Source organism: bacterium, from assembly GCA_023228325.1.
Lineage (GTDB): Bacteria > Auribacterota > UBA6266 > UBA6266 > UBA6266 > UBA6266.
Genome location: JALOBK010000001.1, coordinates 1,833,850 through 1,890,431 on the forward strand (window position 1 = coordinate 1,833,850; position 56,582 = coordinate 1,890,431).

Here is a 56,582-nt window from a genome sequence, read left to right on the forward strand (position 1 = left end):
TATCTTTTATTAATTAAACTTCACTTGCTTTGGCTGTAGCTGTATGTATATATACTGGATATAACATATATTTTATGTATTTTATGAAGGGTGGTGAGTAAAGTTGCCGACCGTTAGAGTTAGAAAAGGCGAATCAGTTGACAGGGCTTTGAAACGCCTTAAAAAGAAAGTTGATAAAGAGGGCATCATGAAACAGGTTAAACAGCACAGGCATTATGAAAAGCCCGGACAAAAAAGAAGAAGAAAACAGAAAGATGCCCAAAAAAAGAAAAGACGATAGATCTTAAAGATGGAAAAAAGGCCCGGGAAACGGGCCTTTTTTTATTTGTGAACATATGAAAGATTCCGAAGATTACAAAATAAATGATTTTGCTTTATCTACATCTTTATTCGGGTTGTCCTGCAAAAAAGCCGAACAGGTGATAAGATCGGTCAAAGAACTCGGTTTCAGAAAAGTGGAACTGGGTTTTATGCACTCAAGAGCCTTTATACAAAATTTCTCTTCTATATACAAAGGCCATGGCATCACTGTGGAAAGTCTTCACAATTTTTGTCCTTATCCCGTAACGCATAAATACCCGATATCCCCGGATATATATAACTTAAGCTCTCCTGACGCCGAGGAAAGGGGAAAAGCGGTTTCAAATACCATAAATACCATTGACACCGCCGCGGAGCTGGGAGCGGGCGCCGTAGTTGTGCATCTGGGTTATATGCCGATGCAGAAGATAAACAAGCTCATCTTCAATATGTACCGGAGGCTCCCTGAAAACATCTATAACATGTTTATAAAATGCTTCCTGGCGCGCCGGAGAAAAATCTCGGATAAATATCTTGCTTACACTATGTCGGCGTTGGAGAAGGTCGTATCTCACGCGAAAAAAAAACATATACGGGTAGGCATAGAGACCAGGATGTATCCGCATGAAGTGCCTGATATGGCGGAAATGGGGAAAATACTGAAAAATTTTAATGACCCGGTTCTCGGGTATTGGCATGATACCGGCCATGCGGAGATCAAAAAAAAGCTGAAGATCGAAGACTCTGACAGGTATTTTAAGGAGTACAGCGGCAGAATAATCGGAATACACCTGCACGATGCCAAAGGTATATCTGATCATATGGCTCCCGGCCTGGGAGATATTGATTTTGATGCGGTCCTTTCCGGAATTCCCTGTGATACAATAAAAGTGATAGAAGTCCATAAACCCTGTGAAGATATCGAGTTGAAAAAAGGGTCTGCGTACCTGCTGCAAAAGTGGCTTGAGATAAAGAAAAAACACGGAGGGCGAAATGATAAAGGGAGTTAAGATATTTGAATATGAAAAATATTCCGATAAAAGGGGTTGGCTTAATGAGGTATGGAGATCGGATGTGATTGATTTTCAGCCTGAAATGGGCTATATATCGATGACCTTACCGGGTAAATCCAGAGGGCCTCACGAACACAGGAAACAGACCGACTATTTTATATTTATGGGAACTTCCGAATTTTTGGTAAAGTTATGGGACAGCAGAAAATCCGTAGAAGACAGGATTATAGCGGCTGAAGGAAAAATAACGGTTATAATGGTGCCGCCGGGTATAATACACGGTTATAAGAACACAGGCAGATCAAACGGCCTGGTATTGAATATGCCGGATAAATTATACGGCGGTAAGAACAGGAAATACGCCGTTGATGAGATAAGGCACGAGGAGTCGGGCCGGTATATAATGGATTAGGAAGCTCCCTGTCCTCCATATTAACCCTTATATCATGCCGGGGAATTATGAAAAATAAAATTTATATGGTTTTAAGGCTTGCCATCGGCGCCGGTATCCTGTTCTACGTCCTTACTTCAATCCGGATGGGCGCGGATGCGGATTACACGGGTATGTCTTTGCTCGGGAAATTGCTTCATAACATAGACCTGTTAAAAGACAAGATCCTCGGCGTGGACAAACTGCTTTTCACGATAGGGCTGGCCTTAATACTGGTATCTTACATGATCTCTTTTATAAGATGGTATTTCCTGCTGAGAGTGCATGACATCAACATCCCCTTCAAAAGGGTCATAAGCCTCGGGTTCATCGGGGTCCTGTTCAACAACGTTATGCCGAGTACAGTGGGCGGAGATATAGTCAAAGCCTATTATGCGACAAAAGACACCAGCAAGCGCGCCGCTGTGGTAACGACTGTTCTGGTCGACAGGATCATAGGCATGGGATCCCTTTTATTGATATCCGTCGCTGCGGCGCCTTTTTTTCTTTTTAACGGACAATTAAGGGAGCTATCCGCGGTTTTGATAGCGATATTCATTTTCGCGCTCTTTGTTTTTTGGCTGATGCTTCATCCTAAGTTAATGCAGAAAATATCCCTTCTGAAAAAAGGCGGGATATCGGGAAAATTAATTGAAATGTACCAGGCTTTTTATTTTTATAAGGATAAAACCAGGGTGTTGATATGGTCCGTGATTATGTCGGTTATACTCCAGCTGATTATGATATACGTCCAATATGTTTTTATTCGCGCCATGGGGTATAAGAACGCCGATTTTGCCGATTTTCTCATACTGATTCCCGCGATTACGTATATATGCGCGATTCCGATATCCATAATGGGATGGGGTGTGGGAGAAGCCGCCTATAAAACCCTCTTTAATCTTGTGGGGATATCGAGTGTATATTCCGTCGGCTTGTCTTTGATTTCCAGGATAAGTATGATGGTGATCAATCTTATAGGGTTGCCTCTGTACATAAATCACAAGCCTACCGAAAGCCTGAAGGAAATCAAAGAAAGCATAACGTTAAAAGGAGATTGAAATGAAAGGTGTAATCTTAGCCGGAGGTTTGGGAACAAGGCTTTATCCTCTTACGAAAATAACCAATAAGCATTTATTGCCCGTTTATGACATGCCTATGATTTATTACCCTATAACCACATTGGTGAAAGCCGGCATCAGGGATATTATGGTAGTAACGGGGGGTAATAATGCGGGTGATTTTCTCAGGCTGCTCGGCAACGGCAGGGAATTCGGTTTAAAGCGCCTGCATTACGCTTATCAGGAAGGGGAAGGCGGTATCGCCCAGGCCTTATCGCTCGCGGAGGAATTTGCCGAAGGCAGGAGCATAACGGTAATACTCGGGGATAATATATTCGAGAAAACGGTGAAAAAAGCTGTCGCAGGTTTTTCCGAAGCCGGTTCCGGAGCAAAAATATTTTTGAAGGAAGTCGCTGAACCCCAGCGTTTCGGTGTTCCGGAGATAAAAGGCGGTAAAATAATTAAAGTCGAGGAGAAACCGAAAAAACCGAAATCCAAATATGCCGTCGTGGGATTATATATGTATGATAACAGCGTTTTCGATATTATAAAAGGGCTTAAAGTTTCGGGGAGAAATGAACTGGAGATTACCGATGTCAATAACCACTATATACAAAGGGGCCTTATGGAATATGAAATCCTCCCGGGCTGGTGGACAGACGCGGGGACGATCGAGTCTCTTTACAGGTCAAACACCCTGATAAGAAAATTGAGGGCCGGGAAATAATAAGGAAATATATAAGAACAATTTATATCACAAGAACTCCGATTGTATAGATTATGAATTTAGGGAAGAAAATACTTGCCAATCTTATTGATAAAAGCTACGTGAAAGGCAGGGGGTTTTCTTTTTTTTATGACAGGACGGACCCGCTTAACAGGGGATATATAAACACAAACGACCTCGGGGATTATATCCCGTTTTTACATTATTTCGGATTTGGGGACATCGTGCGCGACTGCCTCGGGAGTGTTTTAAGCAGGTACGATGTTTTTTACCGCGAACGCGTGGAGCGCTTCGGTTCCACCCGCCTTTCCAAATTCGGAATAATAGATCTATATTCTAACAGCGATTATCTTCACGGGCTGCTTTTTGCCAGGCGGTATCCGGAATATAAGGAATTTCATTGCGATATCGACGGTGTTTTCGGAAAAATCGCGAAGATCATAAAAAGGACATCTTACACGAATTTTATCCGTTTAAGAAAAAACTATGTTCCGATACCCGTCTTCAGGCCGCTGGATATAGGAATGTATCCTGAGATGCTTTATGAACACGGGGAGGTTGATATTGCGGAGACCATTATAGATTCCCTGGCTCGGGATATCATCGTATCGGGCCGGCCGCTGGGAAGATGCTACCTGTGGAAATTACTTGTTAACGGAAAAATGTATTTAATGAAAGACCATACGAACATATTGTTTTCCTTTCTCAGGATTTACAGAAACAACGGGATTAAAAACAAAGAGAAGCAGCTTAAGCGGTTATTTGATATTTTACTGGATAAATTTACTTCAGGGGATATTATTTATAACAATAATATGGAAAAGGGGGTAAGAAGCTCTTCATTGGCATTCGCTTTCCTGGAAACCCTGCTGGAAGCGTATATTTATACGGAGGACAGATACTACCGCGAAAAGATAAGCGTTTTACTGCCTTTCTGGCTGAATATAATATCAGATATAAATATACTGCCTTCATATAAAAACATAAACACGGGAAGGTATTCGGACGATGCGATTGTGGACAACAATACGGATTTTTACGTATTTCTGAAAAAATTCATGCTTTTTGGGGGGGAACACCTTGTTTCTGATGATTTCATCGGAAAATTCAAGTCCGATATAATTAAATATTATTTAGACAGCTCATCCCATGATGTATATTCTTCCGTTAATATCGGCACGGGGGAAAAATCAAATGTTATTAAAAGCAAGTTTTCATCATTGTTTACAAAAGTGTTAATATCGGATAATCTTATAAGCAGAAAACAATATTTTGACATGGAGATATTTCTGGATGATAGATAGCGGTTTTCTTGAAGTTATAAAATCAAGAAGAAGTATCAGGCAGTATGATAACAGGAAAATCGACAGGTCTGATATTTGCAAAATTCTTGAAGCGGCCAACTGGGCTCCTTCCGCCTGTAACGCCCAGGCCTGGCATTTTATTGTTTTAGACGAAGAGGAAAAGATAAATTCCATGGTGGCTAAAGGGCTTGACAAAGCAAAAGATACTCCGGTTCTTATCTTTGTGTTTTACAGAAAATATATCAGGCGGAAGCCGATAAATTTACATTTTGCGGATTATGTCCAATCCGCGAGCGCCGCCATTCAAAATATGCTGCTGATGGCGCATAATCTGGGGATAGGGGCCTGCTGGATAAACGGGATGGATATTCCGGTCAATAAGATTATAAGAAAGCCTTTCGGTTATGAATTTATAGCTTTGATAAAGCTGGGTTACGGCAAGTCGAAAGAATATAAGATACAGGACAGAAAATATTCAATTGAAGAAATAATGTCCTATAATAAGTTTGATTTGCCGCGCAGAGACATTTTGTCGAGAAAAGAAGTTTTTTGGGAAATCCTGAAAATAAAGGTTAAGGATAATCCGCTCATGAAGCTGTTGTTCTCCCTTTTACCTTCGGGTCTTTTTAAAAAAAACGGTTCAGGTAAAGATATTGAATCATACAAAATCAATTAGAGGATAAAATGAAATATTTTATAACAGGCGGCGCGGGTTTTATAGGTTCGAATTTCATAAGGTATCTCATCGGCAAAGAACCGGACGCGGAGGTAATTAATTTCGATAAACTTACTTACGCGGGAAACCCGGAAAACCTTTCGGAATTGAAGGGTAATAAGAGATATACATTCGTCAAAGGCGATATATCCGATTCTGAGATGGTGGATAAGCATATCCGCGGATGTGATATTCTTATTAATTTTGCGGCGGAAACGCATGTTGACCGTTCTATAGGGGACCCGCGCGATTTTATAACCACCGATATCGTAGGGACGTATGTCCTGCTTGAAAATGCGAAAAAACATTCCATAAAAAAGTTTATTCAAATATCCACCGATGAAGTTTACGGCAGTATAGAGAAAGGTTCGTTTGATGAAGATTCCACGTTAAAACCCACCAACCCGTATTCCGCGAGCAAAACAGGGGCTGACAGGCTCGTTTTTTCTTACTGGGCTACCTATAAGCTGCCTGTGGTGATTTCACGCGCGTCGAATAATTACGGCCCTTTCCAGTACCCTGAAAAAATAATCCCGCTTTTTGTCACGAATGCCATTGAAAACAGGGAACTGCCCCTTTACGGCGACGGGTTAAATGTCAGGGATTGGCTTTATGTGGAAGACCATTGCGCCGCCATTCTTTTTCTTGTCAAAAAAGGCGTTAACGGGGAAGTTTACAATATAGCGGGAGGCAATGAAATCACGAATATAGAGCTTACACGAAGCATATTAAAGATACTGGGTAAAAGCGAGTCCCTGATTAAAAAAGTCAGGGATCGCGAAGGGCATGACAGAAGGTATTCCCTCAATATTTCTAAGATTAAAAACCTGGGGTGGGAACCTGCCGCTGAATTTGGAAAGGGACTTGAATTAACGGTTAAATGGTATATTGAGAACACAGATTGGTGGAAAAAGATAAAATCCGGTGAATATCTCGAATATTACAGGAAACAGTATTTACACCGATAACATTTCACTCCACATAAAATAAAGTGCCTGACAAAAAAAAGATAATAATACTTGGTGCCAACGGGATGCTGGGAAAGGCGGCCTGCCGGAATTTCTCCGCGCGTTATGATATATTCCCGTTTGATTTAAATGATTTCGATATAAGGGACGCTGACGCTCTGCGACGGCATATCTCAGATATAAAGCCATATTTAACGCTGAACTGCGCCGCGTACACCAATGTGGACGGCTGCGAGGAAAACAGGGAACTTGCTTTTGAAGTGAACGGTATTGCCCCGGCGCGATTGCTTCCGTGTGCAGGGAGTTTTCGGTGTATCTCATCCATTTCAGCACGGATTATGTTTTCAGCGGCGAAAAAACCTCCGAATATACTGAAGAAGACGAGCCGCATCCCCTGAGTGTTTACGGGCAAAGCAAGCTGGAGGGAGAGAAAAGAATAATGTCATCAGGCGGAAATAATTTAATTGTCAGGACATCCTGGTTATACGGGCCTTTCGGGAAGAATTTTGTTTCCAGTATTATATCGATTGCAAAGGATAAAAGCGAAATAAGTGTTGTAAACGACCAGATCGGACGGCCGACGTTCACCTATGACCTGCTTGACTGTGTCAAATGGCTGACGGACCGGAGGATAACAGGCGTCGTGCACGCCTGTAATTCCGGAACCTGCTCCTGGTTTGATTTTGCCGGGTCCATCATCAGGATTAAGGGGATAAGCGCAAAAATCAAGGCTATAAAATCAGATGAATTGAAGAGGCCGGCGAAGAGGCCTAAAAATTCTGTCCTGTCCGTGAGTAAACTTGTTTCCCTGGGCTATAAGGAAATAAGGCCGTGGAATGACGCTTTAAAAACATATATTGAAGAATATCTATGAAAATACTGATTGTAACAGGGATTTATCCTCCGGATATAGGCGGCCCGGCCATGTATTGTTACATGCTGAGGGAAAAACTGGGGAAGCTGGGTTGTGATGTCAAAATCATAACTTTCAGCGATACCGTGAACAGGGCGGATAAAAATGTCATTACCATTTCCCGCAACGGAAACTGGCTGCTCAGGCAGATACTGTGTATCATAAAAATAATTTCCCATGGCATAAGGTCGGACGTGATTTATGCCAATGGATTGGAACTGCCTGTTTTTATAGCGTCTTTCTTTTTGTTCAGGAAGAGGCGAATCGCAAAAATTACCAAGGATTTTGCGTGGGAATACGCTCAGAGGCACGCTATAATCCAGGCAAATTTTGATGATTTCCAGTATCTCAAAACGTCAGGCCTGTTGTCTTTTTTGAAAAAAATACAGCTCCTTTCCGCAAAAAAAATGGATTCAGTCGTAGTTCCCAGCGACTATTTGAAAAATATTGTGGAAGAGTGGGGAATCAGCAGGAACAGGATAGTCCATATAAGAAACGCTTATTCTCCCCCTGAATTCAAGGTTGATTCGGATAAAAACCCTTCCGTTGCCGGCTCAATACAATTACTGACCGCCGGCAGGTTTGTCCCTTGGAAAAACATAGATAAAATAATCAATTGTTTTTCCAGTCTGCCGGAGGAATACAGGCTTGCGATAGTCGGTGAGGGACCGCTGAAAGAATATCTCCAGAATGTAATCTCATCCTTAAACCTGTGGGACAGAATAAACCATTTCGGGTATCTGCAGAATGATGATTTATTCAAATTGATGTTAAAATCGGATTGTTTCCTGTTATACAGTTCTTATGAAGGGTTATCTCATGTTTTAATAGAGTCGCAATTTGCCGGACTTCCTTCCGTAGTCACGGATGTGGGCGGAAACAGGGAGATCATCAGCGACGGCAAAAACGGCTTTCTGATAAAAAATATGGATTCATCCGATTTTGCCGAAAAAATTACGCAGATATGCAAAATGCCTACGCTTAAACATGAGATGAAAATGAACTGCATTAAAAAATCGAGGGAATATTCATGGGAATCCCATGTGGCTGAACTTATAAGGCTGTTTAAAAATGAAGATTAAAGGCTATCTAAAAATATTATCCTTAAGTTACAGGAATAAAGGGTTTAAAGGGATTTTTAATCTGGCAAAAGTATTTTCTGACCTTTTTTTCGAACCGGAAACCGTATCTTCCCGCATAACGTCCGCAAAAATAGAAGTAACCACCAGATGCAACCTGAAATGCCGCTTCTGCGACAATACTGTGAGCAGCCGCAGGAAAACCGATATGCAAATACACGAATTTCTGCAAATACTGGAAAAAATGCCGTTTTTATCCAAAATATCGCTTTCAGGCGTGGGTGAGCCGTTTCTCAACCCTAATATATTCCAGTTTATCAGACTGGCGAAAGAGAGGCATATTTTTATCGGGACATTTACGAACGCGACATTATTGTCCGAAGATAAAATCGATAGGCTGATCCGGTCGGATATCGATTGGCTGAATATATCCCTGGACGGCGCGACAAAAGAAACGTATGAAACCATAAGACGCGGGGCCGTATTTGAAAATGTCATATCGAATACCGGGATGTTCCAGGATAAAAATATCCGGAACGGGGAGAAAATCGATGTTGCGGTCTGGATGACTTTAACAAAATCTAATATCGGGGAACTGCCGCGGATGATACCCCTGCTGAAATCCCTGAAAATAAAGAAACTTAATATCCAGTCGCTTCATCCGTGGGGAAAAGATTACTGGAAAAAAGAACTCGGGGATTATCAGGTGGAATATGAAAATAAAGGCGATTTCTTATCTGAGACAGCGGAGAGGGCCGGAAAAGAGGGCATTTTATTGAATTACTCTACCGCCGGGAGCAAATCAAGGAAAAGAAGGACATGCAATTGGCCGTGGAGGTCCTGCAACATCACTGTTGACGGATTTATCACCCCCTGCTGTATGAACGGCAGCGACCCGGAGATAATCAATTTCGGGAATATCTATAGGCAGTCATTTGAGGAAATATGGAATTCGCGGGATTACCGGTTTTTCAGGAAACAGCTGAAAAGCAGTTCCATGCCGGATATTTGCAGAGGATGTCCAGGTTATTTCTATGTTGGATTCTAGAAAAACATATGCGTTAATTTTTTCAGCGGCGTTAATATTTTTTATTTTGTCATCCCGTTCCGCGGCAGATTTAAATTTCCCTCCTTTGAATCCGCTTAGAATAATTTCAGGATTTTTAACCTGTTTTTTCAGCGCCGGGTTTCTCGTATCGGTTATATTGTTTAAAAAATACGGGAAATCATCGGAAGCCCTTTTTATAATCATTGCCGGTATATTTCTGAGCCTTTTACTCTCATATCCCGCGGCGATAACAAATATCCTGCTTGAAGGGCAAAAACATTATTACCAGTACCGCCTGCACAGGATTTCGGGCCTGTATCTCCTGCTTATAAGCGTATTGACTTTTATCAACGTCAGATACAGGAAAAAAATCAGACTGGAAAAGTATCCGGATAGCGCAAAGCTCATCCTTATTTTGACGGGCATTATCCTGCTTTTAAGCGGTTTTATGGTATTTTACGGTATTAACGCGCATGACCTGTGCGGAGACGAGATCAATATAGGCATGAGGTCGTACGACCTGGTAGACGGGAATGTCGCAAGAAGGCAGGCCTTTTTTTTATCGACGGTAAGCCATTCTCCCTTGATAAACACAGCCGGTTTTATTTCGATGCAGATACTTCAGCCGTTCGGGTTTTATGAACTCGAAGACTGGATGTTCCGCTTTTTGCCCGCGCTGGTTTCTGTAATGGCGGCCGTCTGTCTTTTTTTCATATTATACCGCGAATGCGGGATATTCCCTGCTTTTGCCGCGGCCCTGCTGCTGTCAGTTTCGAATTATCATGTCTGGATGGGACGGATATTCCTGAGGGAAGGGCTGATGACTTTTATGCTGTCCTTCGGTGTATTGTCGGCTTTCAGGATTAAAGACAATGATTTATACCTGTTTTTCTGCGCGCTGGCGCTGGGCGCGGCTTTCCTGGTAAAGTTCACGGCTCTTTTTTTCGCCGTTCCGTTTTTCATATATGTGTACTTGCGGAAAAAAGAAGCTCTCATCAATTTTATTTTAATCTTTTTTGCGGTTTGTCTTCCCGTGATACTCTTTAATGCCGCTGCTTATATCACGACGGGTTATATGGACCAGCCGTTCGGAAAATTGTTTAATATGTTCGGAGGCGATGCAAAAGGCACGATGATTACCCATGATAATATGTATGCCCATCTGGTCAGTCCGTTCGACGGAATCAAACATTGTTTGACGATATTGCTTGATCAATCGGGGATAGCGCTGTTTCTGCTGATATTGATATCGGTTTTTTTCAGCGCGCTTAAGTGCTTCAAAGAAAAAAACAGGGATATCCTGTTTCTCTTATTGATAATATCCGTTTCAATGTCATTATTCGCGGTGAATGGGGTAAGAGCCTATTACTTATACCCTGTATTTTTTTTCATGATTATGGCGGCCGGATTCCTTATAAAACACATACTAAATAAACAGTTGAAATATCTATACCTTTTCTTTATCGGTTTTATCATGCTAAACTCTGTTTTTATCGTAGTGAATACCCATTACAGGGAATTTATCAGTTATAAGCCCGTATACAGGCTTGATTTCGCGACCGGAGATGAATGGCCCGGCATTAATCTTCGTAACCCCGTTTCGTATACGACGCTTTTATGGGTTAAGTCGGGCAACATGAAAATTATCAGGGAATATATGCGGAAGAATATAAGCAATGATGATTTAGTGGTGGTTGATGATAATATTTATGTATTAGACTATTGCTGGTATATCAAGGAAAAAGCGCTGATGCTTGATGATAAAGGCTATCTGGGTTACAGAAAAGACTGTCATACCGATAAAATATACGGTCAGCCGGCAATTATCTGGCAATCGAAGTATTCTTTTTATAAAAACAGAAAATTCGATAATGTATACTTTATTACCGGGCAAGCCGCCGACTTGCCGAATTATGAAAAGGTCCTTGAATTATCCGGAAGATACCGTTCTCCGGAGTACTTTATCTACAGGATAAATAATATATAAACAGGTTTGTTATGGATGCTGGGGAAATCAAAGTTTTAATGATAAGTCTGGACGAACGGCTTCTCGGCGGCAAAACGGGAGGCGATGCTTATGAAAGGCATGCGGATTTTTCAGGAAAAATCAAGGGCGCTGATATTGTCGTGCTTGGAAAAAACAGGCATGATTCATTAAAACAGGGCAACATGACCGTAAAGGGAACAGGCAAGAAGTGTCTGTTAAAAAGATTTTATACAGGTTATGGGATTGCAAGAGAGTTTGCCCGAAAAAACAGATATTCGCTGGTAACGACGCAGGATCCTTTCCTGACAGGGCTGATAGGGTATATGATTTCAAGGAAGTTTAATATCCCCCTTAATATACAATTGCACGCCGATTTCCTGGACAACCATTATTGGATGAATGAAAATAAAGTAAACATATTATTAAATATATTCGCGAAATATATTATAAAAAAAGCGGATACGGTAAGGGTCGTAAGTTCGAGGATGTTTAATAAACTTGCCGCTTCCGGTTTTAGGAAAAAAGATATATTTTTTATTCCGACAGGATGCGGGATACCGGTGAATAAATTTTTTGCCGGGGAAAAATATCGCGCAAGAGAGGAGCTTGACCTCCCGCAGGATAAAAAAACAGTGTTATTTATAGGCAGGCTGGTGAAACAGAAATCATTATACGACTTTATTGATACCGCTGATGCTATCCTTAAGCGGCGCGAGGACGCGCTGTTCCTTATTGTAGGCAGCGGCCCCGAGCGGGCCGGGCTTAAGGATTATGCCGCCGGGCTTAACATCGGGCATGGCCTTGAATTTATCGAAGAGGTGACTTACGACGCGGCGGTCAAGTATTACCGGGCTTCCGATGTGTTTTTACTGACATCCGGATATGAAGGAACCGCGAGAGTCCTGGAAGAGGCCGCGGCATCGTCCCTGCCTATAATAACAACCGATGTAAGCGGGGCCGAAGATGTTGTCAAGGACGGGTATAACGGGTATGTTATCCCTATAGGGGAAAAAGGCGCGCTGGCGGAAAAACTCGCGTTTTTACTGCAAAATCCGGCGGATATGGAGCGGATGGGACGGAACGGAAGGTCAATTGCTGAAAAATATTATGACAGGGAAAAGAACATCGGGAAACTCATCAATATGTGGGCGCTCACTTCCCGGAAGGAATGACGGGGAATTTCCAGGTGGAAAATAAAAAATTAAATATTTTAATCGTCACCCAGGCTCTGGATGACAGTGACTGGCTGCTCGGGTTTTTCACAAAATGGGTATCGGAATTAGCCTCTGTCTTTAAAGAAGTTTTTGTATTTGCGCTTAAGGTCGGAAAATATGACCTGCCGGAAAATGTTAAAGTTATCGGGCTTAAGGGAAAAAACAGTAAAGGCAGGGTAAAAATCCTCAAAAGGCTGTACTGCTCCGCCGCCGCGATACAAAAAGAAAAAAGGATAGACTGTATGTTTGTCCACATGTGCCCTGTTTACGCGCTGGCTTTGCTGCCGGTTAAATACCTGTATAAAATCCCTGTCGTTATGTGGTATACACATGGCAGGGCTACGCTGAAACTGCGGGCGGCGCATCTGGTTTGCGACAGGGTAGTCACGGCGTCAAGAAGCAGTTTTCCGCTTGAATCGGGAAAAGTTACCGTAACGGGACACGGGATAGATATGGATATGTTTGGTTTGAAAAAATATCAGGCAGGCGGCGAAAACGTCAAAATATTTTCCGCGGGCAGGATAGTCCCGATAAAAAGGATTGAAATCCTCATAGAAGCTTTGGGAATTCTTAAAGAACGGGGCAGAACCGGGTTCGGGTGCGTTATTGCCGGGGATTCTCCCTCTAAAACGCATTGCAATTATCTCAGGGGCATCGAAAAGAAGATTTTAAATTACGGCTTAGCCGGGCAGGTAAGATTAATCGGCCCGGTTTTGCATAAAGATATCGCTTTGCTGTATAAATCATCCGATATATTTGTTAATTTAAGCGATACCGACAGCCTCGATAAATCCGTCCTGGAATCAATGAGCTGCGGCTGTCTTACCCTTACCAGCAACAAAGCGTTTGCAGACGTCTTGCCGGACAATTTAAAATTATTTTATCTGAAGAAGAACGATCCGGAGGAATTGGCGGAAAAGATAGAAATGCTTTCAGCCCTGACAATAGAGCAAAAGTCGGCTTATGGCCCGCAATTAAGAGCCATTGTCGCGGAAAACCATGATTTAAACGATTGTATAAAAAAAATCCATTCCGTTATAGAAGATATTACCGGCCATTTATATGAAAAAGTGTGATTTATACTATATAGCGAGCGCCAGGCTGCCGACTGAAAAAGCCAACGGCTGCCAGATAGTTAAGATGTGTGATGCTTTTTCAAGGATATACAGGGAAGTCAGGCTTATTGTTCCTTCCAGGGTAAACCACGGCAGGGCAAAAGAATTCGGGGATATTTATGATTTTTACGGGGTGGAAAAGCGTTTTGAAATAAAAGTGATAAAAACTCCCGATTTCCTGCCCTTTTTCAGAAAAGCGGCGATTCCTTATGTCGAAAGTTTATTTTTTATACTGCAGGAAAATATTTTTGCCAAAAAATCGGTTGCTTATCTGAAGGACAGGGAAAAAGCGCTTGTGTTTACACGGAGCAAAAGAGTATTAAAAGCGCTGGTTTCCGGGGGAATTAATTCAAAACATAAGATTATATATGAATGCCATAAATTGACGGCCAGGGAAACCGGGTTATTGGTAAATGTCCAGAAAAAAATCGATATGATTGTAGCTATAACAAATGCTCTTAAGCGTGATTTGGTTTCTTCCGGCGTATCCGGAGAAAAAATCCTTGTTTGCCCTGATGGAACAGATATAGGAAAAGCGCAAAGCGCGCCGGCTGATATTTTCGATCCCGCCCTTGAAAAAGAACTTGCGGGAAAATTTATTATCGGCTATGCCGGGAGTTTTTTTGACTGGAAAGGAGTTGCAACGCTTCTGCGGGCGGCGAAGTATATTACGGACGACTGCCGTGTCCTGCTTGCAGGCGGCCCGCATCGGGAATTTCGGGGAATGATGAGATCCGCCGGCGTTGAGAAATCCGGCAAGATAAGATATATGGGGTACTTAAAGCCGCGCGACGTTTTTTCCTTTATAAAAGCGTGTGATCTTATGGTAATTCCCAACAGCGCGGCGAATAGGACTTTTTCAAAGTATTCTTCGCCGTTAAAATTGTTTGAAGCGATGGCATGCGGGGTGCCTGTTATAGGGAGCGACCTTCCCGGAGTGTCCGAGATAATCAGGGACGGCGAGAACGGTTTTTTATTCAGGCCGGATGACTTCCGTGAACTTGCCGGAAAGATTATGGGACTGAAGGGGAATCCCGCCGGACTTAAACAGGCCGCTGCCGCCGCCGCAAAAGAAGTTTCTTTGTATTCATGGGATCAAAGAGCAAAGACAATATTCGACGCTCTGGAATAAATATAAAAAGAAGAAAGACAAATGTGCGGAATATCGGGAATAATAACATCTGACAAAAGCGCCCAAAAATATAAAAGCGCTTTATACGCTTCCTGCAGGGCTATGAAGCACCGCGGGCCGGATGAAGAAGGGTTTTATTCGGATAACGATATTTTAATGGGCCATGTAAGGCTGAGTATCATTGACCTTGAGACAGGCTGCCAGCCTCTTTTCAATGAAGACAGGTCTGTCGCGGCGGTGTTTAACGGGGAAATTTATAATTATATAGGTTTAAAAAATGAATTGAAGTCCAAAGGGCACAATTTTATAACCAAATCGGATACGGAAGTCATTGTTCACGCGTACGAGGAGTACGGGATAGACTGCTTTAATCATTTTAACGGTATGTTTGCCGTCGCAATATATGATATCCGCAAAAAGAAACTGGTTTTAGCCCGGGACCGGCTGGGTATCAAGCCTGTTTATTATTATCAGGCGAAAGACGCTTTTGTTTTCGCCTCGGAGATAAAAGGCATAATCGAATATCCTTTTGTCAGAAAAGAAATCGACTATACGGCTTTTGCGGATTATTTCACCTATCTATATGTTCCTTCGCCCCTGACAATGCTAAAAAATTGTTTTAAGCTGAAACCGGGAGAGGTCCTTGTATATCAGGATGGCGCGGCAACAAAATCACTTTACTGGGACGTTGATTGCCGCGAATCCGTTTTCAAAGAAAAGGATTTAATGGAAAAAGTGCGCTGTTGTCTTGCGGATGCCGTTAATCTAAGGCTTATAAGCGATGTTCCTCTCGGGGCGTTCCTGAGCGGCGGCATTGATTCATCGAGTATAGTCGCGCTGATGAGATCTTCGGGAAAAAGGGAAGTCAGGACTTTTTCCATAAGTTTTGAAACCGCGGATAAATCTTATAAGAGATTCAATCTGGATGCGCTTATGGCGAAAAAGACCGCCGATTTTTTAGGCACACAGCATAAAGAATTCAGGGTATACGCGGATGAAGCCGCAAAAGATGCCCCGTCAATAATCCAGATGCTTGACGACCCTCTTTCAAACCCTACGGCAATTCCCGATTATTTCTTATGCAAACTGGCGTCTGAAGATGTAAAAGTCTGCCTTAGCGGGGACGGGGGAGATGAATTATTCGGCGGTTACAACAGGTATATTTATGACAGATGGATTGAGATAGCGGGAAAAAACGTTCTGCTTAAAAATGCCGCGGGAATTATCTTATCCCTCGGTTCCAAACCGGCGGCTGAAAAATTTATGCTTAAAGCGGGAGCGCTGGATGACCCGCTTGAAAGGTATTACCTCTGGTCTGCCGCCGTAAGAGGAAACGTGAGGGACAAAATGCTTTCGCCGAAAATTTCCGATAACTTTTTTAAGGATGCCGATTCAGCGTTAAACCGGTATCTGGATATCCGGCAAAAATCCGGATTCAGGAATAAAATGATGCGCGCCGATATCAAAACATGGCTTCCGGACCACGCTCTCAGCCTGGTTGACAGGATGAGCATGGCAAATTCGCTTGAAGTCAGGGTCCCTTTTCTTGATCACAGGCTTGTAGAGCTCAGCGCGACTATAAATGAAAAACACAAAGTCAGCCTCTTCAGGACAAAACACCTGCTGAGAAAGGCATTCAGGGGAATGATTCCGGATGAAGTCATATCCGCGAAAAAAATGGGTTTTATAACGCCCGCTTCAACGTGGTTGAGAACTGTGCTGAAAGACAGCCTGACGGATATGATTAATGAAGAAAACGGCGAAAAAGGGCTTTTCAATAAAGTTTTTTTAAAAAATATGGCCGAATGCCATTTTTCAGGAAAAGGATATTTTTTAAAGGAATTATGGGCTTATTATACCTTTAAAATATGGAGCAGGAGATATATTGGATAAATAACATGAGTTTGCGGCTGGAACTTTAAATGACAGGATAACGTGAAAGAGCGCAAAAAAATGAATAAATTTATTTTCCGGAAATTCAGCGGGCTGAAGGCTGACGCTTTTTATTCTTATACGGGTAATTTGACGGCGGCGGGCAGCGGATTTATCCTCACTGTCATTCTTGCCAGGATACTTTCGCCTTCCGAAGTAGGAGCTCTTTATACAGTTATAGCGACTTTATCGCTTATCGCGCTTTTCTTCGATTTGAAAACCGAGGAAGTGATTGTAAGGTATTCCATGGAATTTAAAATGGAAGGGAATAAAACCCTTGCAAAGGCTGTTTGCAAGATAGGATTGCTCTTTGATTCCATGATGTCTCTTATACTTGTCGCGGCGCTGTATTTTATGGCCCCTTTTATAGGGCGGTGCTTTAAGCATATCCCGGATTTTGCTTTTATCTTAAAGCTTTACCTCCCGTCGCTTTTTTTCCTGATGTCCGAAGGGTCGTATAACGGGGTCCTTCAATCTTTCAGAAAATTTAATTATATTGCCGCCGTAAGAATCCAGAAAAATGTTTTAAGGCTTTTATTGCCTCTGGCCCTTATAAAATTCGGCATTACGGGGGTTCTTATCGGGTTTGCCGTTTCAAACGCAGTTTCTTTTTTTACGGGCGTTTTCCTGTCTGTAAAAGAGATGAAGCGGAACTTCGGGCCGGAGAAGGCCGCGGGCTTTGCCGAACTCCCGTTTTATAAAATAAAAAAATTCATGCTGCATATAGCTTTTTCTTCAACGATAAAATCATTATGGGCGGATATGGATATGGTGATTCTCGGTTTTTTCCGCCTGCCGTCTGAAGTGGGTTTTTATAAAATAGGCAAAAGTCTGACTCTTTTTATCCTTATACTTGTTTCCCCGATCCAGGAAATCCTTTATCCTGTGCTTACAAAACTGTATCTCAATAAGGATAAGCGGCAATACCTTCATATCATTAAAAAAACAATGCTGTACTGTTTTGCTGTTGTGTTCCCCGCCGCTTTATTTATGTTTTTAAAACCGGCATTTGTAATAAAAATATTTTACCCGCCGGAATATATTGTATCTTCGGTTGTGATGCGCATACTTATACCGGGCGCTTTTATAATGGCGATGACAAAGTGGGCGCGCCCCTTTTCCCTGTCCATAGAGAAACCCCAGATTTCAACCCTGATAAATTGCATAGCTGCTGTCATGCTTCTGGGTTTTAGCATAATTTTTGTGCCGGCTTACGGGATGATAGCGTCCGCGCTCGTTATGTCGTCGATTTTAGTCGTTGTAAATTCCGTGTGGTTTTTCATCGCGGGATTTTATTTAAAAAAAGATTTTAAATAGCATCCGGGGTTTTGCGGAAATGAAAAAGATAGTCCATATAATAAACAGCATGGATCTCGGGGGAAACGAGAGGCTCCTTGAAACCATTCTGGATAAGATCGATAAAAGCGCGTTTGTAAACACTGTTGTTTTTCTGGACAGGGGACAGGATAAAAGTTCTTATCTGAGAGATTCCGCAAAAAATAAAGGAGCGGAATGCCATACAATTCCCATGAGGGGAAATTTTGACGTGTCCGCGTTCAAAAGACTGATAAATACAATAAAGAAGATAAGCCCCGATATAGTCCATACGCACCTTGTGCTTTCTCAGGTCTACGGCCGGCTTGCCGCTAAATTTGCCGGCGTCAAAAAAATAATATCTTCCGAACAGAATATATATTCATATAAATCGCGTGTTCCTTTCAGGTTCCTTGAAAAGTATCTTGCGGGTTTTACAACCAGGATAGTCGCCTGTTCATGCGGGGTTAAAGATTATTTGATCAACAGGGTAGGCATAAATAAAGATAAGGTTATTGTCATATATAATTGCATCGATGAAACCCTGCTCGGCAGGGAGCCGGCTCCCGCCGCTGTTGAAAAGAATGAGATTCCCGGAAACCCCGGCGGGAAATTAATCGTAGGGTCCCTCGGGCATTTGCATAAACAAAAAGGGTATGATTGTTTGATTGACGCCGTTAAAGTTATTACTGCCGCGGTTCCCGGCATTATATTTTTGATCGGGGGAACAGGTCCTTTAAAGGATCATCTTGAGGCAAAAATAAAGGCCGGAGGAATGACAAACCATATAAGGTTGACGGGTTTTGTAAAGGACAGCGCGGCCTTTATGGATATGCTTGATATTTTTGTTATGCCTTCTTTGTGGGAAGGTTTCGGGATCTCGGCTCTTGAAGCGATAGCTGCGGGAAAGCCGGTTGTCGTATCCGATGTCGCGGGGTTAAATGAGATAATAGAAAACAACGAGTCGGGCCTTTTCGCGGAGCCCGGCAATCATCTGGACCTTGCCGAAAAATTAAGCGTTCTTGCCCTGGACGGGGAGAAGCGCAGGTATTTAGCTGAAAATGCCCGAAAACGGGCAAAAGATTTCAGCTGCGGCAAAATAATTCCTCTTTTTGAAAAATTATACAATGATAATTAAGGACATCTGCACAGCCGTTTTGAACAGAAAACAATATCTGTTTGTTTTTCTGTTCATCCTGATTTTATTCCTTTTTTTTTACGGAAACAGGAATTCTGAAATATTAAGTCTCAGGATCATGCTGTCTGAAAACAGGATATTGCCGGAAAATACGGATTCCGCGGCGGTTTTTCAGGCCTTCAGAAGATTATGTATATACGCATCCCTGTTAATCTGCTTTTATGCCATAGGCCATTTTGTTTTGAAAATTGCGGGACTGAAAACCGATGCCGCGACATCGTTTATATTTTCTGTGGCTGCCGGCTCAGGAATATTTTCTGTTTTGATAATGTCGATAGCATGTGTATTCGGGATATCGGGCCAAACTGCAAAAATCATATTTTTTATTTTGTCTTTCTGCGGCTTCCTATACTGCATATTCCTTTCAATAGCCGGCAAGGGCAAGATCTGCCTTCAGGGGAGTAAAACAGGCATAGTTTGTTTTTTATTAGCGCTGTTGCTGGCTGCCGTCATTATAAATTACTTCGGCGCGCAATTACCCGCTTTTGAGTACGATTCCCTTGAATATCACCTGGCGGCTCCGAAAGAAATACTGAGGGACGGGCAGTACGGTTATTTTGAAAATAATATGTATATGAACATCCCGTCAAATCTGTCTATGATATATCTCATATGCCGGGGTGCTTTCGGAGAAAGCGGGAAATTCATAAATTTTTTCTTCGGATTACTTATAGTCATTGCGATTTATACCTGTGTCAGAGAACATTCGAATGCCCTTTGCGCTTTATACGCCGCGCTGGGATTTTATATTATGGGCATCATCTCAAAAGAGCAGATGTACGCGCATGTTGAAATAGCGGCGGCCTTTTTTTCTGTTTGCTGTGTGATTTCCATCTTAAAATACTTTAAAGATAAAAAACCCGGCTTCCTGATGTTATCGGGCGCATTTGCCGGGTTTGCCGTCGGATTTAAATATATCGCCGCGCTTACCGTTTTTATCCCGTGTGTCTTTGCGCTGGCCTGCTTTGAGGAAAAGAAAACAATTACAAAAAGTATCGGTTTATATGCCGCGTGGGCAGCTATAGCCTTTATGCCATGGCTGCTTAAAAACGTCATCCAGACCGGAAACCCCTTTTATCCCATGCTTAATTCTGTTTTTCACGTTCGCGGATGGAACGATGAAATAAACGCGAGATTTGTTTTTTCTCATTGCGGCGGCTTATCAGACGGCCTGCGCAATCTGAAACAGCTGGCGGTTTTTTCCATACATGATTATTTCGGATCCCCTTTGCTGTTTATTTTCCCCCTCTTTACAGCTTACGCGCTCGGTAAAGACCGGATGCTTAAAATTATTTTTCTTATATATGTTTCAGGCCTGATTTTATGGGCATTTTTTACAAAAGGATATATGAGATTTTTAATTCCTCTAATGCCTTTCATTTTTATCGCGGGAGGGATTTCCATGTATAAACTTGATTTAAACATTACATATAAAAAAATTTTAAATTGTATTATAAGCGTCATTATCATTTTTAACCTGATAAGCTGTTTCCTCCTGTTTATAGAAGGCGGTTTTCTAAAAGTATTCCTCTCGGATTACGATAGGGATCTTTTTCTGGAGGAAGCAAATAATGATTATACAGCTGTGGCTTTTTTAAATAAAAATATTTCTCCCGAAGACAGGGTCCTTTATATCGGGGAAGCAAGGACTTATTATGCCGGCTATAGGCCGGTCTATAATACGGTTTTTAACGAAAGCGTCTTGAAACCCCTGGATGACGGCAAAAAGGATATAAGAAGATTCGTATATGAGAATAATATCGGGTATATTCTGATAAACAGGGTTGAGCTTAACAGGATGTATGAGACTTACGGGTACAAACCGGCGGAAAATACGGCGGGCTTATTGGAGGAAATTGATGGATCTTTCGATAAGTTTTATGAAAATGTCCGGAAAGGAACTATAATATATGCGGTTGATTAACTTTCATATTCAGGATTCCGGGCGCTGTGACGCGCCGGATGCGCGTAAAACCCGGGTTTCCGGTTGATTTTATTAAAAGGGTAAAGACTGATTTTCTTATGAAAAACAGCAAATTCGGTTTTCTGGAAGGCAAACTCTTATCCAGCAGGGTCTACAGGGAATTCTTTCCGCTCGGGTCAAATGAGAGGGTGATTAATATCGGCTGCGGAGAAGGGCCTCAGGCTATTATCTATAAGGGCCAGTACGGCGAAATGGTCGGGATTGATATCAACAGGGAAAGGATCAAAAAATCGGAAGATGCCATGAAAATTTATGAGGTCCAAAACTATACGGCTGTTTGCGCTAATGTTGAGCAGATACCTCTTCCCGGCGGCAGTTTTGATAAAGCGATAGCAATAGATATAATAGAACATGTGGAAAACCCATCCAGGTTATGTTTCGAAGCAAACAGGTTATTGAAGAAGACCGGCCTGTTATTGATAACTTTTCCCGCAATGCATGACAAATTTACGGATTTTATTTCCAAAACAGCTTGTTTTTTCGGCAGGCAGAAGAAAGCAAAAAATGCCGCCGGGTGGGATCCCGACAAACATAACCAGCGGTTTTCAATCGGCCAGTGGATTTCAATTGTCGAGAGTTGCGGGTTCAGGCTCCGCCGGTCAAGGGCAACGACCCTGTTTCCGCCTCTGCACCTTTATGGTATTCACAGATTCTGGTTCAGCAGCAATATAATTCACTGTGTCGACGCTTTTTTTTGCAGGATTCCCATATTAAAAAACTTTGGACAGGCGCTGGTATGTATTTTCGAGAAACAGGATTAAAATGAAAAAATTGAATATCGCGCATATCATTACAAGGATGATAGTAGGGGGAGCGCAGGAGAATACTGTTTTTACCGTTGAGGGGCTGATTGACAGGGGCCACAGGGTCACACTTATAACGGGGCCTTCTCTGGGCCCCGAGGGGAAGCTCCTTCAGCGCATTAAAAACAAGAAAGCGGAAATAATTGAAGTAAATGAAATGCGGCGCGAAATCAACCCCCTGAAGGATACCGCCGCTTTTTTTAAAATACTTAAGATATTAAGACGCAACCGCTATGATATAGTGCATACCCACAGCTCAAAAGCCGGAATCATCGGAAGGTTTGCCGCAAAAAAAGCCGGAACAAAAACCATAATACATACGATTCACGGGCTGCCTTACCATAAATACCAGTCCTTAGCGCTGAACCGCTTCTATAAAATATGCGAGAAATCCGTTTCCGGGTTGACCGACAAATACATCGCTGTTTCCGAAGCGATGAAACAGCAGTCCTTAGCGGCGGGCGTATCAAGGGAAGATAAATACCGGGTAATCAGAAGCGGTTTCGACCTCACAAGATATTTAAAGCCGTTGAGGGCGTCAGAGGAGATAAGAAGAAGCCTGAATATCCCCCCGGACGCTGTCCTCATCTGCAAGATCGCAAGGCTGTTCCATCTGAAAGGGCACGAGTATATATTGGAATCTTTTTCGCGCCTTGCTCCCGGCGAAAAGAATATATACCTGCTGCTGGTGGGGGACGGCATACTGAGAAACGAACTGGAAAGAAAAGCGGAACAGCTCGGGATAAAAGAAAATACGGTTTTCGCCGGGCTTATAGACCCGGAAGAGATCCCCGATTATATCAACGCGTCGGATATGCTGGTCCATACTTCGCTGAGGGAAGGGCTCGCTAAAGCTATTCCCCAGGCATATGCCTGCTCGAAACCCGTCGTATCGTTTGATATTGACGGAGCCGGGGAACTCGTAAAAAACGATTTAACAGGTTATCTTGTGCCTCCGAAGGATACCGCCCTTCTGGCGGAAGCGATTGATAAGCTTGTAGAAAACAGCGGGTTAAGATATCATATGGGACAGAAAGGGAAGTCCCTTATTCTTCCTTACTACGATAAAAATTATATGGTCGATGAAATAGAGAAGCTGTATATGAAGGAATGCGCTTTATGATGCCGCTTAAGGAAATGATATCGCTGGCTTTTGTATCGGCGCTGTCTTCGGCGGCCCTGACAATCCTGTGCAAAAAAGCGGCGTTGAAAACAGGGTTCATCGACGTCCCGTCATCACGGAAAATACATACGCAGAAAGTACCTTTGCTCGGCGGGCTCTCGATATTTTTGAATATCTTCCTGATAACGGCGCTGGCAATCATATTCATAGCGCTTAACGCCAGGTACGGCTTTGTTGGAAGCCTGAATACTTATTTCCTGCCGAATTACAGCGGCATGGTAGCCAAACTGCCGCAGCTTTCGGCCATCTTTTTAGGCGGGGCGCTGATAGTGCTGGCCGGCTTATATGACGACAAATATGATTTGAAACCGGCGATGAAGATCATACTGCAGCTCGCGGCGGCCACTGTCCCTATCGTAAGCGGCATAAAGATAAGCCTGTTTTTAGGGAATAACGCCATGTCAATCCTTTTCACGTACGTATGGTTCTTTTTGATTATAAACGCGTTTAACCTCCTGGATAACGCCGACGGCCTGTCGGCAGGCGTCGCTTTGATAGCCACCGTTGTTTTCGGCGTCATATCGCTGACGTCAAAGGAACTTTTCATTTCTTCAATGTTGTTTATCCTCGCCGGCACACTGATGGGCTTTCTCTTTTTTAATTTTCACAAAGCTACTATTTTCATGGGGGATGCGGGCAGTATGTTCTTAGGTTACATACTCGCGGTGTTTACCACGCTGGGGACCTACTATACTTCCGAGAGCAGGACATTATTCCCTATCCTGATGCCGATTGTCGTCCTCGCGGTCCCGTTGTATGATACTTTTTCCGTCATTATCGTAAGGCTGTACAAGGGTGTTTCCATCTTTGCCGCGGATAAAAATCATTTTTCGCACAGGCTGATGCGCCTCGGGTTCTCTTATAAGGCGGCGATAATCTTTATTTATATAATCTGCCTGTGCACCGGCATCGCGGCGATAATACTTCCCGAAATAGACAGACTTTTCTCGTCGCTGTTGATTTTGCTGCAGGTTTTTTTAATCCTTTTTATAATCGGCATACTTGAATATTACGGGGCGCATAATGGAAGAAAAAAGGATTAAACTGCTTTCCTGGATGGTAAGGCCCGCCAGGGTCCTGGATTTGGCCATCATATCCGCCATGTCCCTGGTGGTTTTCGCAAGGCCCTTTTTCAGCGGCATAGTGTTTCCAAGGTCTAATTATATTTTCCTGGTCCTGTGGTTCCTGCTGTTAATAATGATATACGCCAGGAATATAATAGAGAAAGAGGCCTTTGTAATGGATGTCATCGCCTGCCTGCTGCTGGCGTTTTTTCTTGTCTCCCTGCTGTCCAGCCGGCTTTCATCTGTTCCGTGGAGGGGAAGGAACCTGCTTGTCAACCAGATCACATGGATAGTCATATATATTTCGGTTTTCAACTATTTCAAAAAAAGAGAATCATATAACTTTATCATTTATGTCATGGCCGCGTCGGTTATCCTGATTTCGCTTTACGGGTTGTACCAGTATTTCTACGGCCTTCAGGAAACAAGGGACTGGGTGGAAAAAACAGGGCTGGCTAAGCATCTCTCGAGCAGCCTGCTCGGAAGGCTCTCCCGCAACAGGGTCTTCTCCCTGTTTGTGTATCCCAACGCGCTGGCGGGTTTTCTCGTGCTCACTTTTCCTGTGGTGCTCTCGGTATTCATAAAAACCATAAAAGAGAGGGATTACAGGAAATACGGCAACATTATCATAGCCGCTTCCGCGGGTTCGCTGCTACTTGCGATGTATGTCTTCAGGCCCATGTTGTTTTTTCCTGCGTTAATAGGGATTATATTTTCGCCGCTTACCGTGATTTTAGCCTTATACCTGACCTTTTCAAAAGGCGGGCTTCTGTCATTTTTTATAATGTCTGTGTTCTACCTGCTGTTTGCCTTCTTCCGTTCCAGAAGCAGGATGCGCTCGCTCGCGCTGGCAATGATAACCGTTATCGTCGTCATACTGGTATCGTCCGCTCTGCTGTTCCAGAAATATAAGGGCGATTTCTTCAGTTCGCCCCGGGCATCGGCCAAAGTCAGGTTCGATTACTGGAAAGCCGGGATTGAGATGGTGAAGGAAAAACCGCTGCTGGGCGTGGGCAGCGGCGCTTTCGGGGTTTTTTATCCGAAATACAAGCTTCCGGAAGCCCAGGAAACTCAGATGGCCCATAATGATTATGTCCAGTTTCTCGCCGAGACAGGCATAACCGGGTTCTTTTTCTACATTTCCGCCATAATCATAATCATCTTCAATATGGCGAAAAACTGTATGCGCATGGACCTGGGCAAAAGCGATAATTACCTTATGCTTGGGATATTCATGGGCGTTGCGGGGCTTTTGATAGACAGCGCATGGGAGTTTGTCTTGTATATCCCCGGAATAAGCTCTGCTCTTTTTTTCCTGTCGGCTGTTTTCATTTCGAGAAACAATATTTCCCGGCCGGCATTAAACCTGGCGAAAAACAGGGCCGTCATCGCCCTGTCTCTGGCGGTAATACTGGCCGCGTTCATATTTTCATACTCTTATTCGAAATCGATAGTGGATTCCGCCGATCTGCTCGAGCAGTCCAGCAGGGCTTTCCAGGAAAAACAGGAAGCCTCCGCGCTGGACTTTATCAACAGGGCCATAATATCCGACCCGGAAAACGCACAGCTGAGGGAATACCGCGGTTCTCTTTACGAATATATGGGGTATTACGAAAAAGCGCTCGCTGACTTCAGGGATGCTTCCAGGCTTGAACCCACGACGGGGTATTATCATTTTAAAATAGCGACCGCCGTAAAAGACCTGTATTTGAGCAGCGGCCGCAAACTGCCCGCCGATGAAATAGAACTTGAGCTGCGCCGGGCGATTTCCTGCTATCCGACAAAAGCGTTTTATTATCTTCAGTTGGGACTTTTTTATGATAAAATAAAAAATTACGGCGAGGCTATGGCGAACCTGGAAAAAGCGGCGGCGCTGGAACCTGAAATGCAGGGATTGGACGAATTGATTTTTCAGGTGCAGAAAAAAATAACGCTGGGGAGATAAAAATGAAAATTCTCGTTATTAACGGGCCTAACCTGAACCTGTTGGGAAAGCGCGAAAAAGACATTTACGGCAGCAAGACGCTGGAAAATATAAACAAACAGATGACGCGCGTTGCCAAAGAAAAAAATGCGGAACTGGATTTTTTCCAGTCAAACCACGAGGGCGAGATAGTCGACAAACTGGGACAGGCTGAAAAATCATACGCCGCGGTCGTCATCAATCCCGCGGCATACACGCATACGAGCGTGGCCATACGCGACGCGATAGCGTCTATAAATATCCCTGTCATCGAAGTGCATATCTCCAACATATACCAGAGGGAAGAATTCAGGCATAAGTCCCTGATCGCGCCTGTCGCAAAGGGACAGGTGTCAGGGTTCGGGGAATACAGTTACATACTCGGGCTCCTTGCCGCGATTTATACAATCGAAAACAGATGACCTCGTTAACCGGAGAAATTCTTGAATCGGCCGCCGCCGACGCTTTTCTTGAAACCGACCTGAAAAACATCCGTTACCTGTCGGGCTTCTGCGGCACAACAGCCGTCATCCTTATTCTCAAAGGAGCGCCGGAGCCGGTCCTTATCACGGATGCGAGGTATTACGGGTCAATCCGCAGGACCGGGGGGCTCTTCAGGGCCGTCGAATCAAGCGATTTTACCGGCTCCATACTGCAGTTATGCGAAAAAGCGAAAGCCGGGACACTGGCGTATAACGGGGATTATCTCACAGTCAGCGGGCTCAACAGGCTGAAAAAGCGCCTGGGTAAAATCCATATGTCCTGCAGGGATGATATCGTATCATCTTTCAGGACTGTCAAGAACGACGGGGAATTAAAAAGAATCAAAGAGGCTTGCAGGATAGCGGACGACATTTTCCTGAAAATCGAAAAAAAGATAAAGCCCGGCGTAAAAGAAGGGGAAATAAAAAACCTTATATATAATATGTCAAGGGACTGTTCGGCTGAAGGGTGTTCTTTCGAACCTATCGTGGCCAGCGGCCCCAATTCAGCCGTGCCGCATTATTACGGCGGCGGACGCCGGATACTCGCAAATGACATAGTCCTGGTCGATATGGGATTTATTTTTAAAGGGTATAGTTCTGACTTGACAAGGGTATTGTTCACGGGTAAGATAAAGCCTATTTTTAAAAAAATATATAACATTATATTAAGCGCATCTGACATCGCGGTTGAAAAATCGAAACCCGGGGCCGGCTGCTCTTCCATAGATAACGAAGTGAGGAAATTCATATCTTCCAGCGGGTACGGGAAGTATTTTATCCATTCCACGGGGCACGGCATAGGGCTGGAAGTGCATGAAAAGCCTTATCTGTCGCCGGGGAGCAGAGAGACGCTCTCAAACGGCAATGTTTTTACCATTGAGCCCGGAATATACCTGCCGGGCCTGGGGGGCATACGCATAGAAAATGTTTTTTCGCTTAACAGGGGAAAACCGATACGGTTATCAAAATCAAGAACATATAATTTTTAAGGGGGTTTTAAGCAATATGGCTTCAGCTAACGAGTTGAGAAACGGGAATTATCTGATTTTAAGCGGCAGGCTTTATAACGTCGTTTCATACCAGCATGTAAAAATGCAGCAGCGCTCGCCCGTAGTGACATTGAAATTGAAAGACCTGTCCACGGGCGCCGTGATAGAGAGAAAAATGAGGTCCGATGAAAACGTGGAAATGGCGTATATTGTTGCTAAACAGGTCGAATACTTGTATAATTCACAAGACCATTATTACTTTATGGATATGGAGACATTCGAGCAGTTCACAATAGATAAGGAAGTCCTGGGCGAAGCAGTCAAGTTCCTGAAGGAAAACACCGAAATCAAGGCAATAATGCACGACAACAAGGCTGTCAGCATCGAGCTTCCTGTAACTGTCGACCTCAAGGTGGTAAAAACGGATCCGGGATTAAGGGGCAACACTGTCAGCGGCGGTTCCAAACCGGCGACTCTGGAGACCGGCGCCGTGATACAGGTCCCTCTTTTCATAAACGAAGGGGATGTTTTAAAGGTGGACACCAGGGACGGCGGCTCGTATATACAGAGAGCGTAAACAGTAAAAAATAATATCAACCACACTTGCCCGCCTTAGGCGGGGATGGGAAAAGGAAAAAGAAAAATTTAAGAATTATAGTTTTATTATTCTTAAACTATTTATATGTTTTTTGCTTTTTTATCTGTGATTATCTGAGTTATCTGTGGTTAGAAAGTTTTTTGTTTTTAAGTTATTTATGTGTTTTTTGCTTTTTTATCTGTGATTATCTGAGTTATCTGTGGTTAGAAAGTTTTTTGTTTTTAAGTTATTTATGTGTTTTTTGCTTTTTTATCCCCGCCTAAGGCGGGCAAGTGTTTAGGGTTTAGATATTAGAATTTAGGATTTTAGTTTAAATCAGTTATAACAACTGATTTAAAATCGAGGAGGGTTTTTTCTTATGAATCTGAAAGAAATCCAGGAAATAGTTAAATTGATGAAGGAAAATGAAATCACGGAATTTGAAATGGAACGTGATGGGCTGAAAATCGTGCTGAAAAAAAGCGGAGCCGTGCAGATACATCCCAACGCGGCCAGAGCCGAATCGTCAGATGTCCATATGCTGCCGCAAAATCAAAGCGCCCCTAAAGCAGAACCTTCCGCATCCCAGGCCGAGAGCATGAAAAAAGGCAATATTATAACATCACCCATGGTAGGCACTTTTTACAGGGCCCCATCCCCCGAAGCCCCTTCCTTTGTTGAAAAAGGACAGAGCGTCAAGAAAGGCGATATTGTCTGTATTATCGAGGCTATGAAGGTGATGAATGAGATTGAATCCGAGTTTTCCGGGAAGATAACCGAAATATTTATCGAAAACGGGGAACCTGTTGAATTCGGTCAGCCAATCTTTCGTATTGAATAAATAGACCGTTTTATGGAGCCTTATTCCAATGATTGAAAAAATGTTGATTGCCAATAGAGGCGAGATTGCCTTACGTATAATACGTGCTTGCAAGGAATTAGGAATAAAAACTCTAGCAGTATATTCAACTGCCGACAAGGATTCCATGCATGTCAAACTGGCGGATGAAGCTGTCTGCATAGGCAAGCCTCCCGCTTCGGAGAGTTATCTCAAGATACCGTCTATAATAAGCGCCGCGGAAATCGGGGATGTTGACGCAATCCACCCGGGGTATGGATTCCTGGCCGAAAACGACCATTTCGCGGAAATATGCGAAAGCTGCAATATCAAGTTTGTTGGCCCACGCTCGGAACAGATAAGGAAGATGGGGAATAAATCCGAGGCGAAAAAGATAGCGAAGAAATCCGGAGTTCCGGTCATACCCGGCAGCGAAGGTGTCGTCCACGACAGGGAAGAGGCCCTGAAGATCGCGAAAAAAATCGGGTACCCGGTGATTATCAAAGCTTCCGCGGGCGGCGGCGGCAGGGGAATGAGGATAGCCCATAATGATATCAGCCTGGCGAATGCTTTTCTGACCGCGCGCTCGGAAGCCGAATCGGCTTTCAGCAACAGCGACGTGTACATTGAAAAATTAATAGAGGAACCCAGGCATATCGAAATCCAGATGTTAGCTGATTCTTACGGCAAGATAATCTATCTCGGGGAACGTGACTGTTCCATCCAGAGGCGCCACCAGAAGCTCCTTGAAGAAGCGCCTTCGCCGTTTGTCGACAATGACCTCCGCAGGAAACTGGGCCAGGCGGCGATTAAGATATGCAAGGCCGTCAAATACGAAAGCGCCGGGACAATCGAATTCCTGGTGGATAAGAACAAGAAGTTTTATTTTATGGAAATGAACACGCGCATCCAGGTAGAGCATCCCGTAACGGAGCTTGTCACAGGAATCGACATAGTCAAGGAGCAGATTAAAATAGCTTCAGGGAAAAAACTTTTTATTTCGCAGAAAGATGTCAGGATAAGGGGATGCGCGATAGAATGCAGGATAAACGCCGAAGACCCCGACAGGAACTTTATGCCCACACCCGGAACTATCAGTTCGCTGTTTCTCCCGGGCGGGCCCGGCATCAGGATAGACACGTGCGTGTATCCGGGGTATGCTATCCCTCCCAATTATGATTCAATGGTCGCTAAACTTATCGCCTACGCCCCGAAAAGGATGGATGCGATAAGGATACTGTACAGGGCTCTTGACGAGTTTGACGTCTCGGGAATCAAAACGACGGTTTCTTTCCACAAGAAGATACTGGATTCCATAAAGTTCAGGAGAGGCAACTGCACGACGCATTTCGTGGACCAGATAACCAGCGAAAAAAGAGAAGAGTAAATGCAGGCAAAAAACAAAGAGAACATAAGCGCGCCCGGCGAACATACGCTCGGCGAAACAAAAATACACAATGACGTGATAGCGACTATCGCCGGGATAGCCATCGCCGAAATACGGGGGATAGAATGTTCGGCTCCGGGATTTGTCGAAGGGATAGCCGGAATGCTGGGCAAAAAACACTGTGAGAAGGGGATTAAAGTCGAATTCGCGGACAATACCCTCATAGTAGATGTTTCCGTTGCAATCGAATACGGCTTCAGGATCCCCGACGTCGCGCTGGAAATCCAGAAGAAAATCAAGGAACGCGTTGAAAAATTGACGGGTAACAGCGTCAAGTCGGTAAATGTCTGTATCCATGGCATTAAACTGCCTGAAAATCTCCAGAAAGAGGAATGACGTATGAAATTCATATCGGGGCTTTTTAAACTAATATATACCTTTGCCGCCTTATTGCTCGGCCTGGCTATGGCATCGTTCCTGATAAGCGGCCTGACCGAAAAAGATTATGTCCATGGACTGGTGGATATCGCGTTTAACAATTCCCATGTCCGTTTATATATCGGTTTCTGCGGCGTCTTTTTCGCCGCTTCGGCGCTGTTCGTGATACTTGGCGGCATGCTGACTAAAAAACCCATAAGGTCGATAGCGTATAACAACCCCGAGGGGGAAGTCACTGTTTCGGTGAAAACAATACAGGACCTTATAGAAAAGGCGGGCTCGGAGTTCAAGGAAATAAAAAGCATAAGCCCGGCTGTAAAAAAAGGCAAAAACGGGATTGTAATATCCCTGAAAACATATATCTGGGAGGGAGCCAATGTACCCATCATAGCCCAGCAGCTGCAAAAAGTCGTGAAAGAAAGGTCTCTGGCCATCCTCGGGCTGGATAATATTTCATCCGTTGAGGTGAATATATCCAAGATCATCCCGAAGAAAAACGCAAAGGGTGCCCGGGAAATATTCGATAACAGCGGGGATTATAGCGATGAATTATAATGATCTTATCCAGAGCATATTCGAGGAAAACATAACGACGGCAAAGCACTGTATGACAAAGCTGACTGAAAATATAACGGAAGTGTCTTCCGCCATTGTCAGCGCGCTGAAATCCGGCGGGAAACTCCTTATCGCAGGTTGCGGCGGCAGCGCGGCTGACGCCCAGCATATGGCGGCGGAAATAGTGATAAGGTTCGAAAAGGAAAGGCGCCCTCTGCCCGCTATAGCGCTTACCACGGACTCATCTGTGCTTACGGCGGCTTCAAATGATTATTCGTTCGATAAAGCCTTTTCGAAGCAGATCGAAGCGCTGGGAAAAGATAACGACATACTCCTGCTGATTACGACCAGCGGCCGCTCAAACTCGATTATAAACGCCGCTGTCTCCGCTTCGAAAAAGGGCATCAAGGTGATAACCTTAACGGGAAAAGACGGCGGAAAGATAAGGGATATATCCGATATTTCCATTATTGTCCCGTCGGATTCCACGGCCAGGATACAGGAGGCCCATTCGGTTATCATACATATAATATGCAAGATCATTGAAAACGAGTTAACATAAAAAAAGTTAAGTAGTTGAGTTGTTAAACAGTAAAAGAAGTCTGGAACCACGAATGACACAGATGCTAAAAAAAGCGATAGTAACCACATTTACCCGCCTTAGGCGGGGATGACACACCTGCCTGCGGCAGGCAGGGATTTACACACTTGCCCGCCTCTGGCGGGGATAGGAAAAGGAAAAAGAAAAATTTAAGAATTATAGTTTTTTATTTTTAAACTATTTATATATTTTTTGCTTTTTATCTGTGATTATCTGAGTTATCTGTGGTTAGAAAGTTTTTTGTTTTTAAGTTATTTATGTGTTTTTTGATTTTTTATCTGTGTGTTCTGTGTAATCTGTGGTTAAAAAAGTTTTTAGTTTTTGTATTTTAATATTTTCAGTTTTTCTGTGTTTTTAATCGGACACGCTCGCTGGGCGAGAAAGGAAAGCATGACTAACTTTAAACTTGCGGAAAAAATAGCGAAAAAACACCGGGCTAAAGGCGAAAAAATAGTCTTTACGAACGGATGTTTCGACCTTCTCCATATAGGCCATATAAAATACCTTGAAGGCGCGAAAAAACTGGGGGATTGCCTTATAATCGGGCTGAACAGCGATTCCTCCGTAAAAGGCATCAAGGGCAGCGACAGGCCTTATATCTGCGAAGAGGAAAGAATGGAAGTGTTGAAGTCGCTGAGGTTTGTGGACGAAGTGATTATTTTTGACGAACCGACGCCGCTGGAGCTGATAAAGTCGGTACAGCCGGACATACTCGTCAAAGGTTCGGATTGGCACAAGGAAAACATAGTGGGAAGAGAATTTGTGGAAAGCCGTGGCGGAAAAGTGGAAACAGTGGATTACATTTTGGGGAAATCCACCACGGAACTGGCTAGGAAAATTAAAAACTCTTAATGATTGCGGGTATTCCTGATGAAAAAGATCCCTGATCTCAAAGATCCTTTATACTGGAAGAAGCCGAAGCTTTATGTGATTGTGGATAACAGCCTTCTCGGCAACAGGCTGCTGGAAGATATCGTGTTTATGGTTATCAACGGGGGAGCCGATATTATACAGTACAGGGACAAGATGAGCGCCGACGGCATCTTTTCGGAAAATGCGGAAAGGATAAAACGGCTTGCCGATAAATTCTTCATACCTTTTATAATCAACGACAGGATGCATATCGCAAAGGAAATCAGCGCCTCCGGCGTACACCTGGGCGAAGGCGATATGAGCCCGCGCGAGGCCAGGAAAAAGTACGGCAAAAAAATAATAATCGGAAGCACGGCCAGGAACGCGGACGATATTAAACAGGCGGCGGAAGCGCTCGCGGACTATTGCGGAGTGGGTTCTGTCTTCCCTTCTTCCACGAAGCAGGCCCCTGTCATAGGGTTGGATTTGCTTAAAGAAGCCGTCAGGTCTTCAAGCCTCCCATTAGCGGCTATAGGCGGCATAAACGCAGAAAATATAACGGATGTCCTCAGTACCGGATGCAGCGCCGTCTGTGTCTCTTCTGCAATAATAAAATCAGACGACCCGGAAGAATACACCTACAATTTAAAATCCGCGATTGACAGTTTTTCTTCCAAAAACAAAAGTTGAAAGGGTTATCTTTGAATACTATCGCAGCAGCAAAAAAAGGGATAATGAATAATGTGATAAAAGGCGCCTTGTCCGGGGAGGCTCTCGGCAGGGATGAATTTGTCGCAGGAATCATAGAAGGCAGAATCGTCATCCCCAGGAACAGGCTTTTAAACAGGAAGCTGAGGATTAAAGCCGTCGGCAGGCCCCTGAGCGTTAAAGTGAACGCCAATATAGGGACATCCCCCGAGTTATGCGACGCCGGGCTTGAGAAAAAAAAAGCAAAAGCGGCTTATGAAGCCGGCGCTGATTTCATAATGGACTTAAGCACCGGCGGAGACCTGGCAAAAATCCGCAGAATGATTTTAAAGACTGTGCCCCTGCCCCTGGGAACCGTGCCTGTATATGACGCCGCAGTCGAATTTATCAAAACAAAAAAGACTTTTTTAAAGATGGACGCGGAGTCTTTTTTCAAAGCGCTGGAGAATCACGCGAAAGAGGGCGTGGACTTTGTCACCATCCATTGCGGAATAAATACGGATACTTTAAATACACTTAATGAACAGAAGAGGTTGATGGGAATTGTCAGCAGGGGAGGCTCGATTACCGCCAAGTGGATGGATTATAACGGGCTTGAAAATCCTTACTTCAAAGATTTTGGCAGGGTAATTGAAATAGCGGAGAAATACGATATCACGCTCAGCCTCGGGGACGGTATGAGGCCGGGATGCATTGCCGATGCGACCGACAGCTCGCAGATACATGAACTGATGGTTTTGTCCAAACTGGCGAAATACGCCCATGAAAACGGTGTGCAGGTGATGATAGAAGGTCCGGGGCACATCCCTTTGAATGAAATAGAGACAAATATCAGGCTTCAGCGGACAATGTGTAATGATATGCCTTTTTACGTGCTGGGGCCCCTTGTTACGGATATTGCGGCCGGTTATGACCATATAACCAGCGCCATAGGCGGGGCGCTCGCGGCATGGCACGGAGCAAGCCTGCTGTGTTATGTAACGCCGTCGGAGCACCTGAGGCTCCCCGATGAGAACGACGTCAGGGAAGGCGTGCTGGCCTCCAGGATAGCGGCTCATGCGGCCGATATCGCGAAAGGGCTCCCTGGTTCCAGGGTGAAAGACGACAAAATATCTTTTTACCGGAAGAAAAGGGATTGGAATATGCAGTTCGAATACTCGATGGACAGGAAAAAAGCGGAAAAGATGCGCAAAAAGGATTTTTCCATAAAGCAGAAATCATGTACAATGTGCGGAAAACTCTGCTCGATGAAAGAAATGGATGAGGTTATCTGATAATGAGCGTGATGGTTGTAGGCTCTATTGCCCTTGATTCGATTAAGACCCCGTTCGGAAACAGGAAATCCGCGCTGGGCGGCTCGGCCACTTATTTTTCGTATTCGGCCAATTTTTTCACCGACGTCATGGTTGTCGGAGTGGTGGGGCAGGATTTCCCGCAGAAACACCTGGATTTCCTCAAAAAAGCCGGCGTGGATATACGCGGAATCGAAGTCGCCGAGGGCCTGACATTCAGGTGGGAAGGGGAGTATGAATTTGATATGAACGTCGCGAAAACAAACGCGACATACCTGAACGTCTTTGAAAAATTTTCTCCCAAAATACCAGCCGATTACACCAGATGCGATACCCTGTTTCTTGCCAATATCGACCCCGAGCTCCAGCATTTTGTCCTGAAGAATATTTCGCCGTCGTTTATGACCGCGTGCGATACGATGAACCTGTGGATAGAACTCAAAAGGAGCTCGCTCTTAAAACTGCTTAAAAAGATAAATATTCTTATCATCAATGACGCCGAAGCCAGGCAGTTCACACAGCAGGCCAGCATAATCAAGGCGGGGAATATCATCAGGGAATGGGGCCCGGAGATATGCGTAATAAAAAAAGGGGAGCACGGCGCCCTTCTTTTCTCAAAAGACGGGATATTCGCGGCGCCTTCATACCCGCTTGAAGCGGTAATCGACCCCACGGGAGCGGGCGACACGTTCGCCGGCGGTTTTATAGGATATCTTGACAGAATAAAAAAACTTGATAATGTATCTCTGAAGCAGGCGATGATATGCGGAAGCGTCCTCGCCTCGTTCAACGTCGAAGGCTTCAGTTTCGATAAACTGAAACAGATAACCAAAAAAGACATTTTATCCCGGTACGGCGATTTCAAGAGAATATCGCATTTTGATGACCCGGGACTTGAACTTTGAGGAAAAAATTGAACCACAGATAACTCAGATATACACAGATAAAGAAATATTTTTGATTTCATCATTGTAGCGAAGAAGTATTCGATGTCGTTAGCCGCAAGGCTTGTGACTGAGGGAAACGGAGGCGTACTACAGGTACGTTGAGTATTTCCGAAGGAACATAACGCTGCGGATAATGGCATATATACTTCTGCAGTAAATGATAACGCGGGTGTTGCATAGTGGTAGTGCTCCAGCTTCCCAAGCTGGCGGTGTGGGTTCGATTCCCATCACCCGCTCCAATCTTCAGTTTGCAATTCTCCCCATTTATCTGCTGCAGTTCCATATCTAACTTTGTCTACTGCGTCAAACTCCTTCGGGTGTCCTCAACAGACCCGCCGGGTATGCCTGCGGTACCCTCAGTCATTTTCCTTGTATCCAAAATCATCTATGTAACTTCGCTACAATAAATGGCGATAAATCCAAACTTGGGCAAATTTCTCCAAAAGGTACAAAAACCTACAAATTGCGAATTCGCATTTCGTGCTATTATAGGCCAATTACGAATTGCGTCAAGTGAAATTTAAGTTGAAAATGGGGGATTTGGGTGTTATTATTACTTTTAGAGTGGTAGAAAAACCCACAAATTACGAATTCGTATATTATATGTTATGAATGAGAAAAGAATAGCGATCATTCTGCTGGCCGCATCCGTCCTCGCCGGTTGCAAAGCGACTACGCCGGGACCGACGGCCCGGCTGTATCTCGACATGTTCGAGATCGAGCGATACGCACCCCATGCTGATCCGCAAGCCAGCCTGATGACGACCCGCTTCCGGTTGCTTGAGCGGCCCGAGGTTCAAGCCGATCTCGGCCTATCCCAAGACCAGATGCACGCCATTCGGACAGCCTACAAGACCCCGTGGAAGGAAATCCCGGGGCTCAGCGACTTCATCGCTGAGCAGAAGGAAAAGAAGGCGGGGTTGTCAGAGGACGACCGCAAGGCGGCGAATCTTGAATCCTCCCGAGGAATCAGCCGCAGGACGGCTGAGTTCCACGGTCAGAAGTTGAATGACATTCTGACACCGCAGCAACATGAACGTCTCGATCAACTCTTGATCCAAGCTCACGGGCCAGTCCTCATCCTTGTTCAGACGAATCTCGCTTCTGCTCTGGCGATCACGCCAGAGCAGATGAAGGAGCTGACCGCCCAAGTGCATGAAGCTGACCGGGAGATCATCCCGGACCTGCAGAAGTTCGGTCGTGGTTTCATCAGTGGCTACGGACCCGGAGAAGACGAGAAGACAAGAGAGCGGGAGATGAAGGAACTGATCACCCGCCTTCGGCGGCTAATTACTGTTCGAGACAACCGGATTCTTGAGTTGTTGTCGGACGACCAGAGAAGGGAATGGCCTGCCCTTCAGGGCAAGTCTCTGCAAATCGACTGGAGTCCATGGGATTTGATGAAGACACCATTTGAGAAAGAGGATTCATAACAAGAGCGTGGACCACTACGTTTCATCCGCCGCGGACGGCGGCTGAAACGAGGGTCACGCTCGACGTTGGGCATGGAAGCAAGGACGATACTATGAACTGCAAGAGAATCGGGGCGGCTGCCCTCGTCTTACTTACAGCGTTGTCACCCGCGTTCGCCCAGAACAACCCGGCATCTGGAGACTACGATATCCACGAATGGGGTGTGCTTGTCGGATGTGGTGCTGACACCAACTACTTCAGCACTTCTCGCCCCATGAAGGTCTATGCTATAAGAGAACCGGTCATCTATGTTCACTCCAGAGACAAGAAGCCATTTGCCCTTGATGTGACCTTCCAGTCTGGTCATCCAACGGATACCTTCCCCCCCGCCGTTGTCACGAACAACGTCGTCTCATGGCGGGAAGTCATGATTGCCGGCAAGCAACCCCTTGCCAGTCGCTCAATCCCACGAGAAACATTCATTCCGCTCAAAGACATCATCAATACTCTGAGCGATACCGACTCCGACACGATTTCCTGTGGAGGACTGACCTCGAAGTTCCTCTTCTATGAGGGCGAGATACCCTTCACGAATAGGCTAGCCGTGAAGGTAGATCAGACGAAGAAGACTGTTCAGATCAGCAACCGGGGAATGCTTGACGTTCACGATGTCATGCTGATCCAACCAGGAGAACAGACTGGACCCATGCCGTTCATGAGGCAGTCTCTGGTAGCCCACATTTCACGCCTGGAGGCGGGGCAGACAGCGGAGAGCTCGCTGACTCCGATAACCAATCAAGTCTCATTTGCTGCGCAGCTTCTTGCGTTGGGATTCACGGAGAAAGAGGCCATCTCCTTCGAGACCCTCTGGCGACAGCCAATGCTCCAAATAGGAAATCTGATATACCGACTGTCAGACGAGGAATGCGCTCATCTCACATCACTGGCCTTCAATCCAAAGCCCAAACAATGCATTCGTGCTTTGTATGTTGTCGTGAAGCCATAGAAGAAGGACATGCCCAACCAGCGGGTGGAGCGTATTTTTTTGCCCGGGGCGGGCAAAAAATCCGCTCACCCGGCCCGTTATATTAAATGACTTTTAATCTCTAAGAGATATTTACAAAATGGAAATAGAAAATGGGATTTAAGAACTGGTTTAAAACTAAACCTAACTGGATCAAAAGTGGCACATTTGCGTTGTTGATTTCTGTAGTCAGTTTTGTATTATTTTTATCTTTTGAATTATTAGAACAATATATTCCTCGTTCAATGGGCCTTTTGCAAGGAATCTTTGGTTTAATTGGAATGCCTATTACGATAGGTGGTTGGATGTTTATTTGGGGAGACAATGGACCACCAGCATTCCTGCATCCAGTTTTACAATTGTTATTAGGTTGGTCTTTTTGGTTCTTAGTAGGAGCTTTAATTGGATTAATCAGAAATAACAAATAGGGACAGACACCTAATTCTTTGAGAAACCTTTACAAATCAAGCGACGCTTGTTTTGTAAAGATACAGAAAAAAGGGGGACATATGACGAAGAAAATACTGATTGCATTAAGAGGCATAGCTCTGGTTACAACCTTAATACTTGCATTCATAACAATCCTATATATCATTGACATTTTCTCGGGGGAATTGCTGAAAGAACTGATGGTAAAGATAATAAAGATCATGGGAGTTGTAGCAGGAACATCACTCGTCACAATATTTTTGATAGGCAATGGTAAAGATAAATAGGAACAAAGAGCAATAGACACCTAATTCTTTGAGAAAGGATAAAAAATGAAAAAGGTAACGATTATATTGTTAGTTATAGCAATAATCTTGATTGCTATGATATACGGTTGCTACAGGGCTTTTCAGCCCGATATTGGCACTTGCGAAACGGCCGCGGATTTTCCAATTAAAGGATGGCTGCCGGACGAAGCGCGGGACATATCCTACTTTTTGCCCGGAGCGTTTTGGCCAAATACCCTCTGCGAGTTTACAATAAGTGAGGATGGATTCAGAAAATGGGTTGAAGTGCGCCGCAGGAAAAATCCAAAAGTTGGCCCTATAGAGGAAAAACATGATTTCCATATGTTTAGATATGACATAGATACAAAGAAAATAGGATATTTAAAAATTGATGATGGATTGTCATCACACTGGAGTGAGGGAGATTCCGGACTGAGCTTTGGATATGACAGGGATAAAAAGAGAGCCTACTACTATTGTCACTCAAGATAGACACCTAATTCTTTGAGAAGATAAGTTTTATACGAATTCGTATATTATATGTTAGCTTTGAAACACATGAAGACATTCTATGCAGACGATACGTATGGAAAGACATCACCGGACTTTCCAGTCCCACGCTTCCATTTGTTCGGTGGAATCATAGCAGATCGAGGGGCTGAAATTGCTATTGTGGAAAGTATACGCAAGATTAAGAGCGAATACACCCACCCCAACCTTCCCATCAAGTGGAATTTTAAGGACAAAAAGATTCAAGACACCTACAAACAGTTCGATCATTATCCTGAATACGAGCGGATGCTTGAAGATTCAAAGAAATGGCGTCCTGCCATATTCAAAATGATCAATGATATTCCCTTTACAATTTTAGTTTCATGCATTGAAGCATATTCATGTGACAAGAAAGGAATCGTCAAACTTAAGAAGGACTTGAATACCTACTGTTTTGAAATGGTTCTGATGAGAGCAGGCATTGACGCCAAGGACTCTGGCGAGTACTGGCAGTGCATCTTGGATTGGCCACCCGATCAAGACCCCACTCCTTTCAATCGTGGGTATTATAAACTGTTTCACTATGGCACGTCATCAGCAGACATTGTCAGTCATAGTGGCTCACTGGAAAAGGCGGGGTTTTCCCATTCTCTTCTCTTCGCATCCTGTAACCACAGCCCGATGCTACAACTTGTGGATATGGCAATCGGAGCTATTCGAGATCATATTGAATGCCAAATTGGAAGGAGAGGTACCTGCCTCGGAAGTGAAGTTGTAGACATATTTTACAATCATTTTCGAAATCTAGACGGTATCGTTCCAAAGTATGGCGTATCAGCATCCACGGGCAATGAGAAGCTTGTTCAGCAGATCGAAAACATCTTTGCAAGAAGAGTGAAAAAATAGAAAAATAGGTAGAAAAAAGGACCCCTCCCCATTTTTCATTGAACAACATTCCTTAATTTGTTAAATTTTCTTAATGTCAAAGTTTAAGAGTTTATTTTTTGCGGGTATTGTTTGTTTTCTCATTTCTTCTTTTTCTTTTGCCGAGGTTCTTTGCGGCGAAGCCTATCAGGAAACCCTTTGTAAACATATTGCCAACGCTAAAGACTCAATCGTTGTTGCGATGTATTTCATTATTTCGGAGCCGGAAGGGGAGGGGCCGATTAATGAATTGGTTGACGGGCTTATAGCGGCTAAGGCGCGGGGGGTTGATGTCAAAGTCATTCTTGAAGACTCAAAATTCAAGGAAAACCGCCTTGCCTATCAAAAACTAAAAGATAATGGTGTAAAAGTGCATTTTGATACGCCGGAGCATCTTTTACACGTAAAGGGTGTTGTTATTGACGGGAGGTATGTCTTTATAGGCAGCGCCAACTGGTCGAAGGCGGCGATAGAGGATAATTACGAGGTTACGTGTTTTGAGGAGTCTCCGGAGGATGGGCTTGCCTTTAAGCAGTATATTGAGGGAATCCCTCTGCAGGATACAGATATGTTTTTGCCTCCGGAGGAGGGGGTGTTTATCTCTTCTGATTTGCTTCTCTTTCCTGAAACGGGAAGAATACTTATTAAAAACCAGGCTGAAAAGCAGTTAGACCTTTATCTGCTGTTATGCAAAGTGGGGCAGGAAAAAGGGGCGGATAGTTTTAAGGTCGATTATGACGCTCTGGCTAAAAAGATGGGTTATGCCGAGCGCGGGAAATTAGGAAAATACCGCAACCGGCATGAGTATAACTATGAAAGAATACACCGTTCGCTGGCGAGTCTGAAGCGTAACGGGCTTATTGATTATAGTAAAGGAGTGGTGTCTTTAAAAATTAATGGTGGGGCTCCCATAACAATCCCATTTGAATATTGGGATTATGCGGATGAACTTTCTATGCGGGCGAAGTATATGTATCTTATATGCCTGTATGAGGCAGGGCGGTCAACGAGGTATCCCTGCTGGTTCCGCAGCCAGAAGGATATGGAGAAACTCTACGGTATAAGCGATACCACCATTTCTTTAGGATTGCTGGAGCTTGAGAGTAAGGGTATAATTGAAGTCACAAGGGACAAGCTTAGTCCACCCGATTTTTCTGATAGAAACGCCAATGTCTACAAAATGCTTGCTTTCCCAAAATTTAAATAGGGACAGACACCTATTTCTTTGAGAAAAAGGGAGATAAAAAGTGAAAAAAATATTAATAATTGCCGTATTTTTAGCCTTTCTTACTGCTCATAATAATTCTACTGCGCAAGACAAAGATTCATCTGCTTGCATGATAGACATATCTTTACAAGAATGCATGGATAATTCTAAAAGTATTACTCAGGAAATGAAAAAATGTTTAAGTGACGCATGCGAAAAATGGGAACTGGAACTGGAAAAATATTACAATTTACTGATGGAAGTTTTAGAAGAAGAACCAAGAAAATCATTGGAAGAATCACAACAAGCCTGGATAAAGTTTAAGGATTTGGAATTTTCTAATTTTATCCCCAATTATTTTCAGGATATTGGCAGCTATATTGGTCCAAGCATGATGGAAAGTAAAATGCTAATTATCAGGGCAAGGGCTTTGCAGCTGAAAAGTTATTACGACACTATACAAGAATAAATATAATATTAACAAATAGCAGCAGACACCAGAGGAGCAACCAGTGAAAATATCGGACTTGAACAGAAAACGGTTTACACGTATAACTTGCTGGACTGCGCGAATTATAGGGACTCTCATATTTGTATTGATTACCGCTATTGCTATCGGGGAAAGTGATGGGTTATTCAACCCCATGGAACAGCCGGTAACGGTGAGGATTGAGCTTCTTTCTATGCTTATAATGTGGCTCGGACTGATAGTTGCGTGGAAGTGGGAGGGTATCGGGAGCGTTATGATACTCGGTGGTTTCGCGTTGTTCTGGATTGCGGAACGAAGGTTGCCCGCTCTGAATATGGCTTTTGGGCCTTTGCTTCTGTCCGGTCTGCTGTACTTGGCCGCCTGGTGGGGCGCAAAAGGGGAAAAACACGTCACATAAGACGGAACAAAATAGCAACAGCCACCTTTTTCTATTAGAACAAAATAGGGACAGACACCTATTTCTTTGTACGAGGATAAAAAGTGAAAAAAGTAACTATTATATTATTAGTTATAGCAATAATCTTACTCTTTTTAGTATTACTCTTTTTAGTGCTATTTTCCGGTGGCAGTAGTTATGAATCTGGATTGGCAAAATTAAAAGGCCTTCCAGAGCAGGCAAGCAACATAGATTATTATAAACTAAAAGACATTGCTACTGGACTTACCGCTTTGGATTTTTCTATATCGGAACAAGATTTTCGGAAATATGCAGAAAGCCAAGGGTGGTTTATGGGCGAGATTGAGTTTCCCAGAGATGTAAAAACTGCTTCGTACTTTGCTGGTAAGCAGGAAAAAGAAACAACCGTAAAAAAGGGATTATTCTTTGAGAAACTCAAAGAAAATGGCGGTGGGATCATAGTGGTATACGATAGGGATAACAAACGTGCTCATGTATTTAGTTGTAAACGATAAAATCACCTTACAAAACAGGGAAATATATGAAAAAGGACATTATAAAAATAAATTTAGAAGATATCGGTTATAGCGATTTTTTTGATGCTAATCGAAAAAACAAAGAAAACAAAACCCTGATTCCTGCCCGAATTATTTCAGAACATAAAGAGTCATATATTCTAAGAAACGAGACATCTGAATTATCAGCAAAAATAACCGGCAAAATGATTTTTACGGCTTTGTCACGGGAAGATTATCCGGCGGTCGGAGACTGGGTTCTAATAACAGTTCTTGATAAAGAACAGGCTGTTATCCGTGAAATACTCCCCAGAAAAACAGTATTGATAAGAAAATCGGCGAACAATTCGGACAAACAACTAATTGCTTCAAATATTGATGTTGCTTTGATCGTTCAATCGCCTGATAGAGATTATAATTTAAATAGATTTGAAAGATATATTACGCTTGCAGAATCGGAAGACATAAAACCAGTAATAGTCCTGAATAAAATGGATCTGTTATCGAATAATGAATTAGATACAAAAATAATTGGGATAAGAGAGAGGTTCAAGAATATTGAGATTTATACAACCAGCATTATCACGGGAGAAGGTATTGCCGATCTAAAAAACAGTATAAAAAAAGGGTTAACATACTGTTTTCTAGGTTCTTCCGGTGTAGGAAAATCATCTATTATAAATAGTATTTTAGGTGAAAATCTGATTAAAACTGATGAAATAAGCTCCTGTTCAAATAGAGGCAGACACATTACTACACATAGAGAATTATTCATATTGGAAAATGGCGGTATTTTAATTGACAATCCCGGAATGCGTGAAATTGGAGTATTGGACTCGGCAACAGGGATAAAAAGTGTTTTCTCTGAAATTTATGAACTGTCAAAGGCGTGTAAATTTTCAGATTGCTGCCATGTCAATGAACCGGAGTGTGCCGTCTTGGAAGCCATATCTTCAGGTAGTTTGGATAAAAGTAAATATGACAACTACATTAAGCTGGTAAAAGAGAACGAATACAATACTATGACTAAACTTGAAAAGAGAGAAAAAGATCGCAAATTCGGACAATTCATTAAAACGGCAAAAAAACAAATGAATAAATATAAATAAACAGCAACAGGCACCTAATTCTTTGAGAAAAAGGAAAAAACATGAAAGCAAAACTCAAGCAGATTATTACAAAATATTTCAATAGCTGGTGGATTCCCGCGACGACATTCCTTGTTCTTCTGGCGGCATCTATTTTAACAGGAATGATTATGGGAAAAATGATGCAGCTTATTTCAATAGCGCTGTTTGCATGTGCAATAGTCGCATTTTTCGGAATTCTCGGGGCTTCGATTTGGAATTTTGTCAAGAAACATATAGCAAAGGGGATCATCAACATCATTATGATCCCCGTATGTTCTGTCATCACTATCTTTTCTATGCTTTTTTCAATACTGTTCTTTTGTGATTATTCCAATTCTGCAAACAACAAGTTAGCCGAAAAAAATTATTACAACAATGAAATTGCAGCAAGTATGCTGGAATCGGCAAGGCATATCGGGCGGTTTGCTGAGCTGCCCGATTCTAAAACTGATTTCAAAATCGCGACAGAAGGAAGTCCTTTTACTAGATCCTATTATATTACTTTTAAAGCGCCTCTCAAGGATATTGAAAAGTTTATCCATGACTCTCCCGGATTAAAAGATGCAGAACCCAAAATCTATTCCCGGGAGTATATGCTTATTGAATACGAATCATATGATGATGAACCTGACCACCGTCACGGATACTTTTTCCGGCGAGAGGGAACTCCGGAATGGTATACACCGGGAATAAAAATCAAAGGCCGAAATTATCAGATTCCGTACAAAGAAGGATATGGAATCGGCGGAAGTTTAACAGTTAATGATGAAGAAGAAACAGTATATATATACGTATCCTGGAGCTAACAGACACCTATTTTTGAGTGTCCGAAGTTTCGCTTCGGACACAATGGAGGGGGCTAAGGGGTCAGACCTTGAAATGTGAAATGAGTAAATAAACAGGGACAAATACCTATATACGGAGAATAAAAAATAAAATGAAACCGGATTTGGTTGTAATCAGGAATTACATTGATGAAATCCCGGCAAACCTTGCCAAGGCTGCCCTTGAAGGTTCGGGCATTGACGCAATGATTAGAAAAGATGATTGCGGAGGTATGAAGCCGTATATGCAGGTAGGAACAGGTATTCAATTGCTTGTTCGTCAGGAGGATGCGGAACGCGCCGAAGAAGTCCTGAAAGATGCAGAGAAATCGATGTCGGACGAATCTTCTGAAAACAGTTAACATCAGACACCATTTCACGAAAGACGGGAGAGGGAACACACCATGAACCAGACAATCGAAACAATTATGAAGAGGCGGTCTGTCAGGCTTTATGACAGGAAACCGATTCCTAAAAAAACCCTGCAGACATTAATCGAGGCGGGGAATGCGGCGCCGTCCGGCTGTAATGCGCAAAGCTGGAGGTTTGTCGTAGTTGAGGACAAAGCATTCAGGGATAAATTGATGTCCCTCGCGATACCGAGATATAAAAAATGGATGGAGAAGGCTCCGAAGGAACTGGCCGATATGCGCAAAGAGATTGACGCTGTATGCGACAACCCCGTATATTACGACGCTCCCGCCGTAGTATTTGTCATCGGTTCGGGGATGACAGCCGATTTAGACACACCGATGGTATGCGAGAACATTATGCTTGCCGCCCGCTCCCTGGGTATAGGAAGCTGTTGGGTTTATTTCGGGCAGCTGCCTCTTGATGATGTGGAGGTCAGGGACGCTTTGGGACTCAAAAAAGAAGAGAAGGTTTACGGGCCGATACTGCTTGGGTATCCTAAAGAAGGTTTTCCCGAAGCGCCGCCTAAAAAACCTGCTATACTAAAATGGATTTAAAAAATAGGGGGCATCAATGCAAATAAATAAGGTTTTTATATTTTGCGTTATTCTTTCTTTTTTGCTTCCTGTATTTGCTGAAGAAACCACAGAGGCGAATTTTATCCTTTACATCAGCAACCAAAGCTTTGATGTCAACCCTGTTGATATAAAGATATATATTGATGGAAAGTTGGTTGTTAATCAGGATTTTGATGTAACAGGTAATCGAGTCCCTCAACATAATTGGCAAAAGTTTGAATTTAATTTATCTATCGGCAGTCATAGGTTATTTGTATCATCTAAAAAAGGGGATGCGACTTTAGAAAAAGAATTTGAAATCAGCAAAAAGCATTGGGCTGTTGTTGATTATTGGTATTATCCAAAAGTTACTGGTGGTGCTGGTCCAACACCAAAGAGTTTCTCTTTTCATATTCAAGATGAACAAATTCGATTTAAATAAATAGGGACATACACCTGTTCCACGAGAAACGCAAACACGAAAGACGAAGGATAAAATGAAAAAATTAATTCTGGCTGCGGCAATTTTAGTTTTCTTTGCCGGCTGTAGGCTGAATACGCAGACTTATGAAGTTTCCGACGTGACGAAAGCAAGAGTTATTCTGCTCGGAAAAAAGAAGGGGCAGGGGAATATTTACGGCATCTCAATTATCGGCGAGGGTAATATTGAGGGGAAAGCTGTCATATCGCTGATATTGCATGACGGCCCGTATAAAACCGAAAATCTTTCGGGCAGGATAAATTTCGAGTGGGGAGGCGATTGGTATTCAGACACTGTGGAGATACGGTATAACCCGATAGCTGTAACTAACGGCAGGCTCCGCTTGAAATATAAATTTAAAGATTTAAAATAAATATGTCCGAAGTCTCGCTTCGGACACTTAAATGTTTTGTTAGGCTCCGATATCTGCTATAATCCCAAATAAAAATCACGGGGATTATCCGCCGATGAGAAAAACCCTTATCAATATCATTCTTTTTTTTCTCCTGTCGATTCCGGCCCTGCCGTCATCTGCCGACATCATTTACCTGAAGAACGGAGGAGAACTGCGCTGCAGCATCATCCAGGAAACCGACGATTATCTTATCCTTCAGGTGAAGAACGGGAAGCTGAAAATCCTTAAATCAAGCATAGAGGAGATAGAAAAAACACAGCCCCTCCCTTTAAAGCAGAGCGAGCCGAAACCTGTTTCCCCGGGCATATCAAACAGCACAATCGAAGAGGTTGATTCCCTTATAAAAGGGGATGTTGTCCCTGAGCCCGAAGCAGGACAGGCTGTTGAAGAAACAGTCGAGACGGAGACGGATGAGAGCCAAAGCCCCGCGCTTCCCGCCGAAGATGCGGGAAATATAACAGAACCGGCCGAACCGCCCGCGGAAAAGGAAAACAGCGTTGACGAATCTGTTCCCGGAGAAAATCCGCAAAGCGGATTTAAGGCGCGATTCGATTCGCAGAAAATCGAAGACCTGCAAATCTTTTTTCAGGATAATATAGCGCTTGTAATATCGATAGCTCTTCTCGTGTTCCTTGTTATCCTTTTCATATCCATGGCACTCAACGGCATCTATATAAAATTATACGCAAAGCTGATTCTCAAGATGTTTATACCTTTCGGGAGAACGATTGTATTCCAGCTCAAATTTTTTGCCTTTGAAATATTTATCGGTATTGTAATAGGGGCTTTATCCGCGCTGCTGGGATTCGGAGGCCTGAAAGGATTTTTAGGCATCATGTTTCTCTGGCTGTTTTTCGCTGTTATATTGATATGGTTTTTCTTCTCGCTTGCAAACAGGGAATTCGGGTTTTCATTCATGCAGACTCTGTTTATGATATTGATTTACATCGCTCTTTATGCCGCGTTCTCGTTTGTCCTCAATCTTATACTGTCCGGCCTTTTCGTAAGCATAACTACATAAAGGACTGAATAAGATATGGGATCCAATACATTAAACATCGCGCACAGAGGGGCATCGGCCTACGCCGCGGAAAACACCGTTCAGTCATTCCAAAAAGCGGCGGAACTGGGAGCCGATTACGTCGAACTGGACGCAAGGCAGACGACAGACAGGAAAATCATCGTGTTCCATGATGAAACGATTGACGGCGTACCCGTCAAAAATCAAAACTGCCGGGACATTTTGTTAAGAGGTAAAAATCATGGCATTGACATCCCGTTTCTTGCGGATATCATTAAAATGTTTAAAAATAAAATCGGGGTTAATATCGAAATCAAGGGCGATATGGATATTGACCTGTTGATGGATATCACGCAACCCGGCAAAAATAAGAACCTGCTTTTTTCATCTTTCAGCCGGAATTGCCTTAAGCGCCTTAAAAATTCTTATCCCGGCGTAAAAACAGGCCTCCTGCTCAATAACACCCCGAAAGACCTGTTTAAAGCGCTGGGACACCTGGACGCGGACGCGCTTATCCTTAAACACTACCATCTTAAGCGCGGACTTCTCAGAAAAGCCGCGGAAAAGGGCGTAAAAACAATAGTCTGGACAGTTAACAATGTCAAAGATATGAAAAAGTATATAAAATGGGGAGTCTGGGGTATAATTACTGATTATCCGGATAAACTTCATAACTTAACATACACTATGGGAAAGGGTAAAAATGAAGATTAAACTTCTGGCGGTTCTTTCAATTGTCTTGCTGTCCGCGGTTTCAGCCCCGGCATATTCCGAAACCTATGAAAAATTTACCCCATGTTTTGTCGATGTAAACGGCTGGTCGGCGGACGAGGTGACGGGCATAGACCTTTTTATGCCTAACATGTCTCTTGTAAATGCCGTAAGAACTTATTCAAATGACGGGAAAGAAGCAAATGTAATGATTATGGCCGGCAGCAAAGCTCTTGCAAACCAGCAGGGGGGTAATGTATCTGTTGAAACTTCGGATTTCAGCACCGTCTCCAAAAAGATAGACGGGTTTCAGGTAACCAGCGTTTATGATAAGGCGAATAAAGCGGGCTCGGTAGTGGTGATTATCAGCCAAACGGAGCAAAAAGGGGTATTCATTACGTTAACATATACTAATCTTTCTGAGGCGGAAGCCATAGAGTTTTCCAGGTCGTTCGACTGGAACAGGGTAAATGACATAGCGAAAACCATTAATTTTTGATTTCCGGTTACCAAACACACAATTATTTTTAAAGGATGTTGGTTAACTTGAAAAAGATCAGCGATATATTACTATCCGAACTGTCGCAAGTTACGGAAATCCAGAAGGAACTGGCCGACACGGTCGATTCTTTCCCCAGGGGGACGATAGTAAAGAAAACAATCAAAGGGAAGCCTTATTATTACATCGCCAGGAGAGACGGCAAGAGGGTGCGCTTCTCTTATCTGGGCAAACTGGACAACGGAGACCTTGCGGCCATGAAAAAGGCATTCGCGCTGCGCAGGAAATACACGGCCTTTATCCGTTCGTTAAAAAGGCAGTCGGCATCACTGAAAAGGATTCTGAAAGTCCTTGATAAGGCTTAGATGATATTTATCGTTCACAATATATCAAATGTTATTGTATAATCTTTTTTATATGAAACTGAAAAAAATCTTATCTGTTATTTTTAAAAGCGCCGGCGGCAGTGAAGCCCTGCTTTACAGGATTAAGTGTAAAAAGTGCGGAGAAATCATCACTGTCAGAATCAACCCCGGGACGGATATGAGAAGCCCTTACGATGAAAATGCCCCCGAAAACGCGGCATATATCCTGACCAAGGAAATACTGGGAGGCAAATGTCAGAATATAATAAATATAAAGTGTTACTATGATGCTTCTTTAAAGGAAATAAGCAGGGATATATCTGAAACGGGAACATTCATTTAAAAAGGCGCGGAAATGAAAAATCTCTGGGCTCCGTGGAGAATGGAATATATTAAAAAGGCTGTCGGCAAAAAACCTGAAAAATGTATTTTTTGCGTTAAACCGAAGGAAAAGCGCGACTCCCTGAACTACATACTTTACAGGGGCAGAAAATGTTTCATTATCATGAACCTGTTCCCGTACAATAACGGCCATCTTATGATAGCGCCTTATAAGCATACAGCTTCCCTGGCGGACCTGGATGATGAAACCCTCCTTGAAGTAATGGCGCTCCTGAAAAAATCGGAACTTATACTTAAAAAAACGTTTAATCCGGACGGATTTAACATAGGCGTTAATATCGGCCGCGCCGCGGGAGCCGGTATTGATAAACATATTCACTTCCATATAGTTCCCCGATGGAACGGAGACACTAATTTCCTTCCCGTGATTGACGATACAAAAGTGATAGTCCAATCAATGGAAGCGGCTTATAATGCTCTTTCCGGCCGTTTTAAAGATATTCGAAATGCCGGCTCCGAAAGCCGCCGCAGAAACAGGGGGAAATAAATTCTTTTTTCGGCGGGCCCAACCGGGGGCCCGGCTTTCTTCGGGCGGTTTTGTCTTGACACCATAATTTATATATAATATTTTATCTTTGTGATTCTTGGAGGTGGTTATGGATAATAAAGAAGAAAAAAAAGATATAAATAAAGAACCAATCATTGAATTGCCGGATGTTGAACAGTTGATAGGTTCAAAAAATATAAAAAATGATGTTAAACAGCAAAAACCGCCGATACAAAATATTCCCCCGATAAAAATCGAAGCAAAACCGGCTCCCGAAAAGAAACCCATTGTCATCAGGCAGGATAAAGTCCCGGCCAGCGCTCCTAAAACACCTGAAAAAGAAATGCCGGTATTGACAAAACCCGTGTTATCCGAAGAACCCGTGGAAATGGCTTCCGCCGAAACAGAAAAAGTTCAGGAAGTCGAAACAGAAGAAATTAAGGAAGAGGTAAAGCCGGTTCAAAAAACCGGTGACGCGGCAAAAGAACTTTCTTCCGACAAACCCGCCATTTCAGAGGAAATGCTGAGAAAGATAACGGAGGACCCGTCAGGAAGCTCAAGGCCGAAATTAAAATTCAGGAATAATGATAATGCTGTCCCGGAAGAAGCAAAGAGTGATTCAAGACAAAAAGAGGGCCGAAAACCGGCGGCAGATAACGTTACGGAAATAAAGACTTCCAGGCAAAGGTTTGAACATCAGGACTATTCTCCCGTCGAACAAACCGGGATACTGCCCTCTGTTATAATAGTTTTATCCGTTTTATGCATCTTAATAGTGGCTTATTTATCCATAATACAGTATTTCAATCTTCCGGTTCCTTCTTTTATCAGGAATATAATCGATGCCGTATATAGCATCTCTTCCTGACGGTTTGTTTAGATTCTGTTGATTTCTGGAAGATGCCGCTCTCCATCTCATTTCCGGAGGCCTCTAATAGCGAAGGGGACCTTATTGCTGAATCACGCAAAGTCTTTTACGCCGGCAGTCATTTCGTATAATATCCCTCTACAGACTCCGATTCGCATGACGGGCATAAGATTTTTCCTCTTGTGGAAGAAGTGAACACCGTGCCGCAATTTTTGCATTTGAAAAGAGGCTGGCCTTTTTCTCTTCCGCACCTTGGGCACTGCACATTTATCTCGCCCATAGGGGCGTAAAAAGAATATTTGCATGACGCGCATTCATATAACTGCATTCCTTTCATGGAAACTGCGGCTTTTTCCTGTGTTAAGGCGGAGTTTTTCGAAGAAAGCCTCAGGAAAAGGATCAACCAGGATATCGCAATTACAATAACCAGCGAATAAACAAGTATCTTATCCCTGTTCTTTTTAATTATATTTTCAATGCTGCTTGATTTAACGCCTGCCGCGCCGTTTTCGGCGGCATCAACTTTCACAACGGGGTAAAGGCTGTTTGAGGAACAGACCGGGCACCTGATGCCTTCTTTCCAGTCTATTTTGCATTCATTGCCGCATTTGGTGCATTTGCAGAGTGTGACCATTTAAAATAATCCCCCGAATGATATTGTAAAAAAATAATCTTCCCGTATGTGTCCGCGGGAGACGCCGGAAAATCTTCGTTTTTTAATTATACTACAGTATAAAGTTAAGTTAACTGAAAATTTGCATTTAACTTATTCGAACTGTATAATATCCTAATCATCATAAAACCGTATATGGAGATTGAAGATCATATTTTACAGGGGCAGGAAAACTTTTCAACACAAATAAGGAATAACGGAATATGAAAAAAATATTTGTTTTTGCCGCGGCATTTTTTATTTTGTCTTTCCCGAACCTGATTCGGGCCGAAAACATACAGGGCGCAAAAGAAGAATATGATTCGGGGAATTATAAAAAAGCCTATGACATCCTGATACTGGAATATATATCCCTGAAAAATGAAGCCAAAGAGAAGGACCAGCTGCTGGATGCCTACAGGACCGAGATACAGAGAATGGAAGACGAACAAAAGCGCCTGAGGTCAAGGCCCGCCGGGGTTCAGAACGAAGAAGCCGAAAGGATATGGAAAGAAGCCTGGTCCATCCAGAAAACCGCGATACACGAAAAAAGCGGAAAAGAAAGAGACCAGTTTTTATTGAACGCGATAGATTCGTTTAGAGAAATAACGCTTGATTATCCCGACAGCGCCCGCGCCGCCGAAGCTCAATACAGGATAGGAAGGTTATATTACAGATATCTCGGGAACAAGAAAAAAGGATATGATGAATTCCAGAAGTTTTTACAGGCATATCCATATGCTGATACGGATTTGATCCGCGACGCAAACAAATGCATAGCCGACTATGAAAAAAGAAATTAGAACGAGCATCCTGAAATATTTTATCATTTCACTTCCTGTCGGTATCTGCGCGCTCGCAGCGGCTGTTTTTCTGGTCTCTAATACTTTATTCCCCGTTGATTACCGTAAAAATATAATCGAAACTTCAAATGAATATAACGTTGACCCTTTACTTATAGCCGCGATAATTTTTGCTGAAAGCGGGTATAAAAGGGAGATTATTTCCAGGGCGGGGGCAGTCGGAGTCATGCAGTTGATGCCTTCCACCGCCGCCGAAACGGCAAAGAAACACCACATCGCTTATACCTCCGGCGGCGACCTGACCGACATAGGAACCAACATCCGGCTTGGAACAGCCCATTTCGCGGATTTACTGGAATATTACGACCGTGATATCCGGAAATCCTTAGCCGCGTATAACGCGGGAAAAGCCAACGTGCCGAGATGGCTGGACGGACACGGAAAACTTGATATCAGTAAAATTGATTTTCCCGAAACCAGAAAATATGTTATAAAAACCGGTATTTACTATAATATCTTAAGAAATATCGCCGTTGTGTATAACTTAAACGCAAAAGGAATAAAAAAATGAGTGAAAGAGAAAAACACCGCCAGGGGTTTTTTAGTAATTTTTTAATAGTCGTAATCGCTTTTGCCGTCATAATAGCCGGACTTATCTATTACAGCGGACACCCGTTAACACCTGTCGCGGCTGTATCAAAACCCACATCCCTTCCAGTTTCTGAAGATTCGCTGAAGATCATATCTTACTTTGGAAAAACAGAGCACCCCATAAGCGGGATAGTAGTCAATAACCAGGGTATAGATTTTGCCGTTTCTTCGGGAAGCCCGGTTTACGCCTCCGGCGGCGGGGAAGTATTGATAGCGGGACAACACGGCCGATACGGCTTGACCGTTCTCCTGCAGCATCCGGATGATTACACTACCATGTACTCCAATCTCGGGTTGATTGAAGTGAACGTTGGGGATATCGTCAGGGAAAAAGAAATAATAGGACTGTCTCTGACAGCGGAACAGGATAAAGAATCGGTTATCCACTTTGAATTAAGAAAAGACGGGAAACCCGTCAACCCCGAAGAAGCGTACGGCCTTAAATGATTTACCTTTCCAGAACAATGCAGTAAAATCCGCCCGGGAGCCAGAGCAGTTCGAAATCCGAATAGGATATTTTAAATTTCCTGTTCCCGTAATTCGGGTCTATCACATCAACCGTTTCCGTAGCGTCGTTATAGCCCACAGCAAGCCTCACATGGCCTGTTTTATACTGTTTCTTGCGGTAATCAAGCCCCGCGGCCTGCAGCACTAAAACGGGGTTTCCTCCGGATATCTGTTCCCGCAAATCGGTAAGAGAGCCCATATAATAACGAAAGGGGATATTCCGTTCATTCAAATAGCCCAATATGGCTTCAACTGTGGCGCCTGTTCCCGGATAATTGATAATCTTCGCGAGTTTGGTCGGGCTTTCAACATTTATTCTGTAATAATTCAAAAGCATATTGATACATGTAGCCGCGCAGTTAGGCCTGCTTCCCTGGTTGGACTGTTTTGCGATTGACAGCTTCCAGAATTTTTTTACCGGGGGGTTATGTTTCCGCAACCGTTCATTGTCTCTTGCGTCAAAGAGAAGTTTTCTTATCTCGGAGTTTATCTTTTCCCCTTCATCCGTGGTTTTTGCCATGGAATTGAAATCTTTAATCATTTTTAAAGCCAGGATATAATTCCGGACTGATTTTAAAGGTTCTCCTTTTTCTTCTTTTTCCAGCCTTCCGGCAAGCCAATCGATTTGAGACGCAAGGCTTTGGTTATTGTTTCCGTATTTTGCGTTGTCAAAGGCTATTACACGCAATACTTCAATTGCTGTCAGAATATTGATGTTCTGAATCGATATATTTTTGTTATCATCGGGCTTGGCTCCCGCGCTTTCGGCAGACAGGCATTTGCCGTTAATAAGCGGGCAGAGTATCACGGATAAAACAAGCGCAAGAACCAGTCTTCCGGTATGCATTTTCGGCCTTTTTAACTAATAATTGACTTTAAGTTTTCGGTATGTTACTTTTATCAGGATTTTTATATTTAATCTATATAATTACAATAATATGATTATAAGTTTTTTGAGGTTTTATGTATAGCATAAAGATCAGGGTAAGATACAGCGAAACTGATCAAATGGGAAGAGCATACTACGCGAATTATTTTGTATGGTTTGAAATTGCCAGGACGGAATATTTCCGGAAGCTCGGTTATTCATACAGGGAATTTGAAAAAAAAGGCCTCTTTCTGCCCGTTGTCCATGCAAGCTGCGATTATAAAAATAAGGTTGAATATGACGATGAGATAAACATCAGCTGTACAGCCTCCGCAGAATCCAAAATGAAGCTTGTCTTTCGCTATGAAATAACCGGGGAGAAAAGCAAATTTATCGCGTCGGGTTCGACTATACATGTATTTATCGACTCCGGCGGCAGGCCTGTAAAAATACCCGAACAGATTGCGGACCTGTTAAAAAAATGAGCGCTGACGAAATTTATATGGCGTTTATAACAGCGCCTGATGTTACAAGCGCGAAAAAAATTGCGAAAGGGCTCGTATTAAATAAACTGGCGGCATGCGTGAATATAATTCCGTCGATAAATTCATTTTTTATGTGGAAAGGCGGGATTCAGGAGCAAAAAGAGGCCCTGTTGATAGCAAAGACGGCGCGCGCAAAACTGCAGAAGGCGAAAAAATGGATATTAAAACATCATCCGTATGATCTTCCTGAAATTTTATATATTAAAATCGATAAAGGCCATGAAGAATATATGCGATGGGTCAAGGAGCTGATATGAAACAAATTAATATAATCTGTCTTTTTTTCTTTACTTTCATCATAATCTTTAACGCCGCCCTGTCCCCGGCAGAGACCCTTAGCCCGGGAGAACAGAAACAATACGATAAGGCTTCGAGGTACTGGGAGAAAGGAAATGAGTATTTCAAGGAAGGCAAATATCCTAAAGCCAGGGATATGTATAACAAAGCCCTGAAAATCTACGATAAACACGTTGACGCCCTCCTGAATCTGGCAGTTGTGTACGAAAAAGAAAAAAATTACAGGGAAGCGGAAACAACATACAAAAAAATCATCGAATTCAATACCGATATCCCGGATGCCCACCATAATCTCGGCGCGATATATGAAAGCCAGGGCAAAGCGGACGCGGCGCTTTTAGAATATAAAGAAGCGCTTGCCGCCGATCCTTATTTTGCGAAAAGCTATAACAATATGGGGCTGATTTTCCTGAACAAGAATATGCTTGATCAGGCGATAGATAATTTCAAAAAGGCAGCCCGGTATGCTCCGCACGAAGTTTACGGATATGTCAACCTGGGAACAGCATACGCCGGAAAGGGAGAGTATGACAGCGCGATTGTGGAATATAATCACGCAATTGAACTTCAGCCTGATTCCGCTTTTATATACAACAACAGAGGGGACGCTTATTTAAACAAAAAAATGCTGGATTTTGCCGTCCTGAGCTTTCAAAAAGCCATTGAGCTGGATAAGAAAAATTACATCGCATACCGGGGGATGGGGGACGCGTATTATCTTAAAGGAGAAACAGAAAAGGCTATTGAAAACTATGAAAAGTCGCTTGAAATCAATAAAGATTACAAAAATGCTT

At 43.3% G+C, this 56,582-nt stretch carries 65 protein-coding genes, 1 tRNA gene and 1 pseudogene (1 of these 67 running past the window's edge); 65 read left to right on the forward strand and 2 right to left on the reverse strand.

Translation table 11 applies throughout. From position 1 onward, the window contains the following. The first annotated feature begins 103 nt into the window (after window positions 1-103). The 59 genes and pseudogenes from rpsU to M0R36_09075 all read left to right on the forward strand — a co-directional run bounded on the left by rpsU (window position 104) and on the right by M0R36_09075 (window position 51,465). Window positions 104-280, forward strand: a complete 177-nt coding sequence (gene rpsU / locus M0R36_08785) for a 30S ribosomal protein S21 (GenBank protein MCK9555891.1) — start codon at window positions 104-106, stop codon at window positions 278-280. A 55-nt stretch (window positions 281-335) separates the two neighbouring features. Continuing rightward, a complete protein-coding gene (locus M0R36_08790; protein MCK9555892.1) occupies window positions 336-1,310 on the forward strand; it encodes a sugar phosphate isomerase/epimerase in 975 nt (324 codons plus the stop codon). Further along, window positions 1,294-1,725, forward strand: a complete 432-nt coding sequence (locus M0R36_08795; GenBank protein ID MCK9555893.1) for a WxcM-like domain-containing protein — start codon at window positions 1,294-1,296, stop codon at window positions 1,723-1,725. The genes M0R36_08790 and M0R36_08795 overlap by 17 nt, the downstream gene beginning before the upstream one ends. 47 nt (window positions 1,726-1,772) lie before the next feature. Beyond that, window positions 1,773-2,804: a flippase-like domain-containing protein gene (locus tag M0R36_08800; GenBank protein ID MCK9555894.1), complete on the forward strand. Its 1,032-nt coding sequence runs from the start codon at window positions 1,773-1,775 to the stop codon at window positions 2,802-2,804. 1 nt (window position 2,805) lies between these two features. Then, window positions 2,806-3,531 carry a sugar phosphate nucleotidyltransferase gene (locus tag M0R36_08805; GenBank protein MCK9555895.1) on the forward strand — a complete coding sequence of 242 codons (726 nt, stop codon included), beginning with the start codon at window positions 2,806-2,808 and terminating at the stop codon, window positions 3,529-3,531. Window positions 3,532-3,584: 53 nt separating this feature from the next. Further along, complete coding sequence (locus M0R36_08810) at window positions 3,585-4,835, forward strand: hypothetical protein (protein ID MCK9555896.1); 1,251 nt, start codon at window positions 3,585-3,587, stop codon at window positions 4,833-4,835. Further along, a complete protein-coding gene (locus M0R36_08815) occupies window positions 4,825-5,511 on the forward strand; it encodes a nitroreductase family protein (GenBank protein MCK9555897.1) in 687 nt (228 codons plus the stop codon). Before M0R36_08810 ends, M0R36_08815 begins: the two co-directional genes overlap by 11 nt. 8 nt (window positions 5,512-5,519) lie before the next feature. Further along, complete coding sequence (rfbB, locus tag M0R36_08820) at window positions 5,520-6,518, forward strand: dTDP-glucose 4,6-dehydratase (protein MCK9555898.1); 999 nt, start codon at window positions 5,520-5,522, stop codon at window positions 6,516-6,518. Between the two features lie 65 nt (window positions 6,519-6,583). Next, window positions 6,584-7,392, forward strand: a pseudogene (gene rfbD, locus M0R36_08825) (dTDP-4-dehydrorhamnose reductase). Further along, window positions 7,389-8,513, forward strand: coding sequence for a glycosyltransferase family 4 protein (locus tag M0R36_08830; protein ID MCK9555899.1), 1,125 nt, complete (start codon window positions 7,389-7,391; stop codon window positions 8,511-8,513). Before rfbD ends, M0R36_08830 begins: the two are co-directional and overlap by 4 nt. Continuing rightward, complete coding sequence (locus M0R36_08835; GenBank protein ID MCK9555900.1) at window positions 8,503-9,558, forward strand: radical SAM protein; 1,056 nt, start codon at window positions 8,503-8,505, stop codon at window positions 9,556-9,558. Before M0R36_08830 ends, M0R36_08835 begins: the two co-directional genes overlap by 11 nt. A gap of 85 nt (window positions 9,559-9,643) precedes the next feature. After that, entirely contained in the window at window positions 9,644-11,545 is a 1,902-nt protein-coding gene (locus M0R36_08840) for a glycosyltransferase family 39 protein (protein ID MCK9555901.1), read from the forward strand. A 38-nt stretch (window positions 11,546-11,583) separates the two neighbouring features. Further along, the gene (locus tag M0R36_08845; GenBank protein MCK9555902.1) at window positions 11,584-12,717 is read left to right on the forward strand and encodes a glycosyltransferase family 4 protein; all 1,134 of its coding nucleotides are present in this window, start codon (window positions 11,584-11,586) and stop codon (window positions 12,715-12,717) included. A 14-nt stretch (window positions 12,718-12,731) separates the two neighbouring features. After that, complete coding sequence (locus M0R36_08850; protein MCK9555903.1) at window positions 12,732-13,835, forward strand: glycosyltransferase family 4 protein; 1,104 nt, start codon at window positions 12,732-12,734, stop codon at window positions 13,833-13,835. Beyond that, on the forward strand, window positions 13,822-15,006 hold the full coding sequence (locus tag M0R36_08855; GenBank protein MCK9555904.1) for a glycosyltransferase family 4 protein: 1,185 nt from the start codon (window positions 13,822-13,824) through the stop codon (window positions 15,004-15,006). The genes M0R36_08850 and M0R36_08855 overlap by 14 nt, the downstream gene beginning before the upstream one ends. 21 nt (window positions 15,007-15,027) lie before the next feature. Beyond that, a complete protein-coding gene (gene asnB / locus M0R36_08860; GenBank protein MCK9555905.1) occupies window positions 15,028-16,899 on the forward strand; it encodes an asparagine synthase (glutamine-hydrolyzing) in 1,872 nt (623 codons plus the stop codon). Between the two features lie 60 nt (window positions 16,900-16,959). After that, window positions 16,960-18,255: a flippase gene (locus M0R36_08865; GenBank protein ID MCK9555906.1), complete on the forward strand. Its 1,296-nt coding sequence runs from the start codon at window positions 16,960-16,962 to the stop codon at window positions 18,253-18,255. Between the two features lie 19 nt (window positions 18,256-18,274). Beyond that, window positions 18,275-19,390: a glycosyltransferase gene (locus tag M0R36_08870; GenBank protein ID MCK9555907.1), complete on the forward strand. Its 1,116-nt coding sequence runs from the start codon at window positions 18,275-18,277 to the stop codon at window positions 19,388-19,390. Next, window positions 19,380-21,374, forward strand: a complete 1,995-nt coding sequence (locus M0R36_08875; GenBank protein MCK9555908.1) for a glycosyltransferase family 39 protein — start codon at window positions 19,380-19,382, stop codon at window positions 21,372-21,374. Before M0R36_08870 ends, M0R36_08875 begins: the two co-directional genes overlap by 11 nt. Before the next feature lie 98 nt (window positions 21,375-21,472). Beyond that, complete coding sequence (locus M0R36_08880) at window positions 21,473-22,195, forward strand: class I SAM-dependent methyltransferase (GenBank protein MCK9555909.1); 723 nt, start codon at window positions 21,473-21,475, stop codon at window positions 22,193-22,195. A gap of 1 nt (window position 22,196) precedes the next feature. Further along, complete coding sequence (locus M0R36_08885) at window positions 22,197-23,360, forward strand: glycosyltransferase family 4 protein (GenBank protein ID MCK9555910.1); 1,164 nt, start codon at window positions 22,197-22,199, stop codon at window positions 23,358-23,360. Continuing rightward, window positions 23,357-24,463 carry an undecaprenyl/decaprenyl-phosphate alpha-N-acetylglucosaminyl 1-phosphate transferase gene (locus tag M0R36_08890; GenBank protein MCK9555911.1) on the forward strand — a complete coding sequence of 369 codons (1,107 nt, stop codon included), beginning with the start codon at window positions 23,357-23,359 and terminating at the stop codon, window positions 24,461-24,463. Before M0R36_08885 ends, M0R36_08890 begins: the two co-directional genes overlap by 4 nt. Beyond that, window positions 24,444-26,429, forward strand: coding sequence for an O-antigen ligase family protein (locus tag M0R36_08895; GenBank protein MCK9555912.1), 1,986 nt, complete (start codon window positions 24,444-24,446; stop codon window positions 26,427-26,429). The genes M0R36_08890 and M0R36_08895 overlap by 20 nt, the downstream gene beginning before the upstream one ends. 2 nt (window positions 26,430-26,431) lie before the next feature. Then, window positions 26,432-26,869 carry a type II 3-dehydroquinate dehydratase gene (gene aroQ, locus M0R36_08900; protein ID MCK9555913.1) on the forward strand — a complete coding sequence of 146 codons (438 nt, stop codon included), beginning with the start codon at window positions 26,432-26,434 and terminating at the stop codon, window positions 26,867-26,869. After that, complete coding sequence (locus M0R36_08905; protein MCK9555914.1) at window positions 26,866-27,921, forward strand: aminopeptidase P family protein; 1,056 nt, start codon at window positions 26,866-26,868, stop codon at window positions 27,919-27,921. Before aroQ ends, M0R36_08905 begins: the two co-directional genes overlap by 4 nt. Before the next feature lie 16 nt (window positions 27,922-27,937). Beyond that, on the forward strand, window positions 27,938-28,498 hold the full coding sequence (gene efp, locus M0R36_08910) for an elongation factor P (protein ID MCK9555915.1): 561 nt from the start codon (window positions 27,938-27,940) through the stop codon (window positions 28,496-28,498). A gap of 379 nt (window positions 28,499-28,877) precedes the next feature. After that, entirely contained in the window at window positions 28,878-29,339 is a 462-nt protein-coding gene (gene accB, locus M0R36_08915; GenBank protein MCK9555916.1) for an acetyl-CoA carboxylase biotin carboxyl carrier protein, read from the forward strand. A gap of 28 nt (window positions 29,340-29,367) precedes the next feature. Beyond that, window positions 29,368-30,723 carry an acetyl-CoA carboxylase biotin carboxylase subunit gene (accC, locus tag M0R36_08920; GenBank protein MCK9555917.1) on the forward strand — a complete coding sequence of 452 codons (1,356 nt, stop codon included), beginning with the start codon at window positions 29,368-29,370 and terminating at the stop codon, window positions 30,721-30,723. Continuing rightward, window positions 30,724-31,119, forward strand: a complete 396-nt coding sequence (locus M0R36_08925) for an Asp23/Gls24 family envelope stress response protein (GenBank protein ID MCK9555918.1) — start codon at window positions 30,724-30,726, stop codon at window positions 31,117-31,119. 3 nt (window positions 31,120-31,122) lie between these two features. Continuing rightward, window positions 31,123-31,716, forward strand: coding sequence for an alkaline shock response membrane anchor protein AmaP (locus M0R36_08930; protein ID MCK9555919.1), 594 nt, complete (start codon window positions 31,123-31,125; stop codon window positions 31,714-31,716). Continuing rightward, entirely contained in the window at window positions 31,706-32,278 is a 573-nt protein-coding gene (locus M0R36_08935; GenBank protein MCK9555920.1) for an SIS domain-containing protein, read from the forward strand. The genes M0R36_08930 and M0R36_08935 overlap by 11 nt, the downstream gene beginning before the upstream one ends. A 429-nt stretch (window positions 32,279-32,707) precedes the next feature. After that, entirely contained in the window at window positions 32,708-33,169 is a 462-nt protein-coding gene (gene rfaE2 / locus M0R36_08940; protein MCK9555921.1) for a D-glycero-beta-D-manno-heptose 1-phosphate adenylyltransferase, read from the forward strand. Between the two features lie 18 nt (window positions 33,170-33,187). Continuing rightward, entirely contained in the window at window positions 33,188-33,859 is a 672-nt protein-coding gene (gene thiE, locus M0R36_08945) for a thiamine phosphate synthase (protein MCK9555922.1), read from the forward strand. Window positions 33,860-33,870: 11 nt separating this feature from the next. Beyond that, window positions 33,871-35,151, forward strand: a complete 1,281-nt coding sequence (thiC, locus tag M0R36_08950; protein MCK9555923.1) for a phosphomethylpyrimidine synthase ThiC — start codon at window positions 33,871-33,873, stop codon at window positions 35,149-35,151. Window positions 35,152-35,153: 2 nt separating this feature from the next. Beyond that, a complete protein-coding gene (locus M0R36_08955) occupies window positions 35,154-36,074 on the forward strand; it encodes a PfkB family carbohydrate kinase (GenBank protein ID MCK9555924.1) in 921 nt (306 codons plus the stop codon). 207 nt (window positions 36,075-36,281) lie between these two features. Beyond that, window positions 36,282-36,355 (forward strand) — tRNA-Gly (locus tag M0R36_08960). Window positions 36,356-36,724: 369 nt separating this feature from the next. After that, window positions 36,725-37,549, forward strand: a complete 825-nt coding sequence (locus M0R36_08965; GenBank protein MCK9555925.1) for a hypothetical protein — start codon at window positions 36,725-36,727, stop codon at window positions 37,547-37,549. A 92-nt stretch (window positions 37,550-37,641) separates the two neighbouring features. Then, complete coding sequence (locus M0R36_08970) at window positions 37,642-38,535, forward strand: hypothetical protein (GenBank protein ID MCK9555926.1); 894 nt, start codon at window positions 37,642-37,644, stop codon at window positions 38,533-38,535. Window positions 38,536-38,666: 131 nt separating this feature from the next. Next, window positions 38,667-38,981, forward strand: a complete 315-nt coding sequence (locus M0R36_08975; GenBank protein ID MCK9555927.1) for a hypothetical protein — start codon at window positions 38,667-38,669, stop codon at window positions 38,979-38,981. 81 nt (window positions 38,982-39,062) lie between these two features. Next, window positions 39,063-39,269 carry a hypothetical protein gene (locus tag M0R36_08980; GenBank protein ID MCK9555928.1) on the forward strand — a complete coding sequence of 69 codons (207 nt, stop codon included), beginning with the start codon at window positions 39,063-39,065 and terminating at the stop codon, window positions 39,267-39,269. Between the two features lie 45 nt (window positions 39,270-39,314). Beyond that, window positions 39,315-39,761 carry a hypothetical protein gene (locus M0R36_08985; protein MCK9555929.1) on the forward strand — a complete coding sequence of 149 codons (447 nt, stop codon included), beginning with the start codon at window positions 39,315-39,317 and terminating at the stop codon, window positions 39,759-39,761. A gap of 48 nt (window positions 39,762-39,809) precedes the next feature. Continuing rightward, window positions 39,810-40,667, forward strand: a complete 858-nt coding sequence (locus M0R36_08990; protein MCK9555930.1) for a hypothetical protein — start codon at window positions 39,810-39,812, stop codon at window positions 40,665-40,667. Between the two features lie 73 nt (window positions 40,668-40,740). Next, window positions 40,741-41,892 carry a phospholipase D-like domain-containing protein gene (locus M0R36_08995; GenBank protein ID MCK9555931.1) on the forward strand — a complete coding sequence of 384 codons (1,152 nt, stop codon included), beginning with the start codon at window positions 40,741-40,743 and terminating at the stop codon, window positions 41,890-41,892. A gap of 40 nt (window positions 41,893-41,932) precedes the next feature. Continuing rightward, window positions 41,933-42,361 (forward strand): DUF1311 domain-containing protein, encoded by a 429-nt coding sequence (locus M0R36_09000; GenBank protein MCK9555932.1) that lies wholly within the window; start codon window positions 41,933-41,935, stop codon window positions 42,359-42,361. A 43-nt stretch (window positions 42,362-42,404) separates the two neighbouring features. Beyond that, the gene (locus M0R36_09005; GenBank protein MCK9555933.1) at window positions 42,405-42,779 is read left to right on the forward strand and encodes a hypothetical protein; all 375 of its coding nucleotides are present in this window, start codon (window positions 42,405-42,407) and stop codon (window positions 42,777-42,779) included. Window positions 42,780-42,862: 83 nt separating this feature from the next. Beyond that, window positions 42,863-43,294 (forward strand): hypothetical protein, encoded by a 432-nt coding sequence (locus tag M0R36_09010; protein ID MCK9555934.1) that lies wholly within the window; start codon window positions 42,863-42,865, stop codon window positions 43,292-43,294. 26 nt (window positions 43,295-43,320) lie between these two features. Continuing rightward, the gene (rsgA, locus tag M0R36_09015) at window positions 43,321-44,403 is read left to right on the forward strand and encodes a ribosome small subunit-dependent GTPase A (protein MCK9555935.1); all 1,083 of its coding nucleotides are present in this window, start codon (window positions 43,321-43,323) and stop codon (window positions 44,401-44,403) included. Between the two features lie 41 nt (window positions 44,404-44,444). Then, window positions 44,445-45,230 (forward strand): hypothetical protein, encoded by a 786-nt coding sequence (locus M0R36_09020; GenBank protein MCK9555936.1) that lies wholly within the window; start codon window positions 44,445-44,447, stop codon window positions 45,228-45,230. A gap of 131 nt (window positions 45,231-45,361) precedes the next feature. Beyond that, a complete protein-coding gene (locus tag M0R36_09025; GenBank protein MCK9555937.1) occupies window positions 45,362-45,610 on the forward strand; it encodes a DUF2007 domain-containing protein in 249 nt (82 codons plus the stop codon). 42 nt (window positions 45,611-45,652) lie between these two features. Beyond that, window positions 45,653-46,216, forward strand: a complete 564-nt coding sequence (locus M0R36_09030) for a nitroreductase (protein MCK9555938.1) — start codon at window positions 45,653-45,655, stop codon at window positions 46,214-46,216. 16 nt (window positions 46,217-46,232) lie between these two features. Further along, complete coding sequence (locus M0R36_09035) at window positions 46,233-46,658, forward strand: hypothetical protein (protein ID MCK9555939.1); 426 nt, start codon at window positions 46,233-46,235, stop codon at window positions 46,656-46,658. A 55-nt stretch (window positions 46,659-46,713) separates the two neighbouring features. Beyond that, window positions 46,714-47,070, forward strand: a complete 357-nt coding sequence (locus tag M0R36_09040; protein MCK9555940.1) for a hypothetical protein — start codon at window positions 46,714-46,716, stop codon at window positions 47,068-47,070. A 94-nt stretch (window positions 47,071-47,164) separates the two neighbouring features. Beyond that, entirely contained in the window at window positions 47,165-48,133 is a 969-nt protein-coding gene (locus M0R36_09045) for a hypothetical protein (GenBank protein MCK9555941.1), read from the forward strand. A gap of 15 nt (window positions 48,134-48,148) precedes the next feature. After that, complete coding sequence (locus M0R36_09050) at window positions 48,149-48,847, forward strand: glycerophosphodiester phosphodiesterase (GenBank protein ID MCK9555942.1); 699 nt, start codon at window positions 48,149-48,151, stop codon at window positions 48,845-48,847. Beyond that, a complete protein-coding gene (locus M0R36_09055) occupies window positions 48,837-49,343 on the forward strand; it encodes a hypothetical protein (protein ID MCK9555943.1) in 507 nt (168 codons plus the stop codon). The genes M0R36_09050 and M0R36_09055 overlap by 11 nt, the downstream gene beginning before the upstream one ends. 47 nt (window positions 49,344-49,390) lie before the next feature. Further along, window positions 49,391-49,708, forward strand: coding sequence for a hypothetical protein (locus tag M0R36_09060; protein ID MCK9555944.1), 318 nt, complete (start codon window positions 49,391-49,393; stop codon window positions 49,706-49,708). A gap of 52 nt (window positions 49,709-49,760) precedes the next feature. Then, complete coding sequence (locus tag M0R36_09065; protein ID MCK9555945.1) at window positions 49,761-50,051, forward strand: hypothetical protein; 291 nt, start codon at window positions 49,761-49,763, stop codon at window positions 50,049-50,051. 12 nt (window positions 50,052-50,063) lie between these two features. After that, window positions 50,064-50,597 carry an HIT domain-containing protein gene (locus tag M0R36_09070; GenBank protein ID MCK9555946.1) on the forward strand — a complete coding sequence of 178 codons (534 nt, stop codon included), beginning with the start codon at window positions 50,064-50,066 and terminating at the stop codon, window positions 50,595-50,597. 109 nt (window positions 50,598-50,706) lie between these two features. After that, complete coding sequence (locus M0R36_09075) at window positions 50,707-51,465, forward strand: hypothetical protein (GenBank protein ID MCK9555947.1); 759 nt, start codon at window positions 50,707-50,709, stop codon at window positions 51,463-51,465. A 118-nt stretch (window positions 51,466-51,583) separates the two neighbouring features. On the opposite strand, the gene M0R36_09080 is transcribed toward M0R36_09075, so the two are convergent. Further along, entirely contained in the window at window positions 51,584-52,099 is a 516-nt protein-coding gene (locus tag M0R36_09080) for a hypothetical protein (GenBank protein MCK9555948.1), read from the reverse strand. Between the two features lie 242 nt (window positions 52,100-52,341). Between M0R36_09080 and M0R36_09085 the strand changes: the two genes are divergently transcribed. Genes M0R36_09085 through M0R36_09095 form a run of 3 tightly spaced genes read left to right on the forward strand, consistent with a single transcriptional unit; the run spans window position 52,342 to window position 54,018 of the window. Next, entirely contained in the window at window positions 52,342-52,920 is a 579-nt protein-coding gene (locus M0R36_09085; GenBank protein MCK9555949.1) for a tetratricopeptide repeat protein, read from the forward strand. Next, on the forward strand, window positions 52,904-53,491 hold the full coding sequence (locus M0R36_09090) for a lytic transglycosylase domain-containing protein (protein ID MCK9555950.1): 588 nt from the start codon (window positions 52,904-52,906) through the stop codon (window positions 53,489-53,491). The genes M0R36_09085 and M0R36_09090 overlap by 17 nt, the downstream gene beginning before the upstream one ends. Continuing rightward, window positions 53,488-54,018 carry a M23 family metallopeptidase gene (locus M0R36_09095; protein MCK9555951.1) on the forward strand — a complete coding sequence of 177 codons (531 nt, stop codon included), beginning with the start codon at window positions 53,488-53,490 and terminating at the stop codon, window positions 54,016-54,018. The genes M0R36_09090 and M0R36_09095 overlap by 4 nt, the downstream gene beginning before the upstream one ends. A 1-nt stretch (window position 54,019) precedes the next feature. Here M0R36_09095 and M0R36_09100 read toward each other — a convergent pair whose 3' ends face one another. Then, window positions 54,020-54,925: a C39 family peptidase gene (locus tag M0R36_09100; protein MCK9555952.1), complete on the reverse strand. Its 906-nt coding sequence runs from the start codon at window positions 54,923-54,925 to the stop codon at window positions 54,020-54,022. 116 nt (window positions 54,926-55,041) lie between these two features. Here M0R36_09100 and M0R36_09105 point away from each other — a divergent pair, with 116 nt between their 5' ends. The 3 genes in view from M0R36_09105 to M0R36_09115 are tightly spaced (each overlapping or abutting the next) and all read left to right on the forward strand, a layout consistent with a single transcriptional unit that may run on beyond the window. Beyond that, on the forward strand, window positions 55,042-55,431 hold the full coding sequence (locus M0R36_09105) for an acyl-CoA thioesterase (protein ID MCK9555953.1): 390 nt from the start codon (window positions 55,042-55,044) through the stop codon (window positions 55,429-55,431). Further along, on the forward strand, window positions 55,428-55,748 hold the full coding sequence (locus M0R36_09110; protein ID MCK9555954.1) for a divalent-cation tolerance protein CutA: 321 nt from the start codon (window positions 55,428-55,430) through the stop codon (window positions 55,746-55,748). Before M0R36_09105 ends, M0R36_09110 begins: the two co-directional genes overlap by 4 nt. After that, window positions 55,745-56,582: the 5' portion of a tetratricopeptide repeat protein gene (locus tag M0R36_09115; protein ID MCK9555955.1), read on the forward strand. The gene runs 143 nt beyond the window's last position; 838 of the gene's 981 nt are visible here — the first part of the coding sequence; it begins with the start codon at window positions 55,745-55,747; its stop codon lies beyond the right edge, outside the window. The genes M0R36_09110 and M0R36_09115 overlap by 4 nt, the downstream gene beginning before the upstream one ends.

What these genes read in the sequence shown, in the direction of transcription:
- M0R36_09090 (MCK9555950.1), top strand. Translation starts at nt 52,904, where the DNA reads ATGAAAAAAGAAATTAGAACGAGCATCCTGAAATATTTTATCATTTCA.
- M0R36_09030 (MCK9555938.1), top strand. Translation starts at nt 45,653, where the DNA reads ATGAACCAGACAATCGAAACAATTATGAAGAGGCGGTCTGTCAGGCTT.
- M0R36_08970 (MCK9555926.1), top strand. Translation starts at nt 37,642, where the DNA reads ATGAACTGCAAGAGAATCGGGGCGGCTGCCCTCGTCTTACTTACAGCG.
- M0R36_09080 (MCK9555948.1), bottom strand. Translation starts at nt 52,099, where the DNA reads ATGGTCACACTCTGCAAATGCACCAAATGCGGCAATGAATGCAAAATA.
- aroQ (MCK9555913.1), top strand. Translation starts at nt 26,432, where the DNA reads ATGAAAATTCTCGTTATTAACGGGCCTAACCTGAACCTGTTGGGAAAG.
- M0R36_09040 (MCK9555940.1), top strand. Translation starts at nt 46,714, where the DNA reads ATGAAAAAATTAATTCTGGCTGCGGCAATTTTAGTTTTCTTTGCCGGC.
- M0R36_08905 (MCK9555914.1), top strand. Translation starts at nt 26,866, where the DNA reads ATGACCTCGTTAACCGGAGAAATTCTTGAATCGGCCGCCGCCGACGCT.
- accC (MCK9555917.1), top strand. Translation starts at nt 29,368, where the DNA reads ATGATTGAAAAAATGTTGATTGCCAATAGAGGCGAGATTGCCTTACGT.
- M0R36_08935 (MCK9555920.1), top strand. Translation starts at nt 31,706, where the DNA reads ATGAATTATAATGATCTTATCCAGAGCATATTCGAGGAAAACATAACG.
- M0R36_08830 (MCK9555899.1), top strand. Translation starts at nt 7,389, where the DNA reads ATGAAAATACTGATTGTAACAGGGATTTATCCTCCGGATATAGGCGGC.
- M0R36_08880 (MCK9555909.1), top strand. Translation starts at nt 21,473, where the DNA reads ATGAAAAACAGCAAATTCGGTTTTCTGGAAGGCAAACTCTTATCCAGC.
- M0R36_09070 (MCK9555946.1), top strand. Translation starts at nt 50,064, where the DNA reads ATGAAAAATCTCTGGGCTCCGTGGAGAATGGAATATATTAAAAAGGCT.
- rsgA (MCK9555935.1), top strand. Translation starts at nt 43,321, where the DNA reads ATGAAAAAGGACATTATAAAAATAAATTTAGAAGATATCGGTTATAGC.
- M0R36_09045 (MCK9555941.1), top strand. Translation starts at nt 47,165, where the DNA reads ATGAGAAAAACCCTTATCAATATCATTCTTTTTTTTCTCCTGTCGATT.
- M0R36_08895 (MCK9555912.1), top strand. Translation starts at nt 24,444, where the DNA reads ATGGAAGAAAAAAGGATTAAACTGCTTTCCTGGATGGTAAGGCCCGCC.
- M0R36_09025 (MCK9555937.1), top strand. Translation starts at nt 45,362, where the DNA reads ATGAAACCGGATTTGGTTGTAATCAGGAATTACATTGATGAAATCCCG.
- M0R36_08875 (MCK9555908.1), top strand. Translation starts at nt 19,380, where the DNA reads ATGATAATTAAGGACATCTGCACAGCCGTTTTGAACAGAAAACAATAT.
- M0R36_09100 (MCK9555952.1), bottom strand. Translation starts at nt 54,925, where the DNA reads ATGCATACCGGAAGACTGGTTCTTGCGCTTGTTTTATCCGTGATACTC.
- M0R36_08810 (MCK9555896.1), top strand. Translation starts at nt 3,585, where the DNA reads ATGAATTTAGGGAAGAAAATACTTGCCAATCTTATTGATAAAAGCTAC.
- accB (MCK9555916.1), top strand. Translation starts at nt 28,878, where the DNA reads ATGAATCTGAAAGAAATCCAGGAAATAGTTAAATTGATGAAGGAAAAT.
- M0R36_08870 (MCK9555907.1), top strand. Translation starts at nt 18,275, where the DNA reads ATGAAAAAGATAGTCCATATAATAAACAGCATGGATCTCGGGGGAAAC.
- M0R36_08790 (MCK9555892.1), top strand. Translation starts at nt 336, where the DNA reads ATGAAAGATTCCGAAGATTACAAAATAAATGATTTTGCTTTATCTACA.
- efp (MCK9555915.1), top strand. Translation starts at nt 27,938, where the DNA reads ATGGCTTCAGCTAACGAGTTGAGAAACGGGAATTATCTGATTTTAAGC.
- M0R36_09075 (MCK9555947.1), top strand. Translation starts at nt 50,707, where the DNA reads ATGGATAATAAAGAAGAAAAAAAAGATATAAATAAAGAACCAATCATT.
- M0R36_08865 (MCK9555906.1), top strand. Translation starts at nt 16,960, where the DNA reads ATGAATAAATTTATTTTCCGGAAATTCAGCGGGCTGAAGGCTGACGCT.
- M0R36_09110 (MCK9555954.1), top strand. Translation starts at nt 55,428, where the DNA reads ATGAGCGCTGACGAAATTTATATGGCGTTTATAACAGCGCCTGATGTT.
- M0R36_08800 (MCK9555894.1), top strand. Translation starts at nt 1,773, where the DNA reads ATGAAAAATAAAATTTATATGGTTTTAAGGCTTGCCATCGGCGCCGGT.
- M0R36_08930 (MCK9555919.1), top strand. Translation starts at nt 31,123, where the DNA reads ATGAAATTCATATCGGGGCTTTTTAAACTAATATATACCTTTGCCGCC.
- M0R36_08980 (MCK9555928.1), top strand. Translation starts at nt 39,063, where the DNA reads ATGACGAAGAAAATACTGATTGCATTAAGAGGCATAGCTCTGGTTACA.
- M0R36_08975 (MCK9555927.1), top strand. Translation starts at nt 38,667, where the DNA reads ATGGGATTTAAGAACTGGTTTAAAACTAAACCTAACTGGATCAAAAGT.
- asnB (MCK9555905.1), top strand. Translation starts at nt 15,028, where the DNA reads ATGTGCGGAATATCGGGAATAATAACATCTGACAAAAGCGCCCAAAAA.
- M0R36_09020 (MCK9555936.1), top strand. Translation starts at nt 44,445, where the DNA reads ATGAAAGCAAAACTCAAGCAGATTATTACAAAATATTTCAATAGCTGG.
- M0R36_09095 (MCK9555951.1), top strand. Translation starts at nt 53,488, where the DNA reads ATGAGTGAAAGAGAAAAACACCGCCAGGGGTTTTTTAGTAATTTTTTA.
- M0R36_09105 (MCK9555953.1), top strand. Translation starts at nt 55,042, where the DNA reads ATGTATAGCATAAAGATCAGGGTAAGATACAGCGAAACTGATCAAATG.
- M0R36_08955 (MCK9555924.1), top strand. Translation starts at nt 35,154, where the DNA reads ATGAGCGTGATGGTTGTAGGCTCTATTGCCCTTGATTCGATTAAGACC.
- M0R36_08990 (MCK9555930.1), top strand. Translation starts at nt 39,810, where the DNA reads ATGTTAGCTTTGAAACACATGAAGACATTCTATGCAGACGATACGTAT.
- rfaE2 (MCK9555921.1), top strand. Translation starts at nt 32,708, where the DNA reads ATGACTAACTTTAAACTTGCGGAAAAAATAGCGAAAAAACACCGGGCT.
- M0R36_08925 (MCK9555918.1), top strand. Translation starts at nt 30,724, where the DNA reads ATGCAGGCAAAAAACAAAGAGAACATAAGCGCGCCCGGCGAACATACG.
- M0R36_08855 (MCK9555904.1), top strand. Translation starts at nt 13,822, where the DNA reads ATGAAAAAGTGTGATTTATACTATATAGCGAGCGCCAGGCTGCCGACT.
- M0R36_08985 (MCK9555929.1), top strand. Translation starts at nt 39,315, where the DNA reads ATGAAAAAGGTAACGATTATATTGTTAGTTATAGCAATAATCTTGATT.
- M0R36_08995 (MCK9555931.1), top strand. Translation starts at nt 40,741, where the DNA reads ATGTCAAAGTTTAAGAGTTTATTTTTTGCGGGTATTGTTTGTTTTCTC.
- M0R36_08815 (MCK9555897.1), top strand. Translation starts at nt 4,825, where the DNA reads ATGATAGATAGCGGTTTTCTTGAAGTTATAAAATCAAGAAGAAGTATC.
- thiE (MCK9555922.1), top strand. Translation starts at nt 33,188, where the DNA reads ATGAAAAAGATCCCTGATCTCAAAGATCCTTTATACTGGAAGAAGCCG.
- M0R36_09085 (MCK9555949.1), top strand. Translation starts at nt 52,342, where the DNA reads ATGAAAAAAATATTTGTTTTTGCCGCGGCATTTTTTATTTTGTCTTTC.
- M0R36_09065 (MCK9555945.1), top strand. Translation starts at nt 49,761, where the DNA reads ATGAAACTGAAAAAAATCTTATCTGTTATTTTTAAAAGCGCCGGCGGC.
- M0R36_09050 (MCK9555942.1), top strand. Translation starts at nt 48,149, where the DNA reads ATGGGATCCAATACATTAAACATCGCGCACAGAGGGGCATCGGCCTAC.
- M0R36_08835 (MCK9555900.1), top strand. Translation starts at nt 8,503, where the DNA reads ATGAAGATTAAAGGCTATCTAAAAATATTATCCTTAAGTTACAGGAAT.
- M0R36_08965 (MCK9555925.1), top strand. Translation starts at nt 36,725, where the DNA reads ATGAATGAGAAAAGAATAGCGATCATTCTGCTGGCCGCATCCGTCCTC.
- M0R36_08845 (MCK9555902.1), top strand. Translation starts at nt 11,584, where the DNA reads ATGATAAGTCTGGACGAACGGCTTCTCGGCGGCAAAACGGGAGGCGAT.
- M0R36_08805 (MCK9555895.1), top strand. Translation starts at nt 2,806, where the DNA reads ATGAAAGGTGTAATCTTAGCCGGAGGTTTGGGAACAAGGCTTTATCCT.
- M0R36_08885 (MCK9555910.1), top strand. Translation starts at nt 22,197, where the DNA reads ATGAAAAAATTGAATATCGCGCATATCATTACAAGGATGATAGTAGGG.
- M0R36_08795 (MCK9555893.1), top strand. Translation starts at nt 1,294, where the DNA reads ATGATAAAGGGAGTTAAGATATTTGAATATGAAAAATATTCCGATAAA.
- M0R36_09055 (MCK9555943.1), top strand. Translation starts at nt 48,837, where the DNA reads ATGAAGATTAAACTTCTGGCGGTTCTTTCAATTGTCTTGCTGTCCGCG.
- M0R36_09035 (MCK9555939.1), top strand. Translation starts at nt 46,233, where the DNA reads ATGCAAATAAATAAGGTTTTTATATTTTGCGTTATTCTTTCTTTTTTG.
- rfbB (MCK9555898.1), top strand. Translation starts at nt 5,520, where the DNA reads ATGAAATATTTTATAACAGGCGGCGCGGGTTTTATAGGTTCGAATTTC.
- M0R36_08890 (MCK9555911.1), top strand. Translation starts at nt 23,357, where the DNA reads ATGATGCCGCTTAAGGAAATGATATCGCTGGCTTTTGTATCGGCGCTG.